The sequence below is a fragment of the Cupriavidus sp. WKF15 genome, from assembly GCF_029278605.1.
Taxonomy (GTDB): Bacteria; Pseudomonadota; Gammaproteobacteria; order Burkholderiales; family Burkholderiaceae; genus Cupriavidus.
This window is the reverse complement of record NZ_CP119572.1, coordinates 1,515,547-1,573,217: the sequence shown is the minus strand read 5'-3', so window position 1 is coordinate 1,573,217 and position 57,671 is coordinate 1,515,547. Positions and strand designations below refer to the sequence as shown.

The following is a 57,671-nucleotide window of genomic DNA, read 5'->3' as shown; positions in this document are numbered from 1 at the left end:
CCTGTCGCCCAAGTCCGCCCCCAACGATATCCGCGAGGCTGTCGCCAACGTCATCGGCCAGCTCGACGCCGGCACGCTGCGCGTGGCCGAGAAGCAAGGCAAGGACTGGATCGTCAACCAGTGGGTCAAGAAGGCCGTGCTGCTGTCGTTCCGCCTGGAAGACAACGCGCCGATGAGCGCCGGCGGCTTCGCCCAGTTCTACGACAAGGTCCCGACCAAGTTCGCCAACTGGAGCGCCGACGACTTCGCCAAGGCCGGCTTCCGCGTAGTGCCGCCCGCCGTGGCCCGCCGCGGTTCGTTCATCGCCAAGAACGCCGTGCTGATGCCGTCGTACGTCAACATCGGCGCCTATGTCGATGAAGGCACCATGGTCGACACCTGGGCCACCGTGGGTTCGTGCGCGCAGATCGGCAAGAACGTCCACCTGTCGGGCGGCGTAGGCATCGGCGGCGTGCTGGAGCCGCTGCAGGCCAACCCGGTCATCATCGAAGACAACTGCTTCATCGGCGCCCGTTCGGAAGTCGTGGAAGGCGTGATCGTCGAAGAGAACTCGGTCATCTCGATGGGCGTGTACCTGGGCCAGTCGACCAAGATCTACGACCGTGAAACCGGCGAGATCCACTATGGCCGCGTGCCGGCCGGTTCGGTCGTAGTGGCCGGCAACCTGCCGTCCAAGGATGGCAAGTACAGCCTGTACTGCGCCGTGATCGTCAAGAAGGTCGACGCGCAGACCCGCGCCAAGACCAGCCTGAACGACCTGCTGCGCGGCGACTGATCGCCCGCGGCCGGCCCGGCCCGGCATGCTCCGCCACGCGCGGGGCGGCCTGCCGGGCCATCCCTTGCATCACCCCGCCGCTCCGCCACACCGCCCGCGACGTGCCTTCCCTCCGCAAGCGACTCATGGCCCTGGATCCCACCACCGTCAGCACTGTCCTCTCCCTCCTGCCCACGATCCTCGAACAGGCCAACAAGACCATCGACAAGATCAAGAAAGGCCGGCGCAAGGACGACGCCACGGAAGGCGGCGCGCCGGAAACGCGCGACCCGGCCGCACGCATCGCGGAACTGGAAGCCGCCGCCGTGCAGCAGGCCGAGGCGGTCAAATTGCTCGCCGAGCAGCATGCCATCACCATCGACGCGCTGCGCAAGGAAGCGGCACGGCTGGACCGCCGCCTGCGCCTGATGACGACCGTGGCCATGGCTGGCGTGGCGCTTGGCCTCGGCGGCCTGGTGATCGCCCTGAACCTGCTTTTCCGCTGAATCGCTGAACCCCAGCACAAGACCCGACACGCCATGACCGTCCTGCTCTACGGCATCCCGAACTGCGACACCGTCAAGAAGGCCCGCAACTGGCTGGACGCCAACGGCGTTGCCTACACCTTCCACGATTTCAAGAAGCAAGGCGTCGATGAAGCCATGCTGCGCGGCTGGCTGAAGCACGTGCCGCTGGCGACCCTGCTCAACCGCAAGGGCACCACCTGGCGCGCGCTGTCGGACGCCGACAAGGCCCGCGCCGAGGAAGAGGCCGGCGCCATCGCGCTGATGCAGCAAAGCCCTTCGCTGATCAAGCGCCCGGTGCTCGCGCACCATGGCAGGGTCTCGGTGGGTTTCTCCGCCGACCAGTACGCCAGCCAGTTCTGAACCTCTCCGTCCTCCCATGACCGCCACCCTTGCCCTCACCGAAGACCTGATCCGCCGTCGCTCCGTCACGCCCGCGGACGAAGGCTGCCAGGCCGTGCTGGAAACCCGCCTGAAGGCGCTCGGCTTCGCCTGCGAAGCCATCGTCAGCGGCCCCGACGATTTCCGCGTGACCAACCTGTGGGCCGTCAAGCGCGGCACGCAAGGCAAGAACGGCAAGCTGCTGGCCTTTGCCGGCCATACCGACGTGGTCCCGACCGGCCCGCTCGAGCAGTGGAACTCCGACCCGTTCGAGCCGTCGCACCGTGACGGCCGCCTGTTCGGCCGCGGCGCGGCGGACATGAAGACCTCGATCGCCGGCTTTGTCGTGGCGGTCGAGGAATTCGTCAAGGCGCATCCCGACCATGCCGGTTCGATCGCCTTCCTGATCACCAGCGACGAGGAAGGCCCCGCGCATGACGGCACCATCAAGGTCGTCGAAGCCCTGAAGGCGCGCGGCGAGCGCCTGGACTACTGCGTGATCGGCGAGCCCACGTCGGTCGACACGCTTGGCGACATGGTCAAGAACGGCCGCCGCGGCTCGCTGTCGGGCAAGCTCGTGGTCAAGGGCGTGCAGTGCCATATCGCCTACCCGCACCTGGGCCGCAACCCGATCCACGAAGCCGCGCCCGCGCTGGCCGAACTGGCCGCCGAGGTATGGGACCAGGGCAACGAGTACTTCCCGCCCACGAGCTGGCAGATGTCGAACATCCACGGCGGCACCGGCGCGACCAACGTGATTCCGGGCCACGTCACGATCGACTTCAACTTCCGCTTCTCGACGGCGAGCACGCCCGAGGGCCTGAAGTCGCGCGTGCATGCGATCCTGGACCAGCACAAGCTCGAATACACGCTGGACTGGACGCTCGGCGGCGAACCGTTCCTGACGCCGCGCGGCGAGCTGTCCGACGCCCTGTCGGCCGCGATCGAGGCCGAGACCGGCGTGAAGACCGAACTGTCGACCACGGGCGGCACCTCCGACGGCCGCTTCATCGCCAAGATCTGCCCGCAGGTGATCGAGTTCGGCCCGCCCAACGCGACCATCCACAAGATCGACGAGAACGTCGAAGTCCGTTTCATCGAGCCGCTCAAGAACGTCTACCGTGGCGTGCTGGAACGGCTGATTGCCTGATCGCCTGCCGATCGCTTATTTTCGACCACAGGATTCCACGACCATGGCAACTCCCTCCCCGCTGCGCACCGTGCGCGACCTGCTGCGCCTGGCGGTATCGCGCTTCACCGCGGCCAAGCTGTCGTTCGGCCACGGCAGCGCCAACGCCTACGACGAAGCCGCCTACCTGGTGCTGCACACGCTGAACCTGCCGCTCGACACGCTCGACCCGTTCCTCGACGCGCGCCTGCTGCCCGAGGAAATCGACGCGGTGATGCAGGTCATCGACCGCCGCGTCAACGAACGCGTGCCGGCCGCCTACATCACGCATGAGGCGTATATGCACGGCCTGCGCTTCTACGTGGATTCGCGCGTGATCGTGCCGCGCAGCTTCATCGGCGAGCTGCTGCAGGAAGGGCTGGAGCCATGGACTGGCGACACCATCGACGTCGGTCCGGTGCTCGAGCTGTGCACCGGTTCCGGCTGCCTGCCGATCCTCGCCGCGCATGCCTGGCCCAATGCGCAGATCGACGCGGTCGACATCTCGCCCGATGCGCTCGCCGTGGCGCGCCGCAACGTGGCCGACTACAAGATGCAGGACCGCATCCACCTGTTCGAGGGCGACCTGTACGCGCCGCTGCCGCCGGGCGCCACGTACGACGTAATCCTGACCAACCCGCCGTACGTCAACGAAGCCTCGATGCAGGCGCTGCCGCCCGAATACCAGGCCGAGCCGCGCATTGCGCTGGCCGGCGGCGATGACGGCATGGACGTGGTGCGCCGGATCATTGCAGGTGCCAAGGCACGCCTGAACCCGGGCGGCGTGCTGGTGGTGGAGATCGGCAACGAGCACGCCAATGTGGAAGCGGCCTTCCCGGACCTGGAAATCGTCTGGCTGCCCGTCAGCGCGGGCGACGAGCAGGTCTTCCTGCTGACCTATGACGCGCTGCCCGGCTAAGCAGACGTGGCACAGGGCGCGGCAAGCCGCCGCGCCCGCTGTCGTGATGTCCTGAGTCTGCAGTACCCATAACAAGAACAATGACCGGAGACGATCTCCAAGCGCTGCCTGGCGGCAGCACCGTTCCAGCCAGCCATGCCGCGGTGCGCGGCATCGCCGTACTGACCTTCGCCTTTGCGCTGAGCCAGTTCTTCCGTTCCTGCCTGGCGGTGATGGCACCCGAGCTGCAGCATGATTTCGGCCTGTCGCCGGCTGGCTTCGGCGCCCTGTCGTCCTCGTTCTTCCTTGCCTTCGCCGTCGCGCAGATCCCGGTCGGCATCGCCTTCGACCGCTATGGCGTGGGCAGGCCCACGGCCGGGCTGCTGGCGGTCGGCGCGGTATCGTCGATTCTGTTCGTCGCGGCGCCCAACGGCACCGTAGCCACGTTGGCGCAGGTCGGGCTTGGGCTGGCCTGCGCCCCCGTATTCATGGGCCTGCTGCATTTCGCCTCGGAACAGCTCTCCGAGCGCGACTACACGCGCGTGGTCAGCAAATCGAACGCCATGGGCATGGTCGGCGCATTGTGCGCGACCGCGCCGCTGGGCTGGGCGACCGAACTCGTGGGCTGGCGCCCGTCGATGGCGGTCTCGGCACTGGGCATGGTCGCCGCCGCGTGGGGCGTCTGGCGCTTCGTGCGCGATACCGGCCACGCGGAGGCGCGCAGCGCCTCGTGGCCGTCGATGCTGACGCAGAGCGTCCGCCTGCTGGGGCTGGCGCCACTGTGGCTGCTGATCCCTCTGTGCGTGGCCATGGCCGCCGGCACGGCGTTCCGCAACGCGTGGAGCGGGCCTTACCTCGCCGATGTCTACGGGCTCAGCTCGGCGTCCCGCGGCGTGGCGCTCACGCTGCTGAGCGTGGCCGGATTCCTCACCGCCTTCCTGCTGCCCGTGCTGGTACGGCGCAGCACGCTCAAGACCGCCATCTTCGCGTGGTCCTGCGTGTCGATGTCCGCTGCCGTGATGCTGACGCTGTGGCCCGCTCCCGGCGTGGCCAGCGGCGTGGCGCTGATGGCCCTGCTCTCGACCATCGGCATGCTCCATCCGCTCGTGATGGCGCAGGGCCGCGGCCTGATCCCGCCGTCCAGGCGCGGGCGCGGGCTGGGGTTGCTCAATACCTTCGTGTTTCTTGGCTCCGCGCTCACGTCGTGGGGCTACGGGCTGATTGCCAATATCGGACATCTGCGGCACTGGGGCGAGCCCGCGACGTATGCCGCGATCTTCCTCTCGGCGGCCGTGCTAGTGGCTGCGGCGCTGGTGCCCTACTTCTTCAGTCCGGCGCAAGGCAATCATTAGTTCCGGGCTTCAATCAGCCAGAACGCAGCCGCCCGAATCCACAAGCTCATGCATCTGCGGGGGCGCCGACGGTGATCCCGACCCACGCACCCAGTCTTTCCGCCTGCAGGCATGCAGGCTCCTGTACACGAATTCTCGCCCTTCTACGTTAAGCCTCCGGAAGCGGATCAGCCAGGGTTCCATGCGGACCCCGGGCCCCTGCTTGTACAGACCAAAAACAACCGGAAAACGTGAGAAAGAGCCTCCTCGCATTCGCCGCGATGTCCGCCATCGTCGCGGTTTGCGCCCGCATTGACAGCGCTGGTGCCACCCCTCCAACCATCGTCGCAAACCTGTCCGGTACGCCGGCCCTCGGCAAGGAGCACGCTGCTGCTGCCGCCGCAAGCACACGCAAGGCCTCTTACCTCCGGACCGACCCTCGCCTCGAATTCTTCAACGCCCTCAACGCCCTGCGCATCGCCATGGGAGTAGGCGCGTTGCGGCAAGACCCCGCGCTCGACGCCGCGGCGGAAAACCACCTCGAGTACATGAAGCTCAATGCGGTGATGAGCCACACGGAGATCTACGGGAATCCTGGCTTCACCAGCCCCGATCCGTACCACCAGGTGCTTGCCGTGGGCGGCTCGCGCCAGCAATGGGTCGGACAGAATGCCTACAACGGCGATATCGGCCGCTGCCTTGCCTCGCTGGCGAACTCCGTTTACCACCTGCAGGGAATCACCAGCAATCAGGAGACCATCGGCCTCGCCATGCGTGACAACTACTGCGTGGCAAACTTTGGCGTGGTGACCGCGGCAGGAAGCGGAGGCTATGGCCTCGCCCAATGGGGCGGCCAGCAACTGTCACCCGGCACTGGCGCTCACTACCCCCCCAACAACGCCAGCGTCCACGGCCTGTTCGTTCCGGCTGACGAGACCCCGAATCCGGCGCCCGACCTGGCCACCGCCGGTACCCCGATCATGTTCCGGGTCAACGTGGAAAAGCCGGGTGACGTGCTGACGGTTTCAAGCTTCACACTGACCGGCCCACGCGGCGAATCCGTGCCCGCTCGCATCCTGGTGCCGGCCGAATCCAAGGCTGGCTCGGTGGCTTCGGCTATCGCGGACGCGGGCCTGTATCGAGGCGTGGTGTTCCTGCTCCCCACCCAGCCCATCGCTGCGGGCGCCTATATCGCGAGCTTTGTCGGGGCGCGGAACGGCATGGCGATCAGCAAGTCCTGGCGCTTTACGGCGTACTGATCAGGATCCTCCCGCCAGGGCGGCCCGACTGCGGACCGCCCAGCCCTCACGGCTCCTGCAATGTCACCCCGTGGCTGGCGAAGATGCGGGCCAGTTCGCCCTTGCGCCGCAGCGCCTCCAGTGCGTTTTCCAGCGATTCGGCCAGCGCCTGGTCGCCGGCCTTGATGGCCATGCCAATGGCCCATCCGCGCGGCGGCAACAGCGGTGAAGCGATGTCCGACGTGGCAAAGCGCGAAGCGGACTGGTTTGCGGTTTTCAGTGCGCTCTCGTATTGCGCGCGGGTCACCATGGCAGCGGCGATATCACCGGAAAAAAGCGCGCGCAGCGCGTCGTCGGCTTCGGGGTAGATCTTCACTCTGTCACGCAAGGCGCCGCCGGCGCCGGACAACAAGGCGTTGGCGCCGGCCGAGCCGGCGGCTGCGCCGGTGGCCTGGCCCGCCAGGTCTTCCAGACCGCGCACGTCCGGCACCCGCTCGCGGTCGCGCACCAGCACAAAGGTCTCGCGATAGTAGGGAGCGAAGATCAGGGCCTTGTCGTTGGCTCGCATGAAGGCACGGTCGACCGGCACGTGCAGCATCACGTCCGCCGGGCCGTAGCCGAGGTAATGGCCGCGCCATACCATCGACCGCAGGTCGTCGGCCATGTCATCGTCGGCATCGAATGGCAACAGCGACACCTGCAAGCCCAGCTCGCTGGCCAGGGCCCTGGCCAAGGCCACGTCGATGCCGGCGTACTGGCTGCCCGCGACCGCCGAGAACGGCGGCAAACCCTTGTAGACCGCGACCTTCAGCGTACCGTTCTGGCGGATCCGGGCGAGGTCCGCCAGCGCCGGCCGGGTGCAGAGCAGCGCGCCGGCCGCCAGCAAGGCGCCGCAAAACCTGCGCCGGGTGCCGGCCGGCTCAGCCGGGGTCGGACAAGGCCTCGGTGACATGGAATTTCTCCTGAACGTGGGAAACGACGAATCTGAAAAATGGGGTTCGCTTGCGGGACTGCGCGGCCTTACTCGCGCCGCGATTCCAGATAGGTCTTGATCGCCCACACGGCTTCCTGGCTCAGCACGCCGTCAAACGGCGGCATGTAGACACGGCCATCGCGGGTCCGGCCCTTGCGCACGGTGGTGGTGAAGTACTGCGAGATCTCGCTGATACAGGCCTGCTTCTTCCTGGCATCGGCCAGCGACATGCAATCGCCGTCGATCTTGCGCAGGTCGGGGGCGATGCCGCCGGATACCGCTTCCAGGCCGTGGCAGCGCGCGCAGTTCTGGTTGTAGGCCGAGCTGCCGATCCGCTGGGCCTCCTGCTGTTCGCTGCCGCGATAGGGGTTGTCCGGACGCCATTCGTCGCCAAGCTGCGGCAAGGACTTGGTATCGACCGCTTGGGGCGTGACATCGCCGTGGGCCCATGCGGTTCCGGCCGGGGTGGCGCCCAGCACGGCACATAGCGAAAGCAAGGCAAGCAGGCGGCGCTGCGTTTTCATGGATGTCTCCTACAGTGGTGGATGAGGTTTTTGTTTGCCACCATTTCCGCAAAAGCCATACCAGCGGGCCGGAACGGGCGCCGCACCGCCTGGCAGCAGGCTTTTCGGCCCCTGCTCCGGCGAGTGCAGTGCACCATCGCCACGGCGGTGTCCCGGAATGCCACATACTGGCAAGCGTTTTGCTACATGACGCAACACTGTTGACGCCACGCCAGGTCATGGCGACGAAGGCGTCGACTGCGACCCGCGCAAAGATTGCGGGCGACCATCCACAGGAGACACAGACATGACCATCCCAGCGGAACCCGTTCGCCCTGCCGCGTCCGGCAATACAGGCGATATGGCCGGCCAGCCAGAGCGCGCCGAACTGATTGCCCTGGCCCACCAGCGTTCCGCCTCGTATGGCCTGCGCCCGTATGAGTCGCCGGACTTCTGCCCGGTGCTGCAAAGCGAACTGAAGACGCGCATCGAACGCAGCCAGTCCCTGTTCACGTACGCGCTGCCGGTGATGGAAACGCTCTACGACCAGATCGTGAATACGCAGAGCATGGTGATCCTGACCGACGCCGACGGCCTGATCCTGCACTCGCTGGGCGACGACGATTTCCTCGCCCGGGCCGACAAGGTGGCGCTGCGCGCGGGCGCGGACTGGTCCGAGGAGAGCCGCGGCACCAATGCCATCGGCACCGCGCTGGCCGAAAACCGCGCCACGCTGGTCCACGGCGCCGACCATTTCCTGGAGGCCAACCAGTTCCTGACCTGCTCGTGCATGACCATCCTCGACCCCTACGGCAAGACCGTGGGCGCGCTGGATGTGACGGGCGACCAGCGCGGCTTCCACAAGCACACCATGGCGCTGGTGCGGATGTCGGCGCAGATGATCGAGAACCAGCTGTTCGGCAACGCCTTCCGCGACATGGTGTGCATCCGCTTCCATTCGCGCGCGGAGTTCCTGGGCACGCTGGTGGAAGGGATTGTCTCGTTCACGCCCGGGGGGCGCTTCCTGTCGTCGAACCGCAGCGGGCAGTTCCAGCTTGGCATGTCCAATGCGGCGCTGCAGGCGCATACCTTTTCTTCGCTGTTCGGGATGCCGATGTCCCTGCTGTTCGACGCGGTGCGCGGCGCGCCGGCCGGCATCGTGCAACTGCAGCTGCCGAGCGGCGTCAAGGTCAGCGCGCGCGCGGAATGGAAATCCAGTTCCGCCTCGATGCCCGGCACGGCCGCGGCGGCCGCGAGCACCCCGGATGCCATTACGGCGCCGCGCCGCCTCTATGCAACCCCGGCCCGGGCCGAGGGGCTGGCCGACCTGGACACCGGCGACGCGCAGATCCGGACCGTGATCGGCAAGCTGCGCAAGGTCATCGGCAAGGACATACCGGTGATGGTGCTGGGCGAAACCGGCACCGGCAAGGAGCTGATGGCACGCGCCATCCATGCCGACAGCCCGCGGCACGCGGGGCCCTTCATCGCGGTGAACTGCGCCTCGATCCCGGAAAACCTGATCGAGTCGGAGCTGTTCGGTTACGAGGAAGGCGCTTTCACGGGCGCCCGCAAGAAGGGCGGCATCGGCAAGATGCTCCTGGCCAATGGCGGCACCCTGTTCCTCGATGAGATCGGCGACATGCCGCTGCACCTGCAGGGGCGGCTGCTGCGCGCGCTGCAGGAACGCGCCGTCCAGCCGCTGGGCAGCAGCAAGGTGATCCAGGTGGATGTGATGGTGGTGTGCGCGACCAACCGCAACCTGCGCGAGATGGTCGCCGGCGGCCAGTTCCGCGAAGACCTGTACTACCGCCTGAACGGCCTCGTGGTGCGCCTGCCGGCCCTGCGCGAGCGCAGCGACCTCGACGTGGTGGCGGGCAAGCTGCTGCGCCAGGACCAGGGCCAGGCCGGCGGGGAACCGCCTCGCATTGGTGACGCTGTGATGGAACTGTTCCGCCGCTATCACTGGCCGGGCAATCTGCGCCAGCTAGGCAACCTGCTGCGCACGGCGCGTTTGATGGCCGAAGGCGAAGCCGAGATCACCGAGGACCACCTGCCCGACGATTTCCTGGACGACCTGCGCGAGCGGCAAGCGCCGGCGGCGGTGCCCGGCGGGCAGGCGCTGCGGGGAATGCCGGTATCCGTGACTCCCGCCGGGCAGGCGGGCACGCCGCCGACCCGACTGGCCGAGGTCGAGGCACAGCTCATCGTCGCCACCGTCAACGCACACCACGGCAATATCTCGGCCGCGGCCAAGGCACTGGGCATTTCGCGCAATACGATCTACCGGAAGATGGAGGAGGCGCGCGGGCTGCCGCAACCTCCGGGCTGATCCCTTCGGTTTCAGTGCTGCCGTCATCCTGGCTGCCAGCGCGCCGCGACGATCGCGGCGGCCAGTGCCTTGCCCAGTTTGCCTGTGGCGAGGTGCCCGCCATCGACCCACTCCAGGCGCGCGCCAGGCATGGCGGCCTGCAGGCGCCGGGCATTGGCGGGACGGCAGACCGCATCGGCCCTGCCGTGCAGCACTGTCACCGGCAGGCCATGTGCGGCAATCGTCCGCGCCGCGCGCAGCAGGCCCGGCTTGCCGAACCCGGCCCGGTTGCGCAGGTAGTGCGCCTGGATGCGGTACTTGGCGGCCATCGCCTCCCGCATGCGCAGCGGCTGGCTGCGCAACTGCTGCCGTGCGGACAGGCCCAGCAATTCCCGTTCACTCTCGCGCCACGCCGCGGCGGTGTGCCATTTCTGGACAGGTGTTCCACTTTGCAACAGTCGTGACACAGTGAGCAACTGGGCCCGTGCATCCGGCAGGCGCTCGCCGCGCGGCTTGACGCGTTGCAGCATGCGCCGGCCGCCGAGGCGCGGTGCAAACAGCCTGGCGATGTCGTCGCGGCCGGTCAGGAACGTACCCCGCAATACCAGCGCCGCGACCGCATCCGGGCACTTCGCCGCATAGGCCAGCCCCAGGGCCGCGCCCCAGGAGCCACCGACCACGCCCCAGCGCTCGATGCCCAGCGCCTGGCGCAACTGTTCGAGGTCGGCCAGCAGCGCGCCCACGTTATTGCGGCGCAGGGAACCCGCCGGCCGGGACTTGCCGGCACCGCGCTGGTCCGGCATCACGACACGGTGCCATGCCGGATCGAACCACGCCGCCATGGCCGCCGAGCAACCGCTGCCAGGACCGCCGTGCAGCACCAGCCATGGCTCGCCATCCGGTGGCCCGGCCAGCCGCACATGCAAGCGCTGCGCGTCCGGCGTACGCAGGTAGAAGCAGTCGGATGCGAGCGGAACGTCGGGCATGGATGTTGCCTTGAAGGGAAGCGGCAGCCAGCCTGCCGCGCCAAGATGATATTCACTAACCATGCCACAAAGGAGAGAGACATGACCTGGACCACGCCTGCCTATACCGAGCTGCGGCTGGGCTTCGAGATCACGATGTATATCGCCAACCGCTGAAGCTTCCTGCGCGCGGCGGCATGTCAACGTCCCCGCATCACCGCCGCGATCGCAGGCGCAAGGCACGCAGGCGGATCGCAAGAACCGTGAAGCGGGGCAGGCATCGGATCCAGCGTACCGGTCCGCGCGCCTGCCCCTGGCAACCATGACCAACCTAACTCGCTCGCGCCATGACAACCATCCGGGTACTCGGATCGGCCGCCGGCGGCGGCTTTCCGCAGTGGAACTGCAACTGCCACAACTGTGATGGCGTGCGCCGCGGCACCGTGCGGGCCACGCCCCGCACCCAGTCATCGATCGCCCTGTCCGGCAACGGACCGGATTCGATCCTGGTCAATGCTTCTCCCGACATCCTGCAGCAGCTGCGCCAGACGCCGGCGCTGCAACCGGCACGCGCGCCGCGCGATACGGCGATCGCGGCCGTGTTGCTGATGGATGCCCAGATCGACCACGTCACCGGCCTGCTGATGTTGCGCGAGCACCGCCAGGCCTTGCCGCTCTACGCCACGGCCGCGGTGCTCGACGACCTGGGCACCGCCTTCCCGCTGACCCGCATGCTGTCGCACTACTGCGGCTTGCAGACACATACCCTGCCCGGCGACGGCACACCGTTTTCCGTGCCGCCGCTGGACGACATCCTCCTTACCGCCGTGCCGCTGCAAAGCAAGGCGCCGCCCTATTCGCCCGGCCGCCACGCGCCGCGCGTGGGCGACAACATCGGCCTGCGCATCGAAGACCGACGCAGCGGCCGCCGCGCATTCTATGCACCGGGCCTTGGCAGCGTCGACGACCACGTCTTCGCCGAGTTGCACGGCGCGGACATTGTGCTGGTCGACGGCACCTTCTGGCGCGAGGACGAGATGCAGTCGCTGGGCTTCTCCGCCAAGGCAGCCGCCGACATGGGCCACCTGCCCCTGTCCGGCCCCGGCGGCATGATCGAGATCCTCGACCGGGTGCCGGCGAGCCGCAAGATCCTTATCCACATCAACAATACCAACCCCGTGCTGGTGGAAGACTCGCCGGAGCGCGCCGTGCTGGCGCGGCACGGCATCGAACTGGCGCACGACGGCATGGAGATCGCGCTATGACAGATTCCACCGCATCAAGCCCCGCGGTGTTCGAGGCCCGGTTACGCGCAAAGGAAAGCGGGTACCACATTCATCACCCGTTCAACCAGCGCATGGCGGCCGGCCTGTGTTCTCCCGGGCAGATCCGCGCCTGGGTCGCGAACCGCTTCTACTACCAGGCCAACATCCCGCTGAAGGACGCTGCCATCCTTGCCAACTGCCCAGACCGCGACACGCGCCGCGAATGGGTGGTACGCATCCTCGACCACGACGGCACCGACACCCGGCCCGGTGGCATCGAGGCCTGGCTGCGGCTGGGCCAGGCCACGGGGCTCGAGCGCGAGTCCTTGCTCGACCATCGGCACGTGCTGCCGGGCGTGCGCTTCGCCGTCGACGCCTATGTCAATTTCGCACGGCGCGCGCCGTGGCAGGAAGCCGTGTGCTCCTCGCTTACCGAGATGTTCGCGCCCGAGATCCACAAGGAGAGGCTGGCCGGCTGGCCCACGCATTACCCGTGGATCGAGGCCGCCGGGCTGGACTACTTCCGCTCGCGCATCCCGCTCGCGCAGCGCGACGTCGACCACGGCCTGCGCGTGACGCTGGGCTACTTCCGCACCGCGGAGCAACAGCAACGCGCCCTCGACATCCTGCAATTCAAGCTCGACGTGCTCTGGTCGATGCTCGATGCGATCCAGCTGGCCAACCCATGACAACCAATCCGCCAGAACTCGCCCGTCCGGTCCTGCACCGGACCTTCCGCCTGCAATGGGAAGAGGCCCAGCAGAACTGGGTGCTGCTGTATCCGGAAGGCATGGTCACCCTCAACGACAGCGCTGCCGCCATCCTGCAGCGCTGCGACGGCGGCCATACGCTGGACATGCTGATCGATGACCTGCAGGCTGCCTTCGGCGTGCAGGGCATCGCCCCGGAGGTACATGCCTTTGTCAAACATGCAACCGAACGCGGCTGGCTGGTCTGACCCCCAGGCCGCTACGCAGCCCGGCCCGCCGCTGTGGCTGCTGGCCGAGCTGACCTACCGCTGCCCGCTGCACTGCGCGTTCTGCTCCAACCCGGTCGACTATGCCCGGCACACGGCTGAACTCGACACCGCGCAATGGTGCGACGTCTTCACCCAGGCGCGCGCGCTCGGTGCGGTGCAGCTCGGCCTGTCCGGCGGCGAGCCGCTGCTGCGCAAGGACCTGGAACAGCTGGTGCGGCATGCGCATGGACTGGGCTTCTATACGAACCTGATCACCTCCGGCGTGGGCCTGACCGACGCCCGGCTCGCCGCGCTGCGCGAGGCCGGCCTGGATCATATCCAGCTCTCCTTCCAGGACTCCACGCGCGAGCTCAACGACTTCCTGTCCAGCACCCGCACGTTCGACCTGAAGCAGCGCGTGGCGAGGCTGATCAAGGCGCATGGCTATCCGATGGTGATGAACTGCGTGCTGCACCGGCACAACCTCCCGCATGTCGGCACCATCATCGAAATGGCGCTGCAGATGGGCGCGGAGTATCTGGAGCTGGCCAACACGCAGTACTACGGATGGGCATGGCACAACCGTCTGGCGCTGATGCCGACGCAGGAGCAACTGCTTGAAGCCGAGGCCGTGGTCAGGCAATACCGGGCGCGCATCGGCAAGCAGTGCCAGCTCCTGTTCGTCGTGCCCGACTACTTTGAAGGCAAGCCCAAGAAGTGCATGAACGGATGGGGCACGACCTTTCTTGGCGTGGCGCCGGATGGGACCGCGCTGCCGTGCCATGCGGCGCGGATGCTGCCGGACCTGGTCTTGCCGAATGTCACTACGCACGGACTGCGCGAGATCTGGCGCGACAGCGACGCATTCCGCCGCTTTCGTGGCACGGCGTGGATGCAGGAGCCCTGCCGGTCATGTGACCATCGGGAGGAGGACCATGGCGGTTGCCGCTGCCAGGCTCTGCTGCTGACCGGCGACCCCGCGGCGACGGATCCGGTGTGCGAGCGCTCCGGCGAGCATGGCAGGGTCACGGAGATTGTGTTGCAGGGCAGGCTCGCCACGTTGCAGGCGCACGCCGGCGCGCAGCCGATGGTGTTTCGCAGCGATGGCAATTCGCTGCGGCTAAGCAGCGGCAACGAATGATGTGGCTGGTCCTGGCACGACAGACGTCCACCCCACTGTAGTGCCAGGACCAACGCAAACCTCACCCCACGCTTAACACCCACTCCGCCAGTTTCCTCGCGTCCGCCTCGCCGAGATTCCCATGCGCCGGCATGGGAACCGGCCCCCAGACACCCTTGCCGCCTTCGCGGATCTTCTTGCCGAGCCGCTCGGCCGCCTGGCCGTCTCCCTTGTACTTCGCCGCCACCTCGGCAAACCCCGGGCCTATCACTTTCGTTTGCATGCCATGGCAGGCGAAGCATCCATTCTTGTCAGCCAGGGCCTGCATACCGGCCGCAGTGTCCGCCTGAGCCACGCAAGGCAGCAGCAGTAACGCCGCCGCCAGTGCCATCCATTCCTTCTTCATACCTTGATCCCGCTGTTTCGTATCGCAAATACGCCGGCATCGGGTCAGCGATGCCGGCGTGTCCAGAGCATCGATTGGCGTTCAGCCCTTATGCAGCTTGAACACCCACACCGAGCCGCCCTGCTCAAGGAAGTTCACCCGCTTGGCGACTTCCCCGCCCCACAGCGGCACCGCGCCGCCCCATCCCGACACCACGGCCACGTATTGCTCGCCGTTGTCTTCCCAGGTGACCGGCGGCGCCACCACGCCACTGCCGGTCTGGAACTTCCACAGCTCCTTGCCGGTCCTGGCGTCGGCGGCCTTCAGGTAGCCTTCCGGCGTGCCCCAGAACACGAGCCCGCCGGCGGTGGTCATCGCCCCGCCCCACAGCGGCGCGTTGTTCCTGACCTCCCAGACGATCTTGCCGGTCTTGGGGTTGATCGCGCGCAGCGCGCCGATGTAGTCCTCGTTCAGCGGATGGATGGTGAAACCGGCGCCCAGGTAGGCTGCGCCCTTCTTGTAGCTGACCGGCTCGTTCCAGATGTCCATGGCCCACTCGTTGGCCGGCACATAGAACAGGCCGGTCTGCGGGCTGTAGGCCATCGGCTGCTGGTTCTTGCCACCCAGGAAACCGGGCGCGGCGAGTACGGACTTGCCCTTCTTCGGGTCGTCGCCACTGGCCGGGTCGCCGGGGCGGCCTTCGTCGATGTAGTTGGGCCGGCCGGTCTTCAGGTCAATGCCGGTGGCCCAGGTGATCTTCTTCACGAACGGGAAGGCATTGACCAGCTTGCCGCTGGCCGCGTCGTTGACATAGAAGAAGCCGTTGCGGTCGGCCTTGCCGCCCATGCGCTTGCCGTCCAGGTCGAAGGTCACGAATTCATTGACGCCATCAAAGTCCCAGCCATCGTTCGGAGTGTTCTGGTAGTGCCAGACGATCTTGCCGGTGGCCGGATCGATCGCCACCGTCGACGCCGAGTACAGGTTGTCGCCCTTGCGGATATGGCTGTTCCACGGGCCGGGGTTGCCGGTGCCGAAGTAGACCAGCCCCGTGGACGGATCATAGGTGCCGCCAAGCCAGGTAGCGGCGCCGCCGGTCTTCCAGGTCTCGCCGGGCCAGCTGGCGTTCTCGGTGCCGGTCACGCCGTTCTCGGTCTTGTTGCCGTCCTTGTCGTACTTGTAGCCCATGTGGCCTTCGACCACCGGGCGCGACCACACCAGTTGCCCGGTCTTGGCATCGCGCGCCTCGACCCGGCCGACCACGCCGAACTCGCCGCCCGAAATGCCGGTGAGCACCATGCCTTTGACGATCAGGGGCGCCGCCGTGTACGAATAGCCCGCGGCATAATCCGCCAGCTTCTCCTTCCACACCACCTTGCCGGTCTTCTGGTCGAGCGCGACCAGTTGCGCATCCAGCGTGCCGAAGATAACCAGGTTGTCGTAGAGCGCCGCGCCGCGGTTGACCACGTCGCAGCACGGCATGATGCCTTCGGGCAGCCGGTGCTCGTACTTCCACAGCTTGCTGCCGGTCTTCAGGTCGAGCGCATAGAGGCGAGAGTACGACGCGGTGACAAACATCTTGCCGTCGTGGATCAGTGGCTGCGCTTCCTGCCCGCGCTGCTTTTCGCCGCCGAACGAGAACGACCACGCCGGCACCAGGTTTCCGACGTTCTTGGTATTGATGCGCGTCAGCCCGGAATAGCGCTGGCCTTGCGGTCCCATGCCCCATGACAATACGTCGCCGGGGCTCTTCGCATCGTTCTCGATCATGGCATCGGTCACTGCCGCCTGCGCGGCCAGCGTGGCCACGGCGGTCGCGACTGCCATCACTAGTCGTAACGTCCTCATTGTCATCTCCTCTTTATTCTCGGTTTCCACCGGCGCACCACTGCGCCATACACCAGTGACGCTTTTGGCAATTCCCATGCCAGTCGGATTGCCGCACAAACACGCCGGTTGCAGACGCATGACGCCGTGGCGGCCGTGTCAGCACGCAACATTGCGTTGCATCTGCTCCAGAACTGAACAACCGCCGGTGGCCTGGGCAGTCAGCCAAAGGGGTCACGCCAGCGCATAGCGCCCCGAGGTACGGAACCTGCTCTGTCTCCCTCAGCCAGTTCAGGTCCGGTCGTTGCCCAACGCAGGCAGCCACCCCTAATCCGGAGGAGACGCAAGATGCCAACCAACCCGTTCCCTGCGCCGCCACCGCAGGCCACCCACCACACCCGCGCGCGGCGTGGCAAGCGCTGCCGCCGCGCGGCCACGGCGATTGCCATGGCCGCAGCAGTGCTGGCGCAGCGGCCCGCTGTTGCGCAATGGGACACCGCTGCGCCAAAGCAGGACAGTGCCGTGCTGCCAGAAGTGCTGGTGGTGGCGGCCGCGCCGCTGCCCGGCATCGGCGTGGACGGCAACCTGGTGCCCTACACGGTGCAGACCGTGCGCGGCGATGACCTGAACGGTACGCGCGCCAGCAACCTGGCCGACTACCTGGGACGCAACCTGGCCGGCGTCAACGTCAACGATATCCAGGGCAGCCCCTTCCAGAGCGACATCACCTACCGCGGCTACCGAGCCTCATCGATCGCGGGCGTGCCGCAAGGCCTGTCGGTCTACCTCGATGGCATCCGCATCAACGAGCCGTTCGGCGATGTGATCAGCTGGGACATGATCCCGGAGGCCGCCCTGGAAAGCGTGTCGCTGGTCTCCAGCGCCAACCCGGCCTATGGCCTGAACAGCCTGGGCGGCGCGCTGGCCATGACCACGCGCTCGGGCCTGGACTCGCCCGGCTTCACGGCCGACCTGTCCTATGGCAGCGGCAACCGCAAGCGCGCCGACCTGTCGGGCGGCGTGCGCAGCGAAGGCGGCTGGCACGCCTTCGCCGCCGGCACGCTGTTCCAGGAGCATGGCTGGCGGGACGACTCGTCAGGGCGACTCGGCAACGTCTTTGCCAAGGCGGGCTATGCGGGCGAGACCGACAGTTTCGACGTATCGCTGCTCCATGGCCGCAGCACGCTGACCGGCAATGGACTGGTACCGGCCTACCATGCCAGCGGCAACGGGACTGAGCCCGACATCTACCAGTTGAACCGTCGCGCGGTCTATACCTACCCGGACCAGACGCGCAACCAGGTCACCCAGGTCGCCATCAACGGCCGCCACTGGTTCGACGACAAGACCAGCGCAGCCGCCCTTGCCTACGTGCGCAACAGCCGGCGCGACACTACCAGCGGCGACGTCAACCCCGACTACGAGGCCTATGCCGAAGCCTGTGCGGACGGGTTCAACGCCGATGGCAGCCCGCGTGGCGACGGCTGCGGCGTAACCCGTGCCGAAGGCGCGGCGCTGCACCCGGCCGTGGTCAATACCAGCCATATGCGGCAGCAGACCGTAGGCGTAGCCGTGAGCCTGGCCAGGGAGACCGAACACCACGTGCTGAATGCCGGCATCAGCCTGGACCGAAGCCGGCTGACCTATTCCCAGTACGCCCAGCCGGGCACCTTCACCGACGACCGCGGCGCCGTGGCCGATGCCGGTGCGCCAAATAACCTGGTCTCCGGCGTCAGCGGCAACGCCCGCACGTTCGGCATGTACCTGTCCGACACCTGGACCCTGACGCCCAGCACATTCCTGACGGCGTCGGCACGATGGAATCTCGCCACGGTGAGCAATACCCTGCAAAACAGCGACGGCAGCGAGCAACCGCGCGAGAGCTTTACCTACCGCCGTCTCAATCCCGCGCTGGGCCTGGTGCAGAAGCTGGGCGGCGGGGTCTCGGTGTTTGGCGGCTATGCGCAGAACAGCCGCGTGCCCACGGTGCTCGAACTGGGCTGCGCCGACCCGACTCAGCCGTGCCGCCTGCCCGCCGGGCTGCAGGCGGACCCTTACCTGAAACAGGTCGTCTCGCACGCCTTCGAAACCGGTGTGCGCTGGCGCCCCGGCAAGGACACCGACGTCACCGCGACGCTCTACCGCATCGACAACCACGACGACATCCTGTTCCTGCGCGCGCCCAATACACAGATGGGCTACTTCGCCAACTTCGACCGCACCCGCAACCAGGGCCTCGACCTCACCGCCCGCCAGCGCGTCGGCGATGTCACCTTGCGCTTTGCCTACAGCTACTTGCAGGCCACCTACCAGGCGACCGGGCAGCTCGCGGTCGGCGAGCGCACCATCGACGTCCGCCCCGGCATGCGCATGGCAGGCCTGCCACGCCACACATTCAAGTTCGGTGCGGACTGGCAGGCGCTGGCGGGGCTGACCTTGGGCGCCGACCTGGTCGCCGTGTCCGACAGCCCCGCCAGCGGCAATGAAGACGGACTGCGCGGCGACCCCCAGCCGGGCCAGCCGCCCAAGGCGGCCAACTGGCACGTGCCCGGCTACGCCACGGTCAACCTGCGCGCGGCATACCAGGTCAACAAGCACTTCGAGGTCTATGCCCGCGTGGCCAACTTGTTCGACCGCCGCTACGAAACCTACGGCCAGGTCGCGAACAACGTGTTTCCCGGCGGCGCCCTTGTGCAGCCGCATGTCGCGCCAGGCGACAGCGCGACGGCGTTGTTCGTGGCTCCGGGGGCGCCGCGGAGTGTCTGGCTGGGCCTGGTGTACTGGATGTAGCAGCCGTCTGAGAGGGCCTGAACAGGCGTTTCAATCCTGATTCAAACCTGGCGCGGCGACTCTAGACTGTTTTCCTGATAGGCCCGGGCGTGTTGGTGTACTACGCTCGAAAAAAATGAACACGCCACTGAAACCGGGGGGAATCATGGGTGAGCGGATTTCGCGCGTGCAGCACGCGCCGGCTGGCCCTGCGCTATTTGAGATGCCTGCCGCCGCAACGGCCCGGCAGTCGGGCGCGGAGGATCCACTGCTGGGCTGCCTGCTGTTGATAAACCGGGCCCGACAGCGGCCGGTGTCGTCCATCGCCCTGCAGGAATGGCTACCTCGGCAAGGGGGGATAAACCTGACGTTGTCGCTGCTGGGCACCGCAGCGGAGTATTTCGGCTTGTCGACCCAGCTGGTGGATTGCAGTCTCGACGAGATCTCGGACACCATGCTGCCGGCCATCCTGTTGCTGGCAGGGAACAGGCCTTGCGTGCTGCTCCGGCGCGGCGAATACGGACAGTTGACCGTCGCCCTTCCAGGTTGGGGCGGCGGGGTTCAGGAAGTCGGCTACGATGAATTGCAGGCCCAGTACAGCGGGCACGCAGTCTTGGCACAGCCCGCGCCAAAGCCCGAATTTTCCGGCACTACAGAACTCCCGCAGCCTTGCCCGCCGTCCAGCATGGTGTTGCAGCCAGCATGGCCCGGCCATGGCGAGCGACTGCTTGCCTCGACACTCAAGGTGCTGCGCCTGGCAGGCCGCCGGCTGAAAATGTGGCCCGCACTGGTTGCCAGCACAGTATCCCGTAAGCAGGTCTGATCACGCAGCCTGCCGCCGGCTTCCATGCGATGGCCGGAGAACCGGGAATTTGGTGGTCCCGTTCAGCACTGCGCTGAAGCATGTGCTCCTTGACTTTCAATAGACGGAATCTAGGATTCTGAGAGCCGCGGCGACCCGCATGCGAGATTTTTTTCTCCTGCGGAGGAGCCCGGCTGACCAGCCGCGACCATGACGCGCTGGCCATCGCGAATCAAGGCAGACCGACCGACGCACTTGCCGGGCCAGACAAGGCATCTGGGCTGGCGGGATGGCTCATGAGCGCCGTACAAAAAGGCGATGCCTGTTGTCGATTCGTGGACCACGCTACCAAAAAACAAGCCGAATAATCGGGATTAGGGGTCAACATGAATTCGATCAAGCGCAAGCGTTGTATTGCGGCTTTGGCCTGCCTGACACTCAGTGCGGGCGCCTTTGCGCAATCCGTCCCCGGACTCCGGGGCCGGTTGCTGGATCAGACAACCACACTACGCGTCAGTGCGGGCGAGCTGGCGAAACTGCTGGGTTCAACCGATGCAGGACGGCAGCTTATGCAGGTCGCCGGTACCCCGGCTTGCGCGCTGGAGATCGTCTATTTCCGCTATGGCACGATCGGCGGCGCGAATGAGATTACCAACGCCAGCGCCGCCCTGATGATTCCCAGTGGCGAGCCGGCCTGCAGTGGGCCGCGCCCGACCATGCTCTATGCCCACGGGACCACAACGTATCGCAATTTCAATATTGCCGATCTGGCGCAAACGGACAAGAGAAACGGCGACGGCGCATCAGAAGGCCTGGCCGTTGCCGCCATGTACGCGGCTCAGGGCTATATCGTCATAGCGAGCAACTACGCGGGATATTCAGGCTCCGGTCTTGCTTATCACCCGTACCTGAATGCGGCGCAGCAGTCGGCCGATATGATCGACTCGCTCGCGGCCGGCCGGGTGGCCATGGGCAAAGCAGCCTCACACAAGCTGACCTGGGATAGCGGCAAGCTATTTGTGACCGGCTATTCGCAAGGCGGCTACGTTGCCATGGCCACGCACCGTGCCCTGCAAGCGGCGGGGGTCAACGTGACGGCGGCGTCGATGGGTTCCGGCCCCTATGCCCTCGGGGCCATGGGCGATGCCCTGGTCGCGGGCGAGGTGGATATCGGCGCCACCGTGTTTACGACCCTGATCGCAACAAGCTACCAGCATGCCTATGGGAATCTCTATGGGAATCCAGGCGATTTCTATGAGCCTGCCTACGCGCATAACGTCGAAAAATTGCTGCCGAGCATGACGTCACTGGACGCCTTGATCGAAAAACAAAGACTTCCTGCTACCGCGCTCTTCAGCCTTACAGCTCCTGCCCCGCAGTTTGCAGCGCTGACGCCACCCACGTCATCACCGCTTGCGCCGTCGGACCTGACGCCGATATTTGCCCTCGGGTTCGGCCAGGGCAACCTGGTGCGCAATGAATATCGTCTGAGCATGCTGCAAGACGGACTCGTGAATCCGGACGGCGCATTCCCGAATGCAACGGTTGCGATGGCGCCGGCGGCCAGTCCGGCCCATCCCCTGCGTCACGCATTCATGCGCAATGACTTGCGCAACTGGACGCCGAACACTCCGGTTCAACTCTGCGGCGGGCACAACGACCCGACTGTCTTTTTCTTCAACGCGACCGTCGAGCAGGCTTACTGGAAAAACGCCAAAGTCCCGCAAACGCTGACTACGGTGCTGGACGTGGATTCCTCAGTCGCCGGGACCAATGATCCCTATGCCGCGATCAAGCAAGGCTTTGCCAACGCGAAGGCAACACTGGCCGCGCAGGCTGTAGCCGGCGGCGCTACGGATGGCGGCGCCTCCGCGGTAATCGAGGCTTACCACGGCGATCTGGTGGCGCCGTTTTGCATGGCTGCGGCACGCACGTTCTTTGGGGGCTTCTGAGGCGTTTGTCAGTTTCCTCAGGCGTGCATAGTCGGGGTATTGCGAGAGCGGGCGGATCCATTTGATGAGCCCGACTCGCAGCCAGACCGGCGATGCCGAGCCGAACTTGGGCGCGGCTCGGAAGCGGCTGGAAGCGGCTGGAAGCGGGCAATTTCCCGTTTGCTCTACCCGCCCGTGGCGATGGTGTGGACTTCAGTCCAGCTGAAAATCCTGGTCATACAACAAGGCCAGCACACTCAGTACCTGCGTCTCGTGCGCGAGCCTGGCAGCGAGGGACAACAGATCCTCGCGCATTTCCTCACTCATGCCTCCGGGGCTATCGCTCCTGGTGCCGTAGTCGCTGGCCACAAACAGCACGCCATGAAGCTGCGCGGCGCGTTCCGTCGCCAGGCTCAGCGGGTTTTCACCTGGGCGGTGAGCGGTGACGAGCATGCCGGCACCCGTGTGCTCCGCCGTGATGCCGTTGCAGGTGTGGCTATGCATGATGCACCTCCGTTTGCGAGGCGAGCATGCTTTGTGGAACTGCGAAGGTGCCTGAAATTGCCAATGGCCCTGTATGGGCAAACAAAGACCGAATCATAGAACTGCCTCCATTCAGTGCAGGTTCAATACCGATCCCCCGCTGCTAGTCGGGGTGGGCGGACGCAAGGCAGGGTTAGCAGACCGGCGAAATGGACCAGCGAGTCCAGAGACTCCCCCGCCAAGGGCCCGCCCATTGGGCGCGCACACAGGCACGGTGGACGTAAGAATACCGCCAGAAGGCGGTCGTCCAGCCATTTCGTCCGGGCTGCTAAACCCGGTCGCTTCAGTTGTAGCGACCACGGCAGTATGGTGTCGCGCCTTGCTGGCGAGAATGAGGATTGCCTCAAAAGTGGGGAGGCGCGGTTGCGCATCGGCCCCTGCCGGCCATTCTCGGTCCGTCGGCCCATGATCGATCAATGACCAAATTGGAGAAGCGGCCGATGTTCGGCAACCGCGCTCTGCGGTAGAAACCCCCTCCCATGAGGCACTGCCGAAGGACGCGGCAAGGCGATAGTGTCAAGAAAATTCCCCCCCACCATGCGGGGTAACACAACCAACAGATCAGTCACAAAATAGCCGCTTCGTGAATTTGCCGCACGGCAGAAGGGGAACCCCCTATCACAAGGGATCTGGTCCCAGGCTGATTCGGGTGCTACCCGAGCCTTGGAGCAGCCCTGATGTCGACGACCCTCCCCGCCTGGCAAGATTTGCGTGAGCACGCCGCCAGGATTCGCGATACCCATATGCGTGACTGGTTCGCGGGCCCGCACGGCCAGGCCCGCTCCGAGCGCCTGACGGCTGAAGCCTGCGGCCTGACCCTTGATTACGCCAAGAACCGCATCACCGAGGAAACGCTGAACCTGCTGTTCGAGTTGGCCCGCCAGGCACAGGTATGCGAACGGCGCGATGCCATGTTTGACGGCGAACCGGTCAACACCACCGAGCGCCGCGCAGCACTCCATATGGCACTGCGAGCCCGCCCCGGCGATGGCTACCGTGCATTGGGTATGCCGGTAGAGGCCGACGTATCAGCCGTCCTCATGCAGATGGAACTTTTCGCGGATGAAGTGCGCAGCGGCACCTGGACAGGCTTTGACGGCCGCGCTATCACCGACGTGGTTAACATCGGCATCGGCGGTTCCGACCTTGGGCCACGCATGGTGTGCCGCGCCCTGGAGCAGGATACGGAGCCCGCGCCGCGCATCCATTTCGTCGCCAACGTGGACGGTTGTGACCTGGCGCGCAAGCTGGCTCGCCTGGACGCCGCCACCACGCTGGTGATCGTCTGCTCCAAGACTTTCACCACGCTGGAAACCATGGCCAATGCCCGCACCGCGCGCGACTGGTTCCTGCGCCATGGCGCCAGGCAGACGGATCTGACCCGCCACTTCGTGGCCGTCTCGACCAACCGGGACGCCGTGGCAGCGTTCGGCATCGACCCCGGCAACATGTTTCCCTTCTGGGACTGGGTGGGCGGGCGCTTCTCGCTGTGGTCGGCGGTGGGCCTGTCGATCGCCGTGGCTGTCGGCTTTGACCGGTTCCGCCAGCTGCTGGATGGCGCACGGGCTATGGACCAGCATTTCGCCAGTGCGCCGCCCGAACAGAACCTGCCGATGATCCTTGGCTTGCTCGATGTCTGGTATCGCAGCCTCCTGGGCGCTGGTAGCCGCTGCGTGGCGCCCTATTGCGAACCGCTGGAATTGCTGCCGGCCTTCCTGCAGCAACTGGAGATGGAGAGCAACGGCAAGTCGGTGCAGCACAACGGCGCCGCGCTCGAAGCCGGCTCTGCCGCGGTGGTATGGGGCACCACCGGTACTAACGGCCAGCACGCCTACTTCCAAATGGTGCACCAGGGTTCGCAGCTGGTGCCCGTGGACTTCATTGCCTGCTTGCAGCCGCACAGCGACCTGCCCGGTCACCACACCAAACTGCTGGCCAATTGCTTTGCGCAGAGCGAAGCACTACTGCGCGGGCGGACCGCCGAAGAGGTGCGTGCCGAAGGCCAGGTTGATGAAAGACTGGTGCCACATCTCGTGTTCGAAGGGAATCGTCCCAGCAATACCCTGCTACTGCAGCGGCTGGATGCTTTCCACCTGGGCGCATTGCTCGCCATGTGCGAACACCGTACATTCGTGCAGGGCACGCTTTGGAATGTAAACTCCTTCGATCAATGGGGAGTGGAACTCGGCAAGAAGCTGGCTGGCCCAATCGAGCGCGAACTGGAAGGCGCACCGGCGCAGCCGCATGACGCATCGACAGCCGCGCTGATCCGCCGCGTATGCCGCGCCAGAGCCATGACGCCGGACTGACTCACGCTATGCGAGCCCGAGATGTATTCTTGGCAACTGATCTCCCGCCTCGGCGAGAGCGCATATTTGTTGCCCAGCGCGCTGTTTATCGCGCTGTGGCTATGCTACCGGCGTACACCCGGCAGCGCACTGCTTTGGCTGGCGGCCGTCGCGGTCGCCGCGGGCCTCACGCTCATATCGAAGCTCGCGTTCATGGGATGGGGCATGGGCATCCCCGCACTCGATTTCACCGGCGTATCCGGCCATAGCGCGGTGTCCGCAGCTGTCCTCCCCGTACTGCTATATTTGTCCGCCCCAACAACACGCCACGGGCTCGCGCGATTCAGCGCGTACTGCGGCGTTGGGTTGGCACTTCTGATTGGCTGGTCCCGCCTGGTCCTGCACACGCACTCCTTGTCCGAGGTGTTAGCCGGGCTGACGTTGGGGCTGGCCGCTAGCCTGACTTTCCTCAACTGGCGGAGGGCCAACGCACTACCGCGGAGCGTGGCGCCGCTGATCGGCACCCTGGCATTCTTCTCCGCCATACATGGATTGCCCGTTCCCTACTTTGTCGACAATACCCATTACTGGGTCGAACGTACCGCGGTTCGGCTATCGGGGCGTGATTTTCCCTACCGCCGCGGCGAACGCGGCTAAATCGCGCGCTGGATGCATTAGCGATGTCGTGGGCGCTTGCAAGCCCGTCCGGCGATGGCAGTTCGCGTTCGGCAGGCTTTAATTATTTGCTCGGCAACAGTTCCAGCGAAGCGATTTGACTGGAAGGCCCTCCATGTCAGGATAGTTGTCGCCTCGCCGCCTTTCGATGAAGGACAATGGAGGGCGGAAGCGGTTTTGGGTAATGAAGCGCTATTCGGACGAGTTCAAGGAGTTGGTGGTCGAGCAGATGATGCCGCCCTTGAACCGATCAGTGGCGGAGCTAGCCAAGGAAACGGGTGTCACGACAGTGAGCCTGCGCACTTGGCGCCACGAGGCTCGAGAACAAGGAAAAGTTGTGCCAGGCAACGGCAAGCAGAGTGACAAATGGTCCAGCGCGGACAAGTTCCGGGTGGTGCTCGAAACAGCGCCTCTGAGTGAAGCGGAGTTGTCCGAATACTGCCGCAGGAAGGGCATTCAACCCGAGCAGATCCGGCAGTGGCGTGCTGCCTGCGAGCAGGCCAATGCGCCTGAGCGGGTCAGGTTGAGCCTGGCGCAGCGCCGCGAGGAACAAGCCGCCAAGAAGCAGATTCGGGACCTGGAGCGCGAACTCAAGCGCAAGGATGCGGCACTGGCTGAGACCGCGGCGCTGCTGGTTCTCAGAAAAAAAGCCGAGGCGATCTGGGGAAGGGACGAGGAGGACTGATCAACGTCTCGGATCGCCGCGAAGCCATTGCGTTGATCGATGAAGCGGTGGGCGGCGGTGCGCGCCAGTCCAACGCCTGCAAGGAACTGGGCTTGAACGAGCGCACCTTGCAGCGCTGGCGCCATACGCCGGAGGATGGCCGCCCGGGCGCGCAGCGCCCGGTGCCGGCCAACAAGCTCAGCGAGGGCGAGCGGCAGGCCGTGCTGGCCGCCGCTAACAGTCCCGGCTACGAGAGTCTGACGCCGCACCAGATCGTGCCAAAGCTGGCCGACGAGGGGCGCTACCTGGCCTCGGAATCGACGTTTTACCGCGTGCTTAAGGCCGAAGGCCAAGCGCACCGGCGCGGGCGCACCCACAACGCCAAGTCCCGTGCGCCGACCACGCACCGTGCCGATGACCGCAACCAGGTGTGGTGCTGGGATATCACGTGGATGCCCACCACGGTGAAGGGCCGCTTCTTCTACTGGTACATGATGCAGGACATCTACAGCCGCAAGCTGGTGGTCAATGAAGTGCATGAAAGCGAGTCGGAGGAACATGCCAAGCGGCTGCTCGAACTGGGCTGTCTGCGCGAGCAAACGGCTGGCCGGCCGCTGGTGCTGCACTCGGACAATGGCAGCGTCATGAAGGGGCTGAGTATGCGCGCTGCGATGCACGAATTGGGCGTGGTGCCCTCATACAGTCGTCCGCGCGTGAGCAACGACAACGCTTACGCCGAAGCGTTGTTCCGCACGGCCAAGTACTGTCCGCTATGGCCTGAGCGGCCGTTCGACACGTTGGAGCAGGCGCGCGACTGGGTATATCGGTTCGTGCGTTGGTACAACGAGGAACACCGCCACAGCGGGCTGAAATACGTCACGCCGAACCAGCGGCACAGTGGAGAAGCGAAGCCCCTGCTGGCACGACGCATGATGGTGTATCAGGCCGCCCGTGCCCGGCATCCGCAGCGCTGGTCGCGAGGGATCCGGAATTGGGAGTTGGATCCCGTGGTCTATCTAAACCCGGAACGGGCCGAGCAGGAACCTACGGAGTACAAAAAGGCAGCATAGCGGCGGACGCGACAACTACCTTGACACACACCGAAGGCCCGATAACAAAGGGCGCCCTAAGGCGCCCCCCGGCGGCGGCCAGTGACTGATCCCCCTCCCAGCCGCCTGGCGCACGCGGAGGCAGTGTATCAATGGCGTCCACCTGAACTTTCCCCTCCTGGGAGGGGTGGCAACGTTACTGCCGCACAGGCGGTTTCCGCGCTCGCAGGCCTGCCAGATGCTTCGCGCGAAAGCGTATTCACTCGATGCAAGTGCACCTGAATGCAAGCGTTCGGGCAGGGTCCGTCGTCAGCTGCCACCGTTTCCTTACCCCACATAAGTATGACCAAACTTCTGAGGGGTACCCATCATGCTGCATCGCAACACAATGGATCCAGGCAAGCTGACCCTTTGCCGACTTTGTGGGTGTAGGAGCATCCCCTTTGCCCCTACACCCTCTTCTTTTATGGCTGGCATTGCTCTGCCCGTGACAGCCGCTCACGTAGGCACCAATGAAGCCCGGGATGACCGCCGCAATGCCATCACTGCATCCCGGCGGCTTAAAAAAATCGATTCCCACATCCTTGCTAACGCCCGTGGCATTCGCCCCGATTTCGCGCGAGTAGCGAACATTCCCTTACGGCTAACCCCCTTGCGTCCGTCCATCACTTCGCATCATGAAGACTTCTGAATACTTGCGACAAATTGCAGCGGAACTGTCGAACATCATCGAGAAAAACGATGTAGCGACCTCCAATGAAAGTGCGCTTCGTAGCCTGAATCAGATCCATGCCCGGATTCATCTTGCCTGGGCCAGAAACCTGATCGGTAGATTACTAATCAAAGCCGAATTGCTTTACCGCGACCCGCCCCCCGACGATGCAATCGCACATAGCCTGCTCGCTAGCATGCGAGCCTACATTCGGGGACTCCGAGAAGGCGCTGCAGCAGCTGAGCAACGCAACGACTAGCGCGTCCAGGAAAGCCTGAAGAAAAACCGTCCGAAGGCGGCTGCAAGGTTCAATCCTGGTACCGGTCTGCCTATCCGCTCAGATCAGGAAGCGGCTTAGGTCGTGCGATGCTCATGACGTGTCGGCGGACCTACATCAGCTCAGTCTGGTTTATCCCCTACTTCGATGGGATCGGATAATCAGGTGTGTCGGTAGAATGGGTTGCGGCGCAACATAGATTAAGACTCGGCCTCGATCAGGTCCTGCACCTCGCTTGTGCGCCCGCTCATAGAAAGGAGCCCGCGGTGAAAAAGCTATCCCTCTTGATACTTGCGCTAGTGGCTGGAAACACCATTGCAGGACAGCGTCTCAGCGCGGCCAGCTACGGCCAGTCTGGCCAGTACGGCCAGTACGGCCAGTACGGCGGTGCCACCTACGGCTCCAGCCAACCAATGCAAAGCTACTCCGCGGCTGGCGTCAACGCCGATATTGGACAGAGCTATAGCGCTGGCAGAGCAGCAGGCGCCTCCCAGCTTGGAACCTCAGCGCCCCAAGGCGGAATAACCAAGTCCCTGCAGCATCCGCCATCTACGTACCCGTCCACGGACAGCAGGCTACCAAGGGCGCCGAAATGAACGAGTTCATCGAATTTCAACCCCATCACCGGTAAGCTGAAATGCTCTACGTGCTTTCCTTCGTCGTCTTCGAGGCGGCGTGGTTTGTCCCATTCCGGGCGGTGTTCAGGGCCGCGCATTTCAATGCGCTGTATGCCTATCTCTCTCTGGTCCCATTTCTTGGTCCACTCGCTTGCATCTGGATCCTCGCGTCCAAGCCGTGGCCACTGAGATCAAAACTAGTTCGTATGCCAACCTCATAAGGCCCCCCTTAGAAAGCGGCTGAGAGCCTGAAGCGCACCTCGGTCGTTGCTTCCTGAAGCCCATCGCGTTTCCATGGCGGACCGCTTTTCTCATTACAACTCAGAAAATGACTCTGTCAATTACCGAGTGCATGGATAAGCAGTTGCTGCATGCGGTGTTCCAGCCCATCGGCATCCTTTCGTCGGGAGAGATACTGGGCTACGAAGCATTGCTGCGTGGACCGGCGGGGTCCGATATGGAAAACCCCTTGGCGCTCTTTGGTCAAGCTCAACGTGAAGACTGCCTGCTTCATCTGGAGCTTTTTGCAAGCAGACTTAGCGTAAGTACTTTCGCAAAAGCACGGCTTCCCGGCAAGCTCTTCTTGAACTTCAGTGCCGCAGCGATCCGGGAGATCATCAGCTGGGAAGACGATCTGCGCGAATTCCCGGGAGCGATGCAATTTCCCATCGACCGAATCGTCATCGAGCTAACAGAGCAGGCAAGCCCCGAGCCCATATCGTCCCTTGAAACTTCCCTTCGGTACATGCGCAAGGCAGGGGCGCAATTCGCCCTGGACGACTTCGGTGCCGGAAATTCCAACCTTGACCTGTGGATTAGACTACAGCCCGATTACATCAAGGTTGATCGATCGATTGTCGCCGGTGTGGCGCGGTCAGCGTTCCGCCTCGAAGCGGTGCGTCACCTGCAAGGACTCGCAAAGCTCGGACATGCGCAACTCATAGCAGAAGGCGTCGAGACTGTGGAAGACCTGATAGTCTGTCGCGATATTGGTATCACATATGCCCAAGGCTTTATCCTGGGAAAGCCGAATGCTTTGCCGGCAGTTACTCTGCCCGGACACTCACTGGGTCTGTTTGGTAGACACCGCCTCTGATATAAAAAAAAGCACCGCGCATGCGGTGCTTGAATGGGAAATTCAAAAAATGAAGAACGATAATGTTACCATTTTTCCCAATTAACGAAATTCAAATTTTCTAAAATCAGTTTTTAGCCAGAGCACCAAGCAAACAGTTCAAGAGTCACCCGCCGGAGCGTGTTCGATCAAGGAAACGCCGATTGAGAACACTCCTCCGTGCGACAACGAGCCGCGTCGGCAGGCAACTTGTTCCTCTGGCACGGTTCGCCCCACGGTGTCCGCCCCGCCCCTAGTGCGTCGTCGACTGCGTCCAGATCGAAGCTGTGTTTGAAGTCGCCCGCAGTCAGGTACGTACCAATAAACCTGCCAAACGCATCGAGCTGCACCTGTGAGGTCAGCCCTGCGCTGCCGCCAACGGCTGGGCAGATGATCCATGTCGTTCCTTCTTTGGCGAAGACCCGCAAGCGCCTCACTTGATCAGCCGGCTGAATTGAGTGCTCTTCGCTGGTAAGCGCACCAAGCGAAAAAGCTTCGATGTACTCGTCCGTGTACCGATGGCTCAGACAAACAACTACCTTTGGGCGCCACCGGGCGCGCGTCTTTGCAAGAAAGCGGAAGCGCTCGCCGTGCCGGCACAATTCCTCGTAGCGCGACTGCGGGACGAGTTCGGGCTGGCCTCGAAACGCCTTCGACCAGGTCGTTCGCCCATTGAAATGGGAAGACAGGGGAAACAGGCTCAGCCTGAACTCGGTTCCCCATGGCGCGTAGAGATGGCGCCAGTAGTACTGTTCCCAGTCGTTGTCCGTGAGCCGAACGCCTAGCGCTTCAGCTCGCGCGGCGGCCATGATGCGGGCAACGTACTGATGGCCGAGCCACTTGCCCATGCTTTCCCGGTGCTCATGGCGAAACACAGCGTCCCAGGCGGGCGGTGCCACAAGCGGCTGCAGCGGCGTGACGAGGGGCTTCGACGATGTAGCGCTTCTATCGCATATCCAAACGGGAGCACTTGGGTTGCCTCCTTCCATTCCTACGAACGAGGCAAAATAACGATCCAACTCCTGACGCGAGAATACCCCTGATTGCCGCATATTATCCCTTACTACCCAATGGGACCCCTATACATCCAATGCCCCAACATGCCGTCGCCCGTGGGCGCGCGTGCCGCTGTGGTCGCTATAAATTGTTCTGCAGATAATGGGGGGAACGGTGAACGGAACCAGTACGGCTTCGTCGTTTGCATCGTTATGCTGACGGGATCTTTTGTAGTGTCCCGTGTGATGCCATGCCACCCGTGAGCGCTGGTCGTTCCTGGAGATCTCTGGTCGGCCCGCTTAATGACGGGGCTAGCCCCGTACCCTCCGCGCCGTGCGTTCATCCAGCCGTGTGGCTGCCGCCAGACTAAGCGTATGCTTGACAAAAAAGAAGGCTGACCTTGCGCGGGTCCCGAGCCAGTTTCGTTCGCACCAATGAAGCGTCACCATTGGTTTGTCGATAGCAGACCGGCAATAATATTGTTAATCTTTCTTCCGACACATTGCCGCGCGACATTCCAACACAACCGCCATCTTTATTCCACGACATCTCTGCAATTGGTGCTACTTTAACCAAGGTCGCCAGAAATAGAAATTACAATATTTTAATGTCAGAGATAAATCAATTTGCTGCAACGCAGCATGTCCGGGGATCGATATCTTTCCACCCCTCCGCGGAGGGGATAGAAATATGCTGCCGGAGCTTGCGCTCGCTGAAAAGAAGATGGCGACTACACACGACCGTCTCCTATGAGCCAGGCCAAGTGGTGGCACGCTTCTAGTCAATCGCTAACTTAGGAAGTGGGGTTCATCTCAGCAAGCCGCCCAGCTCGTCTCAAAAAGCCAGCCCGGATCTCGAATTCAGAACCCGGAGAAGCGAATGCCGACCGAAGCGTATCCGTAGTAGCGATCCATCTTTCCAGCCGTCGCGGCGTTGTAGAGAAACGGGATCGTTCCGACGAAATTGTGCAACGACGCCTGGCCGCGCAGGAACACCTCCACGTTCTTCACTGCGGCATAGGAAAGCTCGAGCCCCAGCGTATGATTGGAACGTACTGGCGAGTGGCCATAGTTATGCGTGCTGTCGTCGACATTGCTACGCAACAGATACTGGAACTGATAGCCTAATCGTGCGGCGAAGTTCTGGTACTTCCAGCGCCATGAACCTCCGAGGTTCAGGTAGCCAGCCATGTAGCTGAAATCGTCGTTGAGATTCATACCGAACTGCCCCGCGTCGACAGCGAACGAGGCAGACTGCAGACGGGTATTACCCACCGCGCACGGGGATGCCAGCGCGCCGCGGGCTATATTGTCCGACCCGATGGCGACATTGAAATTGCAATTACCGCGCTGCAGCCGGGTATTGATACTACCGAGCGTCACACGGCTGACACCAAGCCCGAGGAAACCGGTGAGCTGGTTACGCTCGCTAAGCTCCCCTGAGAAGATGACGTCGGCCTGACCCTGGATGTCGTTTGCGCCGTTCACCGTGACACTGTTGAAAGTGGTGTTGCGTACCGTGAGCGGCGAAGAGCGTGTCAGGCTGCCGCCGTAGTCACCCCACAGCGCGAATCGCGTCATTATGCGGTCACGTGCGCCCGGCTCGGCAAGTGGATCATAGTGCAGAGCCAGCATCCAGCTGTCGATATGGTTCGTGTCCACACCGTAGTCGATATTTCGGCGCCAGTAAGTCGCTGAGCCCGACCAATGTGGCGAGAACTTGTACGCCAGCATGAGTTTTCCGCCCCGGTAGTCGCCAGCATTGTCCGGTACGGCGCCTTGGCTTTGCCGTAGGTGCAAGACGTCCACGGCGTTATTGACCATGTCGTAGCTGGCTTCTATCCGCAACGATGTGAACTCTCCCGAAGCGGGCTCGGCCTGCATGAATACATCGTCCGGAGCGGCGCTGGCTGCGCCCATACATGACAAGCCCAGCATCATGGCACAGGCCTGGTTTAGCCGGCGCTTGTGAAACCGCTGCATAGGAAACTCCGAGGCCACTGGGCGAGCCTCATGCGTGACGAACTCCCGGGAGCTCGACGCAGTCACAAAATGAACCCGGCCATCCGGCGAATAGTGCAATAAGACAAGCGTTCGGATGACCGGGGCGTGGCCTTCCCCATCGATGCGGAAGGCCGGGCAAGGCTGCGTTTACGGGTTGAGCGTCACCGTGGTCTTGAGGCCATCACCGGTCACCTTGGCCACGTCCGTCGCTACCGAAGCGGTCTTGGCCTTCTGTACGTTACCGTCGACCAAGGTACCCAGTTTCACACCCTTGCCACTGATTCCCGTTACAGCAAACGTTACGGGGAACGTGCTGACCGACTTCGGCGTAAGGGAATCAACCTGCGCCTGGCTCAACGCACCGGCGGACTTGAGTTTGCCGAGGAACACGGTGAACGGGAGATTCAGCGAGCCGCCGTTGGCGCTGTCGAACAAATTGTCCGCCACGGCATTGGTCAGGCTTGCGGCAGCCGTCAGATTGCCGCTGATGCGGAAAGAATATGACGTGTTGGCCGGCACCACGGCATTCACCAGTTGCGACCCATTGAATGTCAGCGTCACGTTCTCGATGATGACATCGACCTCATTCCCGCCATAGTTATAGCTCAGTCCGGCACGCACTTGCGACGCACCGCCCCCGAAGGCATCACCGTTCTGCGTCACGGCGACTTTGATAGAGCTCAGCGTGCCGCCGGATACCGAGATTGCATCGGTGATCGGATATGACAAGCCGTTGATCGTAAGGTTTGCAAGCTGGAGATAATTGCTTAGCTTGACCGCGTTCACCACGGTGTTAATAGCGCTGCTGTCCACCGCACTGCCCAGGGTCGAGGCTGCCTGCTGGATCGCGGCAGTATTGCCAGTCGACACAGCATCGCCAAGCTTGGCCAGGTTGGCCGTGTTCGAAGCATCACTCAACGCGGCCGGCGTCACGGCCTTGACCAGTGCCGTGGTCGCAGTGGACTGGGCGCTCTCGGTTACGGCGTTCAGCGATCCGCTAGCCTTCAGCTTAGACAGCGTGTCGGCCGGGCTGCTGCTCAACACAATGGCGTTCAGCGCAGTGTTCACGCTCGACACCTGGCTCGTGATGACCGGACCGGCCAGTGCGGCAACGTTGGCTGCCACGGCGGCAATGTTCGACTGCAGGCTCGCTGGCAGGCCAGGCTTGGCGTTCTGCACAGCGCTGGACACCACGTTCGTGACCAGCGTGCTGCTGGTCAGGTCAGCCGTGCCCGACGCACCGGCCACAGCGCTGGCCACCGCCTTGGATGCCGCTGCGGCCGCATCCGAGGCGCTCAGCGTGCCTCCGGTGGCCAGGCCCGTCAGGGTCTTTGCAACCTGGTCGACCAGTTGCTGCACCACCACCGCTGCCTTGAGCGCGGCCGCGTCTTGCATCGGGTCCAGTGTGGTCAGGTCTTTGCCCGTCAGGCCGAGCTTCGTCGCCAGGGCCGCCGCTTGATCCGGCCCGAGTTGCGCCACCAGGGTGGTCAGGGGCGAGATCACCGGTGTCACCCCTTGCTTGTATGCCACCGCCGGTGCCTGCAGCACCCCGGTGAACGGCTGGTTGGTACCGATATCGGTGCCGCCAGTTACCTTCAGCGCGCTCTTAGTGCAACCATCCGGAAAGGTGAAGTCGCCGGTTGCATTCGTCGTCGCGGTCTTGTTTCCGCAATCGAGGAAGGTGACCGTCGCACCGGACAGGTAGAAGTCAACCGCCTTGCCGTTCACAGCTGCCTGGGGAGGCATGCTCGAGTCGTCGCCGCCTCCGCAGGCAACTAGCGTGGCCACGGCAGCCGCCATGATGCCGAGGGTGAAGATGAAACGGGTGTTGGTTTGCACGCTGCTCTCTCCTGAGATCGATACTTCGATACGTCGAAACATGGTCGGAATCCTGCGACGGAAAACTGCCGCGCGCAGTCGCCGACGCCCTACACTGCGCTGCCTTGCCACGCTTGCCTGCAGTTCGCCGCCGGCACACAGATAAACAAATCTCTAAATCTGTGTCACCCCTACTTGGCGGGGGAAAGCAGTTGCTTGCTCATCTGTCGTCGTGCCGAGTGCAGCAAAATCGTCCGCTCCTAACCAGCCGGCAATGTATTGCCCCATGGCGTCGAGCAACACATCGGACGTCAGTCCCGCTGCGCCGGCGAGGGCCGGGCAGATGATCCACGTGGTGCTGTCGTGCGTCAGCACGCGCAGGGTCTTGGGCTGGTCTGCGGGTTGCAAGACGTGGTCCACGCCGCGCACATTCCTGAGGCCGAAGGCCTGCACAAAATCCTCGGTGTGCCGTTCGCCCAGGCACACCACCACCTTTGGCTTCCAGAGTTGGCGGATCTCATCGATGAAGGCGAATCGCGGACCGTCCCGACAAAGATCGAGGTAACGCTGCTTGGGCAAGAGCTCCGGCTGTCCGCGAAACGCCTTGGACCATGGTGTCTGATTGATCAGGCGTGCTGGCAGAGGAAACAGGCTAAGCTTGAACTCAGCGCCGCGCGGCGCATACAAATGACGGTCGAAATAATGCTTCCAGTCCTGATCGCCTATGGCTTCGTTGAGTATCTGCGCGCGCGCTGCTGACATGATCCGTGCGATCTTCTGGTGGGACTGCCAGCGGGCCATGTGATCGCGGTTCTGGTGACGGTACGCAGCGTCCCATGCGCCGGGCTGCCGGAGCGGGACAAGCGGCGCCACCAGCGCCTCACCTCTCGGATGCGGTGAGCTGTCACAAAACCAAACTCCTGCGCGCGGATTCCCCCCTTCCATCCCTACGTACGAGGCGAAATAAGAATTCAGCTGCTCACGCGTAAATGCTTCAGAACGTTCTGCCTTTTTCATCCCTGTACTGCTTTTTTTTTAATGGAGGATGCAGAAACGCTGAGCGGACTCAGTAATTTGTGCACCACACAATCAAGCGGTTTGGATTCTGCAGGCGAAATCGATTTAACTTTTCCCCACATGCGAGGGGTTCGTTGCTATCTCTGCTCCCTTCTTGAGAAGGGTAACGAAATGAACCATCTCACGGCATTCGCGCGCGCGAGCGCGGCGATCGCGACAATCGCGTAGCGCATCGGGCTAAAAACGCGCGCCCTCAAGTCAAGGCTGCGTAGGGCGCTGCGCCGTCTTGCAGTGCTCACACACAATCCGCCAACCATGCAATCGCCGGTTCGGTGCAAGCGCATCTATACCGGTTCTTTCGTCGGTGTTTTCGCGACGGCATCCGTCTGGACGGGCAGCCCTTATCCAACCGTGAGCGACCCGCTCTGCCACAACGCGATTCAAAGCCGGCACGCTTTCCCTTCCGATGAAGGGTACCGGCGCATCTCGCTGCAACGCACTATTCGCACCTGAAACACGAAGCACACCGGCGCCATTAGCGCGCCGGCAAAAGAGAGCGTTGCAGTTCCATGGGGCGGTCCTCGAGAGAGCGATTGTCGGCCATCAACCCGTTGACCGATCCCACACCATCGAACCGACTGCTGCGAAGCAGTCCCGCAAGACTCTGCTTCGTCGCACCATGAGCATGCGCATCCAAGACGCACGCCATGCCACGAGCCTGGCCGCCACTGCGCGCGGACTACAAGTTCGGAGGAGACAAAAAGGGCATGGGCGCTCGCTTGAGCGCCCATTACTCGACCGCTTTCGGGGGAAAGCAAATGGGCATCTATCGCGATATGTTTGCCAGGCACCACGACCAGCTCGCGCTGATGGTTCGCCTTCTCGACGCCGGCGCCATCTGGCTTGCGGCAATCCTGGCCAGCGAGGTGCGTTTTGCCACCGCGCACGCGCCGGTCCACCTCTTCGTCCAGTACTTTGGCTGCGCGATTGCGTTCATCGTGTTGCCCGGGTTCGACCTCTACAGCTCGTGGCGCGGCCGCAGCCTGTTCTCGCTGGCCACGCGCCTGGTGTCGGCCTGGAGCCTGGTCTGGCTGATCAGCCTGCTGCTGACCTATCTGCTGCACGAGGCCGACAACCTCTCACGCTTGTGGATGGCCTACTGGTACGTCTTCTCCCTGGCCGCCCTCCTGGCCCTGCGCGTGGCCAGCCGCGCCGTACTCAACCTGGTGCGCATTACCGGCGGCAATAGCAAGCGCGTGCTCATTGTCGGCTTTGGCCGTACCGGCCAGGAAATGTACCGCCGCGCGATCGCCAGCCACGCCACCGGATACAAGGTCAGCGGTATCTATGCTCCCGAAGGCGAGCCCACGCCGGAAGGACGCTCCCGCATAACGGACAGGGCCCAGATCCCCGACTTCGCGCGAGAGCATGAGGTCGATGAGATCTGGCTCACCCTGCCGATGAGCGAGTACCGCCTGATGCAGGAGATCAACTTCTCGCTGCGCAATGACTTCATCGACATCAAATGGATGCCGAGCGTGCTCGACTTTGACCTGCTCAACCACAACGTCGGCAATTTCCTCGGCATGCCGGCGGTGGAGATGAACAAGCCGCCCTCGCTCGGCGTGCGCGGCACAATCAAGGCGATCTTTGATCGCACCTTTGCCGCGCTTGTCCTACTCGCCCTGTCGCCGCTGTTCCTGATCATTGCTGTCCTGATCAAGCGCGGCTCGCCGGGCCCTGTCTTCTTCAGGCAGGAACGGCTCGGCCTGGACGGCCGCGTCATCCACGTCTACAAGTTCCGCAGCATGAAGGTCCATACCGAACATGGCACCGTCACGCAGGCTACCAAAGGCGACAGCCGCATTACGCCGATCGGCGCCTTCCTGCGCCGTACCAGCCTGGATGAGTTGCCGCAGTTCATCAATGTGCTCAGGGGCGAGATGAGCGTGGTTGGGCCGAGGCCGCACGCCATGGCGCATAACAATATGTACAAGGAGCAGTTGGACTTCTATATGCTTCGCCACCGGGTTAAGCCCGGGATCACGGGGTGGGCGCAGATCAATGGTTATCGTGGTGAGACCGACACGTTGGACAAGATGGCCAAGCGGGTGGAGCACGACATTTTCTATATCCGTAACTGGTCGTTTTGGATGGATGTGAGGATTATTTTTTGGACGGCTTTCAAGGGATGGACGGGGCGGAATGCATACTGATCTGTCGCGTCGAAGCGCGCAGGCGCTCAACCGGGAGTATGGCGACAAGCTGATGCACCTGTGTGCGTACGCCTGCCTGGCTTGCGCCATCTTCCTGGCCTCTTTCCGGGCCATCATCACGCTGCTTAGCGTTGCCATGCTGGGCAAGCCTGGACGAAGTTATCCAGGGCTTCTTTCCATACCGCTCGTCCAACTTTGCGGATCTGCTCACGGACCTGACGGCAGCGTTAGCCGCCATTGCCTTGCTCGCACTGGTCAACGCATTCGTAAACGCAATGGCGCGTAAAGACGCCTGCGCTTCATATCGATCTCTTCTTTCTCGAACTGTGCACATGAAGATCACCATCATTGGTAGTGGCTATGTCGGCCTTGTCACCGGGACCTGCTTGGCTGACCTTGGTAACGATGTCCTTTGCCTGGATCTCGACGCCACCAAGATTGAGATGCTCAACGCTGGCGAAGTCCCGATTTACGAACCCGGCCTGAAAGAACTCATTGCGCGCAATCACGCGGCGGGCCGCCTGCGCTTCACCAGCGACATCGAAACCAGTGTCAGCTTCGGAGAAATCCAGTTCATCGCCGTGGGCACCCCGCCAGACGAAGACGGCTCCGCCGATCTGCGCTATGTCCTGTCCGCCGCCCGCAATATCGGACGATACATGACCACCCCGAAGGTCATTGTGGACAAGTCGACCGTACCCGTGGGAACCGGGGCCAGGGTCAGGGAGTGCATCGCCGCGCAACTGCAGGAACGCGGCCTGCCGACGCTCGAGTTTGCCGTGGTCTCCAATCCCGAGTTTCTCAAGGAAGGCGCCGCGATCGACGACTTCATGCGCCCTGACCGCATTGTCATCGGCACTGAACCCGGTGCCTCCGGACAAAAGGCACGGGAGGCCATGCGCTCGCTGTACGGGCCCTTCACGCGTAACCATGACCGTATCCTCAATATGGATATCGCGTCGGCCGAGTTCACCAAGTACGCCGCCAACGCCATGCTGGCCACCCGCATCTCGTTCATGAATGAACTGGCCAACCTGGCAGACGTGGTTGGGGCGGATATCGAACTCGTGCGGCAAGGCATCGGCTCCGACCCCCGCATCGGCTACAGCTTCCTCTATGCCGGCACCGGGTACGGCGGATCTTGCTTTCCCAAAGATGTACAGGCGCTCGAACGCACAGCGGCGGAATACGGCCAGACGCCCCGCATCCTGGCGGCAGTGGAAGCGGTAAACAACGATCAGAAGCACGTTTTGGTGAAGAAGATCGTCGCGCATTATGGCGATGAGGATCTCTCGGGCCTGACCTTTGCCCTTTGGGGTCTGGCATTCAAGCCCAACACCGATGACATGCGTGCAGCTCCGAGTCGCGTGGTGATTAAGGAACTGCTGGCGCGGGGCGCCAAGGTACAGGCATTTGACCCGGTGGCGATGGAAGAGGCCAAACGCGCGATCCATACGGACTTGGCGAACGAAGGTTCCGCCGCAGCGCGGATTCGATTTGTGCCGGATCAAACCGCCGCCCTGCAGGGCGCCGATGCACTGATGGTGATTACTGAGTGGAAGTCCTTCCGCTCACCGGACTTCGCGGCTATTGCCGCCGCCCTGCGCGAGCCGGTGATCTTTGATGGGCGGAATCTGTATGAGCCGGCGGAGCTTTCCCAAGCAGGCTTCACCTACTACGCGGTCGGGCGCGCCTGCAATGGAAGACGGCGCGAGCGCACCTTCGTTCCCCCTGGAAAAGTAGGGAACGGCGTCGCAGGAGGTATCTAATGAAGCCGCTGCTCGGAAGCCGTGTCCTGGGTTCCTTCATCAATGCTGTGAGCTGGGACGAAGCGATCGCCGTGATACACCGTTGGGCGGGAAAGCGGGAATCACGTTACGTCTGCATATGCAACGTCCATTCGGTTGTCACTGCACGATCCAACGGCGAGTTCTCCAAAGTCATCAAGGAAGCCGACATGTGCACTCCGGATGGAGCTCCGATCGCGTGGATGCTCCGGCGTCTTGGCTTCCCTGCCCAAGAGCGAATCAGTGGCCCCGACCTGATGCTGCGCTACTGTGCGCACGCGGAGCGAATCGGGGAGAGCATCTTTCTCTATGGGGGACGCATGGAGACGCTCCTCCTCCTTGAGCAGCGTTTGAACGAAGATTTTCCGGCGCTACGAATTGCCGGCCTCCACAGCCCACCGTTCCGCAACCTTACAGAGGACGAGGACCGTCAGGTGGTCGAGAAGATCAACAACAGCGGCGCTGGTACCGTCTGGGTTGGTCTTGGGTGCCCAAAGCAGGAACGGTGGATGGCAGAACACCGCGGAACAATAAAAGCCGTCATGATCGGAGTTGGCGCGGCCTTTGACTACCACGCGGGTACGCTACGGCGAGCGCCTATTTGGATGCAACGGAACGGGTTGGAGTGGCTTCATAGGCTTTGCAGCGAGCCGTCCAGGCTTTGGAAGCGATACCTCTTGACAAACACCCTCTTCCTAGGCTTAGCACTAAGCCAGTTGATCCGGCGTGGAACCCCAACGCGACCCACAACATAAATTCATCCCTTTTAAATGCTGCAAAGCATCCTCGCCCTAGCTAGAAGAGCACGGTCACGTCTGGCTCTTGCCGGAAAAGGTAGATTCCTTACTCACGGCACCGATATCCATATAGGGAAAGCAACTCGTTTGTGGGCCCCCGATGCCTTACGTATTGGGAATGGCGTTTACATTGGAAAATACGTAAATATCGAGGCCAACTGCAGTATTGGCAACTATTGCCTCATCGCGAATCGCGTAGCCATAATTGGCAGACATGATCACGACTTCCGTGAGGCCGGCGTCCCGGTACGATTTTCACCCTGGGTCGGTAGCGCACCTAAAGGAAGCAAAGCCCGAGTCGAGATCGCAGTCGTTGAAGATGACGTCTGGCTTGGATACGGTGCCACTATATTAACCGGCGTGACCATCGGACGGGGAGCAATCGTGGCTGCCGGCAGCGTCGTAACGAAAGATATTCCGGCATACGCCATCGCTGCAGGAAATCCCGCAAAGGTTATCTCCTCTAGATTTTCAGATTCCCAGGAAATAGGGAGACATGAGCAGTCCATCGCTCATGGAATCTTTCGGTCGTCTGAACGAGGGTATGATAAGTTCACTATAATTCCATATCGAGGAACCAGCAATTGAAGAAGGTCGTGATTCTTCAGCATCGCCTATTGCACTATAGACTGCGATTGTTTGATCTTCTCCGCGCCGATCTCGAGCGCAATGGCGTCGAGTTGGTGCTTGTTCACGGCCAGGCTTCGCGAACCGAAAGCCATCGCAAAGACGAAGGCCAATTGAGCTGGGCTAGGAAGATAAAAAACCACTTCGTATATGTTGGATCGCACGAGCTTATTTGGCAACGTCTGCCATCGTGTGCGAATAATGCCGACCTCTATATCATAATGCAAGAGAATCGAATTTTATCCAACTACGCTTTTCTTTTGCGCCGTCTCGCAAGTGGCATTCGTGTCGCGTACTGGGGCCACGGAAAAAATTATCAAAGCAAATCTCCTACTGGACTGCGCGAAAAATGGAAGCGTTTTCTGATTAATAAGGTAGATTGGTGGTTTGCCTATACCGATCTTACTGCTGATCACCTAATCGATCTCGGCTTCCCCAACACGAGAATAACAAATCTACAGAACGCCATAGACGTTACCGGGTTCAGAAAAGAACTTGAATCGGTTACACCTGAGGAATTAAATAATCTTCGTCTGCAAATGAATATTCAGGAGGCCGATAGGGTAGCTATTTTCTGTGGATCACTCTATCCGGACAAGAAAATTGATCTTCTCCTCTCCTCTTGCAACCTCATAAAAACTCAAATAACGAATTTCAAGCTAATAGTCATCGGAGCTGGTCCGAGTCTAGCGTCAGTGGTGGAATTCGCAAACGGGAAAGACTGGGTCCATGTGATGGGTACGAAGTCGGGGCCCGAAAAAGCAAGGCTTTTTAAGCTGGCTCAGGTCCAATTAAACCCAGGCCTAGTCGGACTCCACGTGCTCGACGCATTTTCAGCAGGACTTCCAATGATAACGACAGCAAATGCACTTCATAGCCCAGAAATAGCATATTTAAAACACCACGTAAATGGGGTCATCTGTGAAAGTGAAAGCCCTTTGGAATACAGCAAGGAAGTGATATCCGTTCTTTTGAACCACGATTACCGCCTTTGTTTGACCAATCAAAGCCTACGGGACGCAAACCTTTACACCGTCGAGAATATGGTCACGAACTTCACCAGCGGTATTCTTCGCTGCCTTAACTCCTGACCACATGGGATTGCCATCCACCGCGTAGCGCAGAACTCGCTTCACTTCACGGCCAATAACGCCGCTATCGGAACAGCGGCGTTGAAAACTGCCACGCCTATCAAAATTGCCACTCGATCATAAACAGGAGCGATCTCAGGGCTTCAAGCGTTGGCCCTGTTCAGTGAACTCCTCCAGGTCGATCCCATTCCGGGCTTCCTTGTCCACCGAATATGGCACCCCGCTGATAATCCGATTCCTGCGTGCGACGTTGTATTTGGGGGCGCCAATATCGTCATTCCGAATAGTCGCCAAACTCGGGTATCGCTCCGCATATCGCTCGCTTTGGTAGGGCACTGCGTCCAGCCCCTTCTGGAACTGGCCATTCGGATCGAGAGTCATTTTTCTTTGGCCATTCAATCCGCGTGCATCCAGAGAAACTGCGGGACTACTTTCGATGAAAATATTATCCTCAACGAGATTATCCCGCCCGCCCCCAATAAAAACAGGATTTTGCACGCGCTTGAATGTATTTCCACGAATTATAATTCCGCTTGCCTGGTCGTCGAGATAGATGCCCTTGACATCCCCTTCAGCACTCAGAGATCGTATGTCATGCAAAAAATTGTGCTCGATAACCGTCCCTCGTGCGGTATAGTCTCGTCCCGTGTAGATTGCCCCCGCGTCGCTGGCTTCCGTGACGACATTATGAATTTCGTTTCCTCTTATCCAATGGTCGTTGCCGCTAAAATATACTGCGGTGTGACTGGAATCCGAAATCGTATTGTCTTCTGCTATCTGCCCCACGCCCGAGAGACTCACGGCGTATCGATACGTCTTCACCAACCGACTGAATCGTCTAATCACGTTCTTGCTTGCAAAATGCCCCGAAGGGTCTAGACTCTGTCTGTTGCCGCCCGAGAGCGATATACCGCCTTCGCCGCTATCTTCAATCAAGCTGTCGCGGACCCCACAGTGGATACCTCCATCGATAACGACGGCACGACCACCCGTATTGCGTATAGTGACGCTTTTTATGACTACGTCGTTGCTGTTCCTCACTGTAATGGCGTCACCGCGCGTCGCCTCTATCAACATATCTCGTACAACGAGGCTTCTCGCAGAGCTGATGTCCAATAGCGATTCTGCAACAGAGATTTCGGCCTCGCCGTCGTTTGCGGTTTGTGGCGGCCAAAAATATACTCTGCCCAGCGATCGGGCCAGATACCACTCTCCTGGCTTGTCGAGTTCGTGCAAGGCGTTCTCTATCCTGATTCGCTGTCCAATTCGTATGCCATACGGGGAGCCCTCACCCTCGAGAGTCATAACGTTCGCAACCGGATCGCGGCTTCCTATCGGAAACGTCTGCGCGGCCCAATTCCAAAACCAATATCCAAACGCCCGTAGATCTGGTTCGCCCTCCCAGTCAAGCACTTGTCGCCCCGACACTGAGAACGTCGCTCGATCCTCCGCTGGAATCTGTGGTGGGCGGTCGAGGCGGGCGTATCCATAATTTGGCCACGCCGCTACCGGCTGGACGGTATTTCGATAGAAGAGTTCGGTCAGCTTTGGACGGATCGGCAACCCTGATCCGCGAGGAGGCTCCTTCAGCGAGAGATTTAGGCCAAGCCCAGATATCGATGCGACTTTCACATGCCGGCGCACCGATTCCGGCAAGCGCCCAGCCGCTTCGCTATCATCCAGCGCTCTCCATCCAATAATGGGCACGGCACCCGACAGTACCGTTCCGCTTCCAGAGCCAATAATTTCCAAGCTGGTTTTGTTTTCGGGCCCACCGCCCCACTGCAACTTCAGGGCAGACATCAAACGATACTTGCCAGGCTCTAAACGCAGTCGCACCAAAGAGAAATCTCGACCAAGTCTATTCTGCCATTCCGAACGCTGGATTAAAGCGACCGCCTCTTCGAGACGGGCAATACACTTGGGAACTGGGAAAGAAGGACAGCGTATTTCGTCATGTATCGACGTCTCATTCGTGCGAATGACGATTTCCGCCGTTGCCGAATACGCTTCGATTTGTACCAAAGCCGTTACGCACAGAACACTCGCCGTAATCCAAGACCTAAAAATATTCTTGCCAGGAAAAGGCTCATAATTAATCGACATTATCACCGCACATTCTCCCCCGATATCCAGCCGGAAAAGCAGGCATAGATTCTGAGTGATTGCCCTCCCAACCCTGACTCTAGCCCTCGACCTTTCCTTCTATCGCTGTACGTTCAGCCTCAAATTGCGCGTCAGATGACGCCAGAAAAAGTTAATATATGGCATGAGCAAATGATAGATCCATAACCCCCCGCCATGCCGACGGCAGAATATATACCATTGCGGGAATGGAAAGCCTTTAACTCCCGCCATCAACTTAACTCTCCTTTTCAATGGTAACGACGTATCCAAATAGCTTCCCGGTATAGAATTTCTCTCGCAGACTCCAACAGCACCGGCCGATTGTAGTATTTCAATCCCGCTTCTTTTAGCGCGCAATCCATAGTCCAGGTCGCCCAAGGTATGTTTGAACGTTGGATCATTCGGCCCGAGGATTGCAACGGATGCTTTATCGATTAGAACACAATTCCCATTCATTGAGTCACACTCAACAGAGAACTGCTTGATCCCTATTCGCCGGAAAGACATTTTTTTTAAAATTCGCCCTCTAATTAATCCGCCGTATGAGCAATCTTCCGAATTAACTCCGACGGTGGCACCAACCACAATTCTCGGCTTATCGCGTCCCCGACCTGCTGTATAGCAGTCCAACAACTTTACTAATGCCCCTGGATACAAATCGGTGTCATCATTGAGGAGCAAGAAGAAATCGAAATCATCGCGAGCGTTGAGCGCAGCCTGGAATGCCTTATAGGTGCCGCCCCCCCAATACAAGCTGCCGTCACCGTCTATAACATTAACCGCTAAGTCGAGTTTCAAAAGAGCATCTCTAGTCCCATCCCTGCTACCGTCGTCTGTAATCCATACGGATGGAGCGATACCCGCAGCTTCCGCCGCCTCATGTAATTTGCTTATCGCCGCAATAGTCTTGTTTCGTCTATTGTGGCAAGTCATTATTGCTGCAATCTTCATTTTTTGTGCAATACAATGCGACCGGATCATTTAAAATGATTATTCTCAGATATTCTTGAAATCCAGCCCGGCAATGAGTTCACTGAGATTTCGTCTACACTCCCGCCATAGTCCCAAGCGCCATATGTGACCCTCAAAGCCCACCCTATTACAGCCACCACGATCAGACTCAGCGCAAACACACCAAACATCCGAATCTTCCTGATCGCGATGATCAAGTACAAAATTGGAAGAATCCTGAACCATTCGATATAAAAATAGAACCTTAGCGAAAGCAACGGCGACCCGGATACAGCGATCAAAAAGACAAAATACGATAAATACATAAATCGCCAATAGCGATACGCCCGACTCCGGAGAACAAATCGGCCAGACTCATCACGAACCCTTCCCAAAGCAAGAAAGATAAACAACAACGCTCCGTCCATCAGCTTGATTGCGACAGAGATTTCTCCGTCGTTCTTCTCAACCAAGCTTACTTCCGATATGAATGACCACTGCGGTGACGAAAGAAGATAACCGAATACGTACGCCCCAGCAATAAACATAAAGACTAAGCTTCCGGCACGCCATGACTTTGCCTTACTCGCTGAGTACGAGGCCAACACTAGGGCCAACAAGATGACTGCCGAATTGTGAACGAAAACGGCAGCGATCGACAGAACTAAAAAAACTACCCACCGCCCATTCAACAACAATACTGCCGCCAAGAGAATAAGAGATCCACAAATATACTGCCGCACCAATTGGGTGGTTTGCGTAAACGTTATCGCAAACACCATCCCAAATATGATACATAAAAGCGTTTCTCCACCTTTCAGCCCAAATGCCCTCGACATAAAAACCAAAGCCGCAATATAGACCCCATATATCAGAGAATGAATCAATACAATCAAGGAAACGTATGAGCCGTCGAAGACTCTAGACACGACAAACGATGAAAAATAATAAACAAACTCAGACCAACGAAGCGACCAATCTCCCGAACTTATGACGTCCGAAAAACTTTGGCTTGCAAATTTTCGATGAACGAGAAGATACCACTGTAAGTCCCCATCTGGTGACTTGCAAAGATTTATAGCCAATAACAAAATAAAAACGAGAGCGACACTTATCCAACCGAATGATAATTTTTCATGCTTGACGAATAGCGAGCCAATTACGGCTAATGCAATCCCCATGAGCGCAGGCACAAAAAATATACTTACTCCTAAAGCAGTAATTCCCGCTATCCCTAGGGGGGATATCCCAACGATAGGCTGAGAAATCGAGCGACTGCTGGCGCCCAACGGGTCATACTGCTTAGCGGCCATAGAGCCTCACGTAACATGCAATGCTGCTGCTGATCCCCCAAAGGCTGGCCACCTTGGACGCTCTGCCTTCTCTACATGCGCCTGTTTCATCTTTTAATCGATTTAAAAGTTGATACACGCCTTCCCGGATGCCCGTCTCCGTTGGCGAACAATATACGATCCCCGGAACCAGTCCTTTGAAATCTGATAATCCTGGAACTTCCGTAAACAACGCTGGAAGTCCCGAACCCAAGGCTTCCAAAGCCGCTATACTCATCCCTTCATATAACGAAGGCATAACATAGGCATCCGCGGCGTGGAGTATCACAGGGATGTCCGAACGTGCGCCTAGAAAACGCACCTTGGATTCAAGCCCAATTTCCTGGGCAAGTTTCCTTTCGGTGCAATCTTTATCCTCATGTCCCACATGCAAGTACAAAAACGAGACACCTTCGATTCCCTTCAACGCTCGAAGTAGCATCGAGTGATTCTTAGCTTCATTACAATTTCCAACCGATACTATGACCGCCGTGTCCTGCGGAATATTCAGCGCGTCGCGCGCCTCTTGCTTTTGCTTTGCGGACGGTGGGAAAAATCGGTTGTTGTCGTACCAATTAGGGATATGCTGCGCCTCTATGCCGAAGCGCGTAAGTTCGTTTTTCTTTACGGACTCGGATACTGCGGAGAATCTTACCCCAATGGACGATGACATTTTCCGCTGCAGTTTTCGCCGTAATCTTAGTGCCCCCTCGAAAGGGAAAACATTATGAACCGTACGTACAATTGTGGCGCGCGAAGACAACTTGGCAATCAAACTAATCCAGAAACTGCCCCGCTCGCAGTGTATATGTACGGCGTCATAGCTATCGCTCTTGAAGATTCCGCGTAACTCATTCAGAAACCCTAGCGTTTTATTAAACGGAATATGTATTATTCTATATCCCGCTTGACGCATGGAATCGGCATAGGGACCAACTATTCCTCCGAGACTCAAAACGGAAGTTGTAACTCCAAGTCGCCTGAACTCGGCACTGCCACTTACAAGCATCATTTCGGCACCGGATGGCCGAAGCTCATTGAGAATATGAAGAACTCTAATAGTGCCCGGAAGTTCGGAGCGGTACTCATTCGCTATATTACTCACCACACCCTCCGGATATTAAAAACGGTAACCCCAATAATTCTTAAGCACGGATACAAACTTCTTGGAGCCTTCCTGCGCAATGCTAAAACTATGCCGTAGTCGACGGCACCCGCCGCTACAACGGCGAAAAGCAGAGCAACAATTGTCATGGGAAGCCAAACCATTACGGCCAAGAATACCGCTTGCAACAAGAGAGGAACGCCCAGAAGGATCTCAATGTCCTGAGAGATTTCTATAAGCCACGTCGTTATTAACCCGATCGCCAGAAAGCTTGGGATGGCTCTCAGCATGAATTTCCCATTTATTATCTGACGATCAATATGCCAAGCAACGAAGATAAATCTACAGAAATGTGCAGCCAATACCCCATAGGCAACAAGTATTGCTCTATTGGGAAATACCAAAATCGCTGCTGAGAGAACTGCAATTGCCGTAAGCTGAGCAACTGTATCCATCCCAGGACGCCCGGTTGCGGCCAAAATAGGCCCAGCGATACCTGAGATTATGCAAAATGGCATGGCTAAACAGAATACCGCGAACAGTTCTGCGGCGCCGGACCAAGAGTTTCCGTATACTATTGAAATCACTTTCCCCGAGAATGCTGAAAGAAAGGCGAAGCCTGGAAAGGCTAGAGCGGAGATAGCGAGCACAGTAAGGATAGTCAAACGCTTGATCTTATGTGTGTCCGCCGCGAGCGCCGAGGCGCCTGAGAACACAACTCCCACTGCTGCGGACGTCAGCGCATTTGTTGGTGTTACGGCTAAGTTCAAAGCTCGATTATAAATGCCAAGCTCCCGAACACCCCATCGTCGGCCGACATAGAAAGCGTCCATATTGCTAAAGAGCCAGTTCGTCATATTGGACAAGACGGTCTTCAGACCAAAAAAATATAATTCGCTATTGAACGACGGGCTGGCCAGCTTAACTTCTCGCCACGCTTTCCACCAGAGTAAAGCGGCAAAAAGTGAGGCCTGTGCTACCGCTGCCGCCGCCATACTCCATTCGTTGCGCATAACAATAGCGAGAGATAAGCCAACCAGCGCGTAACCACCGAGATAACTTATCGTCTGCGCCAGTTGAATCCATCGAAAATCGATCCGTCGTCTTATAAGTGCAGAAGGCAAATGAGAGAACGCCTGAAAAAGAGCGGAAAAGGATGCAAGCGCAATGGGCCCCGCAACATTTTCCTTCGCAAAAAATAGCGCTATCTGCCCGGAGAATACCGCGCCAGTCGCCGCGAGACTCATCCCTATTGCGAGTTGCGTCATTAGTATTAGAGTGGTCTCCCCCTCACAAACTCTGCGGCACTGAACAATTGCGGAGGATAACCCCGCATCAGTTAGCACCGCGAATACCGACACAAGCATCCAAAGAAGCGCGCCGGAGCCGAAAGACTCCGGCCCGAGGAGACGCGCAAAGGCAATGGCGACTCCCAATTGAGAGAGAATCTTTATGAGAGTGCCCAAATAGGTCCACTTGAGCGCACTGAGCCCTTTAGAAATGACATCATGGACTTCGCTATTTTTTTGTGCGCGCATCATGCGACATGCCACTATCACAAATTTTTGATTGGGGGAGTCGGGATAGGCAAATTACCAATCCCCTGCCAGTTAGAGGCTAGTTTCCTACTGTTGAAAGGAAGTCCTCATATGCCAACCGAACCCCGTCTTCCAACGCCACTGTTGGCCACCATCCCAGCTTATTAAGACGCGCTGTGCTCATTAACTTCCTCGGGGCTCCGTCCGGCATACTTGGATCCGTAACAATGTCCCCCGAATAGCCAACAACGCGCCTGACCAGACCAGCCAACTCAGCTATCGATACTTCCTGCTCTGAACCAACGTTGAGATGGCTCTGCATCGGCTTGGTATGTGCTTGGTAAACTTCCACAGGCAAGTTCATCACGTAAACACTAGCGGCAGCCATATCATCAACGTATAAGAACTCTCGTTTTGGCTCTCCAGTCCCCCAAATCACTACAGACGCAGTCTTCGCGACCTTTGCCTCATGAAAACGCCGAATCAAGGCGGGAAGTACATGACTATTCTCAGGATGATAGTTATCTCCTGGCCCATACAGGTTGGTCGGCATAACGCTCCTGTAGTCTATCCCGTATTGCCGGTTATAACTTTCGCAGAGCTTTATACCCGCGATTTTAGCGATCGCATAAGGTTCATTTGTTGGCTCCAAGGGTCCCGTCAACAAAGCATCCTCCGTCATAGGCTGAGGCGCGAGCCGGGGGTAAATGCAACTGCTGCCCAACAACAAAAGCTTTCTCACCCCCGCTCGCCATGCCTCGTGTATGACGTTGGTCTCGATCATCAGATTCTGATAGATAAAATCAGCGGGATAAGAATTGTTCGCATTAATACCCCCCACCTTGGCCGCAGCCAGGTAAACCTGGTCAATCTTCTCTTTGGAGAAAAAATCACGGACGGCGCGCTGGTCAGTCAGATCCAGTTCTGCGCGGGGCTTTGTAACAACTTCAGCATTACCCTCTGCTTTCAGCTTTCGGACGATTGCGCTACCAACCATGCCGCGGTGCCCAGCGACAAAGATTCGTGGAGTATTCCTCATTATTTTCTTTACTCCATACTTACCGTTACTTCATAGCCATGTTGCTTTAATAGGGCATGCCGCTTTGCCTGGTCGAGGTCATGTATGACCATTTCGGCGATCATGTCATCAAGCGTGATCTCCGGCTCCCAACCGAGCTTCACTTTGGCCTTCGCCGGATCGCCAAGCAGCGTTTCCACCTCGGCCGGCCGGAAATACCGCGGATCGATCTTGACAATCACATCACCAACGGCCAGGGCCGGCGCCTTGTCACCGCTGATAGCTTCCACCAGCGCCACCTCATTAATGCCTACCCCTTCAAAACGTAGTGTGATGCCCAGTTGCTTGGCGCTTCGGCTGATGAATTCGCGCACGCTCACTTGCTTGCCCGTCGCAATGACGAAGTCCTCCGGCTCCTCCTGTTGCAGCATCAGCCATTGCATGCGCACATAATCGTGTGCGTGCCCCCAGTCCCGGAGCGAATCCATATTGCCCATGTACAGGCAGTTCTCCAGGCCTTGCGCGATGTTGGACAGCCCGCGTGTAACCTTGCGCGTCACGAAGGTTTCGCCGCGGCGGGGGCTTTCATGGTTAAACAGGATGCCGTTGCATGCATACATGCCATAGGATTCCCGGTAGTTCACGGTAATCCAATAGGCATACAGCTTCGCTGCCGCGTATGGGCTGCGCGGATAGAAGGGGGTGGTCTCTTTCTGCGGAGTCTCCTGCACCAGGCCATACAACTCCGACGTGGAGGCCTGGTAAAAGCGCGTCTTCTTCTCCAGTCCAAGGATCCGGATCGCTTCAAGCAGACGCAGCGTGCCGAGTGCATCCACGTCTGCCGTGTATTCGGGGGACTCGAAGCTTACCGCCACGTGGCTTTGGGCCCCCAAGTTGTAGATTTCATCGGGCTGGGTCTGCTGCACGATGCGGATCAGGTTGGTACTGTCGGTCAGGTCGCCGTAGTGCAGCACAAAGTTCCGGTGGCTGATATGGGGGTCCTGGTATACGTGATCCACACGCGAGGTGTTGAACAAGCTCGCCCGGCGCTTGATGCCGTGAACGATGTAGCCCTTCTCAAGCAGGAATTCGGCCAGGTAAGATCCGTCCTGGCCCGTGATGCCGGTGATGAGTGCGGTCTTTTGAGTCATCTTGGTCATTGTCAGTGTTCTGTTCTGAGATTCCGGTCAGTCAGGCCAACTCGGCCTTAGATTCAGGTGCGGTCGCGCGGCCATAGGCATCGTCAAAGCGGACGATGTCGTCCTCGCCGAGGTAGCTGCCGCTCTGCACTTCGATCAGCTCGAGGGGGACGCTGCCGGGGTTCTCCAGGCGGTGGATGGTGCCCAGCGGGATATAGCTGGACTGGTTCTCGCTGAGCAGGAAGGTCTCGTTGCCGCAGGTCACGCGGGCGGTACCCTTCACCACGATCCAGTGTTCCGCGCGGTGATAGTGCATTTGCATGGAGAGCTTGGCACCCGGCTTGACCGTGATGCGCTTGACCTGGTAGCGCGGGCCTTCGTCAACCGAGTCATAGCTGCCCCACGGGCGGTAGACCTTACGGTGATCCACGGCTTCGCTGCGGCCTTGCTTGCGGACCATATCCACGAGCGCCTTGACGTCTTGGCACTGGTCCTTGTGCACCACGAGCACCGCGTCGGGTGTTTCCACCACCATTACGTCCTCCACGCCCGCAATGGCAACTAGGCGGTGCGACGCATGGACCAGGCAATCCTTCGTGTTGTGCGTGAGCACATCTCCTGTCGTGACATTCCCGTCAGCCTGCTTTGTGCCGAGTTCCCAGACCGCGTCCCATGCGCCAACGTCGCTCCACTCGGTGGCAAACGGCACCATCTGCGCTCGCGTGGTGTGCTCCATGACGGCGTAGTCGATGGAGTTGCTCGGGCAGCGCGCGAATGCGGCCTCATTGATGCGGAAAAAATCGAGGTCTTTCTGGCCGAGGCTGACGGACTCCCGGACCGCGCGCAGAATCTCGGGCGAAAAAGCTTCCAGTTCGGCAAGGAACGCCGAGGCACGGAACAGGAAGATACCGCTGTTCCAGAAGTAGCCCCCCTCCGCCAGGAACTGGTTCGCGCGCGGCAGCGATGGCTTTTCTTCGAAGCAAGCAACCTCGAAGCTAGACTCCGTGCGGCGCGCACCTGCCTTGATATAGCCGTACCCAGTAGCGGGAGCGGTAGGCGCGATACCAAAGGTGACAAGTGCTCCGGCTTGCGCCGCCGCAACGCCTTGCGTCACGATCTTTGCGAAGGCGGAAGTGTCCTGGATCAGATGATCCGAAGGCAGCACCAGCATCAGCGGATCCTGTCCCGCGGCCCGGGCGTGCAGAGCAGCTGCAGCCGAGGCAGGGGCGGTATTCCTGGCATGCGGTTCCAGCATGAATTCGCCATCGCTGATACCGATCTCGCGGGCTTGCTCCGCGACCATGAACCGATGCGCATGACTGGTGACAAGCAGTGGTGCGGCAATGCCCGGAATTTTCTGCACACGCAGCAACGTATCCTGCAGCAGCGAGCGGTCACCCAGGAGCTTGAGGAATTGCTTCGGATAGCCCTCGCGTGACAGCGGCCACAGGCGTGTTCCGGAGCCACCACAAAGAACGACGGGAACGATCACGGCTGGCTCTTGCATCGGCTTCTCCTTTGCCAAATCAAATGTCAGTCAGCCTCTCAGCGTAAGCAAGACGTGAGAGGACGCGCCGCCACGTGGCGACGGCTTTTCCCTGATATTGAGAAAGCCATCCAGATAGCTCGATTGCCGGCTCAGCAGCCGATCCAGCTGTCCAGATGGTCGGTGGGAGGCGGCAACCACATGTGCTTCATGACTGCGCTTGCCGCCCCTCACGCAAATTCGCCCGCTTCCTTGAGCTGGCTGATATATGGCCGGTCTCTGTGCCCGGCTCAGCCGTCGGTACATACGTCCGACGTGGACCCGATCCCTACTTGCTGTTCAACTGTCACGGCCCTTCATTTACCGGGCACCGTCAACTGATTTGTCGTGTTATCCGCTGCATAGCCGTAGTACGCATATCGATACCGTCCATACTTCGATCCATATCCATAGCGGTACGCATTCGGATCCAGGCCATTGAACACGACGCCATTCACATCGGCATTTGTCTGGCGCAGCTGTTTGGCGGATTCAGTCACTTCCCCAATAGTGGTTTTCTCGAACCGCGTCACCAATAGCACCGTCCCGCAGCGAGCTGCGAGGATCGCGGTATCGGAGACGGCAAGAACGGGCGGTGTATCGATTAGTACAAGGTCGTACTGGTGATCCAACTCGTCAAGGAGCTTCACCATGCGCGCGTTGAGCAGCAATTCGGCCGGATTCGGAGGCAAGCTGCCTGTGCTGATAAAGTCCAAGTTCTCAAGCACTTCGTGGTGTATCGCCTGGTCAAGACTCGCTTTGCCGATCAGCACATCCGCCAGCCCGTTATTACGGGACTTGCCAAAATACTGATTCAGATGGCCTTTGCGCATGTCGGCATCAATGAGCAGCACACGCTTGCCGCCAGAGGCCATCACCGCGGCGAGATTGGCGGAGATAAATGACTTGCCGACGCCCGGCGTGGGACCCGTGAGCAGCACTCGCTTGTTATCCGCATCGAGCATGGCAAACTGCAGCGCCGTGCGCAGGCTGCGCAGACTTTCAATCGCTGGCTCATTGGGATTACGTTCCGCGAGCACGAAGTTTCCGCGCTTGCGCTGGCGGATTTCTTCGGTGAGGAAAGTCTGGCTCGTCGACAAAGGCACTGTCGCATAGACGCTCAAACCCGTGTGTTGCTCAATGTCCTGCGAATCGGTGATACCACCGTACAGCGCATTGCGCAGGAAGGCCACCAGGACACCAGTCAGAAAACCCAGAATAGCAGCCAGCGCTATGACTAGGCCCTTCTTGGGCTTAATTGGTTCCTCCGGAACCGGAGCGTTATCAAGCAGCCGTACATTTCCGACTTTTCCCGCCTTGACGAGCTTGAGCTGCTGCATATTGTTCAGCAACCCCACGTAAAGGTCATTGTTGACTTGCACGTCGCGCATCAGCCGCAGAGTGTCCTGCTCCACATTGGGGAAGGCTTTCATGCGGGTGGCCATAGCGGCGACCGTCGTGTTCAACGCCGCGATCTGCTGGTCAAGGGCCTGCACGACCGGGTGGGAAGGGGCAAAACGTGTCGATAGTTCGGTGCGCTTTTGCTTCAGCTCGAGCAGCTTCGTTTCGGCCGTCACGTTTTCCTGCAGAAACACCTTACCTTCCTCACTTAGGTTGAAGGTATGGCGCTTGTTCCGCATCTCGTTGTACTTCACTTCGGCCCGTTCAAGCTCGCCCTTGAGTTGTGGCAGCAGATCCCCCAGGAAGACGAGCGATTTTTCCGCCTCGGCGGCTTTGCGCTTGATGTTCTGTGCAACGTACTCTTCGCCAATCTCATTCAGGATGCTCGCCGTGAGCTTTTGGTCGTTCCCATCCAACGAAGCACCGATGATGCCGCTCTGCTTGCCCTTCTCCGCGATCAGGAGTTGATCCTGGAGTTGCTCGACGGTTTGCAGATGCGAATTCCGCACCAAGCTGAACGTAATACCTGGCTTTGCCTTCAAATCCGTTACCAAGAGCGCGAAGTGGCCCACACTCTGCTCAGCAGTTAGCGGCTGGCCTACTCGCCCTTCAAGGGGTGCGTCCAGGCTGGAATGCTCCACCCGGTAGTGGCCTTCCCCCATGGCGATTAGCTTGAACTTTTCGCTCTCAAGCGATTCAGGGACATCGAATTGCTCAACACTGATCGATTCCCTGGCCCAGGCGAAGCCGCCGAATCCGAATAGTCCTGGATTGGACAAGCCCTTGGCGCGGCTGGCGATTCTGGCACCGACAAAGGGAAAATACTCGGGCTTCGCCGAAATATAGAGTCGCAGATTGTCCACCGCCTTGCTGACAACCATGCGCGAGCGGAGGATCTCGATCTCTGCCGTGGCCTGAGCCTTGACATCAAACAGGCTGGAGACATCACCCAGCAAGCTGTTGGCGCTGTTCGGATTGTCCTCCACCTGCACCAGAATATCGGCTCGATATACTGGCCGAGCCAGGAACGCGTACGCCACCCCTAAAGCCAGTACCACACCTGCAATGGATGCAATCAGCCAACGACTGGCGATCAGCACATCAAGGTACCGGACGAGATCAATCTCGTCCTCCTGAGGCGCAGCGACAACAATAGGAGGGGGAGTCTGGTTCATCTGCATTTACAACCGATTCAGTTATCGAAGCGCCTGGATGCGTGGTACCCAGGCGTCCACGCCGCGTTGGACCAACCGCAGCACGTTTTCGAATGCCGGGCGTGCCTCGCGATAGGGATCTGGCACGTCGAACCCGGCAAGCTCACCAATGCGAAAGACCCGACCGGTGGTAGCCGGATGCAAGTGCTGCAGATCTTGCCGCTGTGCGTTGTCCATCACGAGAATGAGGTCCGCACGCGTCGTCATGGCGCGGCTCAATTGCTGGGCCCGATGGGCGGTGATATCCACGCCAATTCCTCGCATGACATCGATAGCGTGCACATCGGCCGGCTTGCCCGTGAGCGCGCCAAGGCCCGCGGAGATGATGTTGGCTTCCGGCAAAGCCTGCTTGAGGAGCCCTTCTGCCATCGGGCTCCGACAGATATTGCCGATGCAGACCACGAGTACAGTCTTGATCATTTGACCGCGTTCATCGTGGACGTGAAGAAGTTGCCGCTGGGAATCAACTGGTTGATCACGCGACTCCAGCGGACCACGCCAGCGGCGTCGACGTAGACAACATCCCTCGGCTTCAGCTCGAACGATTCGGCGAGGGCAAAGGAGACAGGCGATTTACCGTCCAGGTGGAACACCTCGGCGTCGCCATCGCCGCTCTTGCGGATGACATAGAGCTCCTTGGCGTTTGCCGAGGTCGGGTTGACACCGCCAGCTTCGCCGATCGCCTCACTGAGGGTCAGACGCCCGTTGCGCGGCATGACGGCGAGAGGACGCAACACTTCGCCGGTCACGAATACCTTGCTGTCCTCGCGTTGTTCCACGCGCACGATGTCGCCACTGCGCAGCAGGATGCGAGCGGGGTCGATGCCTTGCTGCAGCAGCGCAGGCAGGTTGACGTAGTAGCTCTTGCCCTCGCGGGAGACTCGGATGCGACTGTTGTCGCCTGTCAGGACGTTGACACCGCCGGCGCGGTTGAGCGCTTCCACCAGGGTCATGGGTACGTCGTCGATGTTCTGGGGGCCAGGCGTCTTGACTTCGCCATCCACGTAGACGCGCTTGCTACGGAAGGCGAGCACGCGCACGGTGAGCTGCGGCATGTTGACCACAGGCTTGAGCTGGGTACTCAGTTGTCCGCGGACGTCGTCCGGCGTGCGGTCAAGAACCTTGACCACACCGGCATACGGAAACTGGATGGTGCCAGCTGGGCTGACGACGTAGCCGGGCACGTTAGCCGCACCGCTGTAGTTCGGGATCTCGTATGCCGTGCCAATCGAGTAGGTCTGCGTAGGGAACACCAGTTCGGGGTGATCCCACACAACGATCGAGAGAATGTCACCCACGCCAATCGTATAGGCCTTCGGATCAGCGAACAGCTCCTCTACCCCAGCGTTCGCTGGCTGCGTCTGTGCCTTTAGCGTACGCACCAGCGTCGGGGTGATCTGCGTGATCTTCGGCACCGATTGCGGATCCTCCGGATCGAGCGGACGCTGCGGGTCGAACCGCATCCCTGGCGCAAGTGCGCAGGAAGCCAGCAACGGAACGATACCCAGATACATTAGCGCCTTGCCAAATATCTGCCTGCTTGAAAGCTTTAGCACGTCTTGATATTCCCTTGTGTAAGAAACCGCATGCCCGCCGCCTCCACGGCGTGCTGTGTAGCGGTGATTCCGCTTGTTCGATATGGCACACGCTGGTGCCTTTCCGCTTGTTTGCGCTGCCCACGGATTTGAACCTGGCGGTATGGCTTCTTGTTGCCGGGCGCGATTGCGCGCTCTTTTTGCACTGCGGCATTTCGCGAATGACCGGCGAAGTGTATGGCTCCAATGGCTACGTCTTCAAGGCGAAGAAGGCGTTTTTAGCGAGTTTTCTATCCCCTCTTAAGAGTGGACCCGAAAGAAGTAGGGGTATCGCACAGCGAGCCGAAACGAGATCACTGGCTCCTTTGAGCGTGGGAAAGCTTGTCATGTCATTGC

48 protein-coding genes (1 of these 48 running past the window's edge) are annotated in these 57,671 nt (G+C 60.6%); 27 read left to right on the top strand and 21 right to left on the bottom strand.

The features are described 5' to 3' along the window. From dapD to CupriaWKF_RS07390, 7 genes are all read left to right on the top strand, one after another. Positions 1–775, top strand: the 3' portion of a protein-coding gene (gene dapD / locus CupriaWKF_RS07420; protein WP_276100329.1) for a 2,3,4,5-tetrahydropyridine-2,6-dicarboxylate N-succinyltransferase. 53 nt of this gene lie to the left of the window's left edge; only the last 775 of its 828 coding nucleotides appear in the window; its start codon lies beyond the left edge, outside the window; it ends in the stop codon at positions 773–775. A gap of 125 nt (positions 776–900) precedes the next feature. Further along, on the top strand, positions 901–1,260 hold the full coding sequence (locus tag CupriaWKF_RS07415; RefSeq protein ID WP_276100328.1) for a hypothetical protein: 360 nt from the start codon (positions 901–903) through the stop codon (positions 1,258–1,260). A 33-nt stretch (positions 1,261–1,293) separates the two neighbouring features. Further along, positions 1,294–1,641 carry an ArsC family reductase gene (locus tag CupriaWKF_RS07410; protein WP_276100327.1) on the top strand — a complete coding sequence of 116 codons (348 nt, stop codon included), beginning with the start codon at positions 1,294–1,296 and terminating at the stop codon, positions 1,639–1,641. A 16-nt stretch (positions 1,642–1,657) separates the two neighbouring features. After that, the gene (dapE, locus tag CupriaWKF_RS07405) at positions 1,658–2,809 is read left to right on the top strand and encodes a succinyl-diaminopimelate desuccinylase (protein WP_276100326.1); all 1,152 of its coding nucleotides are present in this window, start codon (positions 1,658–1,660) and stop codon (positions 2,807–2,809) included. Between the two features lie 43 nt (positions 2,810–2,852). Then, positions 2,853–3,746 (top strand): 50S ribosomal protein L3 N(5)-glutamine methyltransferase, encoded by an 894-nt coding sequence (gene prmB, locus CupriaWKF_RS07400; protein WP_276100325.1) that lies wholly within the window; start codon positions 2,853–2,855, stop codon positions 3,744–3,746. 80 nt (positions 3,747–3,826) lie between these two features. Next, positions 3,827–5,077, top strand: a complete 1,251-nt coding sequence (locus tag CupriaWKF_RS07395; RefSeq protein WP_276100324.1) for an MFS transporter — start codon at positions 3,827–3,829, stop codon at positions 5,075–5,077. A 230-nt stretch (positions 5,078–5,307) separates the two neighbouring features. Beyond that, positions 5,308–6,315: a CAP domain-containing protein gene (locus CupriaWKF_RS07390; RefSeq protein ID WP_276100323.1), complete on the top strand. Its 1,008-nt coding sequence runs from the start codon at positions 5,308–5,310 to the stop codon at positions 6,313–6,315. Positions 6,316–6,361: 46 nt separating this feature from the next. Here CupriaWKF_RS07390 and CupriaWKF_RS07385 read toward each other — a convergent pair whose 3' ends face one another. Together CupriaWKF_RS07385 and pedF are read right to left on the bottom strand one after the other, a co-directional pair. After that, positions 6,362–7,246 carry a transporter substrate-binding domain-containing protein gene (locus CupriaWKF_RS07385; RefSeq protein WP_276100322.1) on the bottom strand — a complete coding sequence of 295 codons (885 nt, stop codon included), beginning with the start codon at positions 7,244–7,246 and terminating at the stop codon, positions 6,362–6,364. Positions 7,247–7,314: 68 nt separating this feature from the next. Then, positions 7,315–7,791: a cytochrome c-550 PedF gene (pedF, locus tag CupriaWKF_RS07380; RefSeq protein ID WP_276100321.1), complete on the bottom strand. Its 477-nt coding sequence runs from the start codon at positions 7,789–7,791 to the stop codon at positions 7,315–7,317. 286 nt (positions 7,792–8,077) lie between these two features. Here pedF and CupriaWKF_RS07375 point away from each other — a divergent pair, with 286 nt between their 5' ends. After that, positions 8,078–10,102 (top strand): sigma-54-dependent Fis family transcriptional regulator, encoded by a 2,025-nt coding sequence (locus CupriaWKF_RS07375; protein ID WP_276100320.1) that lies wholly within the window; start codon positions 8,078–8,080, stop codon positions 10,100–10,102. Between the two features lie 23 nt (positions 10,103–10,125). On the opposite strand, the gene CupriaWKF_RS07370 is transcribed toward CupriaWKF_RS07375, so the two are convergent. Beyond that, positions 10,126–11,067: an alpha/beta fold hydrolase gene (locus CupriaWKF_RS07370; protein WP_276100318.1), complete on the bottom strand. Its 942-nt coding sequence runs from the start codon at positions 11,065–11,067 to the stop codon at positions 10,126–10,128. An 81-nt stretch (positions 11,068–11,148) separates the two neighbouring features. Here CupriaWKF_RS07370 and pqqA point away from each other — a divergent pair, with 81 nt between their 5' ends. The 5 genes from pqqA (at position 11,149) to pqqE (ending at position 14,410) form a co-directional block, all read left to right on the top strand. Continuing rightward, complete coding sequence (gene pqqA, locus CupriaWKF_RS07365; protein WP_012355514.1) at positions 11,149–11,223, top strand: pyrroloquinoline quinone precursor peptide PqqA; 75 nt, start codon at positions 11,149–11,151, stop codon at positions 11,221–11,223. Positions 11,224–11,393: 170 nt separating this feature from the next. Further along, positions 11,394–12,311, top strand: a complete 918-nt coding sequence (gene pqqB / locus CupriaWKF_RS07360) for a pyrroloquinoline quinone biosynthesis protein PqqB (RefSeq protein WP_276100317.1) — start codon at positions 11,394–11,396, stop codon at positions 12,309–12,311. Then, a complete protein-coding gene (pqqC, locus tag CupriaWKF_RS07355; RefSeq protein WP_276100316.1) occupies positions 12,308–13,000 on the top strand; it encodes a pyrroloquinoline-quinone synthase PqqC in 693 nt (230 codons plus the stop codon). The genes pqqB and pqqC overlap by 4 nt, the downstream gene beginning before the upstream one ends. Further along, entirely contained in the window at positions 12,997–13,269 is a 273-nt protein-coding gene (gene pqqD, locus CupriaWKF_RS07350) for a pyrroloquinoline quinone biosynthesis peptide chaperone PqqD (protein ID WP_276100315.1), read from the top strand. The genes pqqC and pqqD overlap by 4 nt, the downstream gene beginning before the upstream one ends. Next, positions 13,241–14,410 (top strand): pyrroloquinoline quinone biosynthesis protein PqqE, encoded by a 1,170-nt coding sequence (gene pqqE, locus CupriaWKF_RS07345; protein ID WP_276100707.1) that lies wholly within the window; start codon positions 13,241–13,243, stop codon positions 14,408–14,410. The genes pqqD and pqqE overlap by 29 nt, the downstream gene beginning before the upstream one ends. Before the next feature lie 61 nt (positions 14,411–14,471). On the opposite strand, the gene CupriaWKF_RS07340 is transcribed toward pqqE, so the two are convergent. Then, the gene (locus CupriaWKF_RS07340) at positions 14,472–14,795 is read right to left on the bottom strand and encodes a c-type cytochrome (protein ID WP_276100314.1); all 324 of its coding nucleotides are present in this window, start codon (positions 14,793–14,795) and stop codon (positions 14,472–14,474) included. Positions 14,796–14,876: 81 nt separating this feature from the next. Then, positions 14,877–16,619: a PQQ-dependent methanol/ethanol family dehydrogenase gene (locus CupriaWKF_RS07335; RefSeq protein ID WP_276100313.1), complete on the bottom strand. Its 1,743-nt coding sequence runs from the start codon at positions 16,617–16,619 to the stop codon at positions 14,877–14,879. A gap of 327 nt (positions 16,620–16,946) precedes the next feature. Between CupriaWKF_RS07335 and CupriaWKF_RS07330 the strand changes: the two genes are divergently transcribed. The 3 genes from CupriaWKF_RS07330 (at position 16,947) to CupriaWKF_RS07320 (ending at position 22,121) form a co-directional block, all read left to right on the top strand. Next, positions 16,947–19,388: a TonB-dependent receptor gene (locus CupriaWKF_RS07330; RefSeq protein ID WP_276100312.1), complete on the top strand. Its 2,442-nt coding sequence runs from the start codon at positions 16,947–16,949 to the stop codon at positions 19,386–19,388. Positions 19,389–19,503: 115 nt separating this feature from the next. Next, positions 19,504–20,190: a cysteine peptidase family C39 domain-containing protein gene (locus CupriaWKF_RS07325; protein WP_276100311.1), complete on the top strand. Its 687-nt coding sequence runs from the start codon at positions 19,504–19,506 to the stop codon at positions 20,188–20,190. A 365-nt stretch (positions 20,191–20,555) separates the two neighbouring features. Next, positions 20,556–22,121 (top strand): prolyl oligopeptidase family serine peptidase, encoded by a 1,566-nt coding sequence (locus tag CupriaWKF_RS07320; protein WP_276100310.1) that lies wholly within the window; start codon positions 20,556–20,558, stop codon positions 22,119–22,121. 192 nt (positions 22,122–22,313) lie between these two features. Here the strand turns inward: CupriaWKF_RS07320 and CupriaWKF_RS07315 are convergent, their stop codons facing one another. Continuing rightward, on the bottom strand, positions 22,314–22,604 hold the full coding sequence (locus tag CupriaWKF_RS07315) for a hypothetical protein (protein WP_276100308.1): 291 nt from the start codon (positions 22,602–22,604) through the stop codon (positions 22,314–22,316). 716 nt (positions 22,605–23,320) lie between these two features. On the opposite strand from CupriaWKF_RS07315, the gene pgi reads away from it, so the two are divergent. From pgi to CupriaWKF_RS07290, 5 genes are all read left to right on the top strand, one after another. Continuing rightward, the gene (gene pgi / locus CupriaWKF_RS07310; RefSeq protein WP_276100307.1) at positions 23,321–24,952 is read left to right on the top strand and encodes a glucose-6-phosphate isomerase; all 1,632 of its coding nucleotides are present in this window, start codon (positions 23,321–23,323) and stop codon (positions 24,950–24,952) included. Between the two features lie 21 nt (positions 24,953–24,973). Then, on the top strand, positions 24,974–25,588 hold the full coding sequence (locus tag CupriaWKF_RS07305) for a phosphatase PAP2 family protein (RefSeq protein WP_276100306.1): 615 nt from the start codon (positions 24,974–24,976) through the stop codon (positions 25,586–25,588). A gap of 202 nt (positions 25,589–25,790) precedes the next feature. Beyond that, positions 25,791–27,340 (top strand): IS3 family transposase gene (locus tag CupriaWKF_RS07300; RefSeq protein WP_276100043.1). Its coding sequence is split into 2 segments (ribosomal slippage): positions 25,791–26,259 and positions 26,259–27,340, totalling 1,551 coding nucleotides; the frame shifts between segments, so codons are not numbered across the junction. Positions 27,341–27,996: 656 nt separating this feature from the next. Next, positions 27,997–28,290: a hypothetical protein gene (locus CupriaWKF_RS07295; RefSeq protein ID WP_276100305.1), complete on the top strand. Its 294-nt coding sequence runs from the start codon at positions 27,997–27,999 to the stop codon at positions 28,288–28,290. A gap of 987 nt (positions 28,291–29,277) precedes the next feature. Next, entirely contained in the window at positions 29,278–30,021 is a 744-nt protein-coding gene (locus CupriaWKF_RS07290) for an EAL domain-containing protein (protein ID WP_276100303.1), read from the top strand. Positions 30,022–30,188: 167 nt separating this feature from the next. Here CupriaWKF_RS07290 and CupriaWKF_RS07285 read toward each other — a convergent pair whose 3' ends face one another. The 4 genes from CupriaWKF_RS07285 to CupriaWKF_RS07270 form a co-directional block, all read right to left on the bottom strand. After that, a complete protein-coding gene (locus CupriaWKF_RS07285) occupies positions 30,189–30,887 on the bottom strand; it encodes a transcriptional regulator (RefSeq protein ID WP_276100302.1) in 699 nt (232 codons plus the stop codon). A 1,008-nt stretch (positions 30,888–31,895) separates the two neighbouring features. After that, on the bottom strand, positions 31,896–33,017 hold the full coding sequence (locus CupriaWKF_RS07280; protein WP_276100301.1) for a hypothetical protein: 1,122 nt from the start codon (positions 33,015–33,017) through the stop codon (positions 31,896–31,898). Positions 33,018–33,185: 168 nt separating this feature from the next. Further along, positions 33,186–34,919, bottom strand: coding sequence for a hypothetical protein (locus tag CupriaWKF_RS07275; protein WP_276100706.1), 1,734 nt, complete (start codon positions 34,917–34,919; stop codon positions 33,186–33,188). A gap of 111 nt (positions 34,920–35,030) precedes the next feature. Next, a complete protein-coding gene (locus tag CupriaWKF_RS07270) occupies positions 35,031–35,873 on the bottom strand; it encodes a transcriptional regulator (protein WP_276100300.1) in 843 nt (280 codons plus the stop codon). Positions 35,874–36,709: 836 nt separating this feature from the next. On the opposite strand from CupriaWKF_RS07270, the gene CupriaWKF_RS07265 reads away from it, so the two are divergent. From CupriaWKF_RS07265 to CupriaWKF_RS07240, 6 genes are read left to right on the top strand one after another with little or no spacing between them, the layout of a single operon-like run. Further along, positions 36,710–38,089 (top strand): undecaprenyl-phosphate glucose phosphotransferase, encoded by a 1,380-nt coding sequence (locus tag CupriaWKF_RS07265; RefSeq protein WP_276100705.1) that lies wholly within the window; start codon positions 36,710–36,712, stop codon positions 38,087–38,089. After that, positions 38,079–38,375, top strand: coding sequence for a hypothetical protein (locus tag CupriaWKF_RS07260; protein ID WP_276100299.1), 297 nt, complete (start codon positions 38,079–38,081; stop codon positions 38,373–38,375). The genes CupriaWKF_RS07265 and CupriaWKF_RS07260 overlap by 11 nt, the downstream gene beginning before the upstream one ends. A gap of 46 nt (positions 38,376–38,421) precedes the next feature. After that, positions 38,422–39,858, top strand: a complete 1,437-nt coding sequence (locus tag CupriaWKF_RS07255; RefSeq protein WP_276100298.1) for a UDP-glucose/GDP-mannose dehydrogenase family protein — start codon at positions 38,422–38,424, stop codon at positions 39,856–39,858. Continuing rightward, positions 39,858–40,631, top strand: a complete 774-nt coding sequence (locus CupriaWKF_RS07250) for a WecB/TagA/CpsF family glycosyltransferase (RefSeq protein WP_276100297.1) — start codon at positions 39,858–39,860, stop codon at positions 40,629–40,631. Before CupriaWKF_RS07255 ends, CupriaWKF_RS07250 begins: the two co-directional genes overlap by 1 nt. A 15-nt stretch (positions 40,632–40,646) precedes the next feature. Next, entirely contained in the window at positions 40,647–41,261 is a 615-nt protein-coding gene (locus CupriaWKF_RS07245) for a CatB-related O-acetyltransferase (RefSeq protein ID WP_276100296.1), read from the top strand. Then, the gene (locus CupriaWKF_RS07240; protein WP_276100295.1) at positions 41,258–42,391 is read left to right on the top strand and encodes a glycosyltransferase family 4 protein; all 1,134 of its coding nucleotides are present in this window, start codon (positions 41,258–41,260) and stop codon (positions 42,389–42,391) included. Before CupriaWKF_RS07245 ends, CupriaWKF_RS07240 begins: the two co-directional genes overlap by 4 nt. Positions 42,392–42,526: 135 nt before the next feature. Here the strand turns inward: CupriaWKF_RS07240 and CupriaWKF_RS07235 are convergent, their stop codons facing one another. From CupriaWKF_RS07235 to CupriaWKF_RS07185, 11 genes are all read right to left on the bottom strand, one after another. Next, entirely contained in the window at positions 42,527–44,497 is a 1,971-nt protein-coding gene (locus tag CupriaWKF_RS07235) for a right-handed parallel beta-helix repeat-containing protein (RefSeq protein ID WP_276100294.1), read from the bottom strand. Positions 44,498–44,596: 99 nt separating this feature from the next. Then, a complete protein-coding gene (locus CupriaWKF_RS07230; protein WP_276100293.1) occupies positions 44,597–45,469 on the bottom strand; it encodes a glycosyltransferase in 873 nt (290 codons plus the stop codon). Between the two features lie 26 nt (positions 45,470–45,495). Then, on the bottom strand, positions 45,496–46,782 hold the full coding sequence (locus CupriaWKF_RS07225) for an EpsG family protein (RefSeq protein ID WP_276100292.1): 1,287 nt from the start codon (positions 46,780–46,782) through the stop codon (positions 45,496–45,498). Beyond that, positions 46,772–47,905 (bottom strand): glycosyltransferase, encoded by a 1,134-nt coding sequence (locus tag CupriaWKF_RS07220; RefSeq protein ID WP_276100291.1) that lies wholly within the window; start codon positions 47,903–47,905, stop codon positions 46,772–46,774. Before CupriaWKF_RS07220 ends, CupriaWKF_RS07225 begins: the two co-directional genes overlap by 11 nt. Then, positions 47,902–49,446, bottom strand: coding sequence for an oligosaccharide flippase family protein (locus CupriaWKF_RS07215; RefSeq protein WP_276100290.1), 1,545 nt, complete (start codon positions 49,444–49,446; stop codon positions 47,902–47,904). The genes CupriaWKF_RS07220 and CupriaWKF_RS07215 overlap by 4 nt, the downstream gene beginning before the upstream one ends. A gap of 76 nt (positions 49,447–49,522) precedes the next feature. Beyond that, positions 49,523–50,482: a GDP-L-fucose synthase gene (locus CupriaWKF_RS07210; protein WP_276100289.1), complete on the bottom strand. Its 960-nt coding sequence runs from the start codon at positions 50,480–50,482 to the stop codon at positions 49,523–49,525. 8 nt (positions 50,483–50,490) lie between these two features. Beyond that, positions 50,491–51,612 carry a GDP-mannose 4,6-dehydratase gene (gene gmd, locus CupriaWKF_RS07205; protein ID WP_276100704.1) on the bottom strand — a complete coding sequence of 374 codons (1,122 nt, stop codon included), beginning with the start codon at positions 51,610–51,612 and terminating at the stop codon, positions 50,491–50,493. 40 nt (positions 51,613–51,652) lie between these two features. Then, positions 51,653–53,107: a mannose-1-phosphate guanylyltransferase/mannose-6-phosphate isomerase gene (locus CupriaWKF_RS07200; RefSeq protein WP_276100288.1), complete on the bottom strand. Its 1,455-nt coding sequence runs from the start codon at positions 53,105–53,107 to the stop codon at positions 51,653–51,655. Positions 53,108–53,442: 335 nt separating this feature from the next. Further along, positions 53,443–55,707, bottom strand: a complete 2,265-nt coding sequence (locus tag CupriaWKF_RS07195; protein ID WP_276100287.1) for a polysaccharide biosynthesis tyrosine autokinase — start codon at positions 55,705–55,707, stop codon at positions 53,443–53,445. Positions 55,708–55,722: 15 nt separating this feature from the next. Continuing rightward, the gene (locus tag CupriaWKF_RS07190) at positions 55,723–56,160 is read right to left on the bottom strand and encodes a low molecular weight protein-tyrosine-phosphatase (RefSeq protein WP_276100286.1); all 438 of its coding nucleotides are present in this window, start codon (positions 56,158–56,160) and stop codon (positions 55,723–55,725) included. Further along, a complete protein-coding gene (locus CupriaWKF_RS07185; RefSeq protein ID WP_276100285.1) occupies positions 56,157–57,296 on the bottom strand; it encodes a polysaccharide biosynthesis/export family protein in 1,140 nt (379 codons plus the stop codon). Before CupriaWKF_RS07185 ends, CupriaWKF_RS07190 begins: the two co-directional genes overlap by 4 nt. Positions 57,297–57,671: the final 375 nt, after the last annotated feature.

Excerpts from the sequence above, each read along its gene's own strand:
- CupriaWKF_RS07370 (WP_276100318.1), bottom strand. The coding sequence starts at position 11,067 with ATGCCCGACGTTCCGCTCGCATCCGACTGCTTCTACCTGCGTACGCCG.
- CupriaWKF_RS07335 (WP_276100313.1), bottom strand. The coding sequence starts at position 16,619 with ATGAGGACGTTACGACTAGTGATGGCAGTCGCGACCGCCGTGGCCACG.
- dapE (WP_276100326.1), top strand. The coding sequence starts at position 1,658 with ATGACCGCCACCCTTGCCCTCACCGAAGACCTGATCCGCCGTCGCTCC.
- CupriaWKF_RS07215 (WP_276100290.1), bottom strand. The coding sequence starts at position 49,446 with ATGATGCGCGCACAAAAAAATAGCGAAGTCCATGATGTCATTTCTAAA.
- CupriaWKF_RS07395 (WP_276100324.1), top strand. The coding sequence starts at position 3,827 with ATGACCGGAGACGATCTCCAAGCGCTGCCTGGCGGCAGCACCGTTCCA.
- CupriaWKF_RS07210 (WP_276100289.1), bottom strand. The coding sequence starts at position 50,482 with ATGAGGAATACTCCACGAATCTTTGTCGCTGGGCACCGCGGCATGGTT.
- CupriaWKF_RS07415 (WP_276100328.1), top strand. The coding sequence starts at position 901 with ATGGCCCTGGATCCCACCACCGTCAGCACTGTCCTCTCCCTCCTGCCC.
- gmd (WP_276100704.1), bottom strand. The coding sequence starts at position 51,612 with ATGACTCAAAAGACCGCACTCATCACCGGCATCACGGGCCAGGACGGA.
- CupriaWKF_RS07195 (WP_276100287.1), bottom strand. The coding sequence starts at position 55,707 with ATGCAGATGAACCAGACTCCCCCTCCTATTGTTGTCGCTGCGCCTCAG.
- CupriaWKF_RS07320 (WP_276100310.1), top strand. The coding sequence starts at position 20,556 with ATGAATTCGATCAAGCGCAAGCGTTGTATTGCGGCTTTGGCCTGCCTG.
- pqqD (WP_276100315.1), top strand. The coding sequence starts at position 12,997 with ATGACAACCAATCCGCCAGAACTCGCCCGTCCGGTCCTGCACCGGACC.
- pqqC (WP_276100316.1), top strand. The coding sequence starts at position 12,308 with ATGACAGATTCCACCGCATCAAGCCCCGCGGTGTTCGAGGCCCGGTTA.
- CupriaWKF_RS07325 (WP_276100311.1), top strand. The coding sequence starts at position 19,504 with ATGAACACGCCACTGAAACCGGGGGGAATCATGGGTGAGCGGATTTCG.
- CupriaWKF_RS07290 (WP_276100303.1), top strand. The coding sequence starts at position 29,278 with ATGGATAAGCAGTTGCTGCATGCGGTGTTCCAGCCCATCGGCATCCTT.
- CupriaWKF_RS07275 (WP_276100706.1), bottom strand. The coding sequence starts at position 34,919 with ATGTTTCGACGTATCGAAGTATCGATCTCAGGAGAGAGCAGCGTGCAA.
- CupriaWKF_RS07230 (WP_276100293.1), bottom strand. The coding sequence starts at position 45,469 with ATGAAGATTGCAGCAATAATGACTTGCCACAATAGACGAAACAAGACT.
- prmB (WP_276100325.1), top strand. The coding sequence starts at position 2,853 with ATGGCAACTCCCTCCCCGCTGCGCACCGTGCGCGACCTGCTGCGCCTG.
- CupriaWKF_RS07285 (WP_276100302.1), bottom strand. The coding sequence starts at position 30,887 with ATGGGCAAGTGGCTCGGCCATCAGTACGTTGCCCGCATCATGGCCGCC.
- CupriaWKF_RS07255 (WP_276100298.1), top strand. The coding sequence starts at position 38,422 with ATGAAGATCACCATCATTGGTAGTGGCTATGTCGGCCTTGTCACCGGG.
- CupriaWKF_RS07200 (WP_276100288.1), bottom strand. The coding sequence starts at position 53,107 with ATGCAAGAGCCAGCCGTGATCGTTCCCGTCGTTCTTTGTGGTGGCTCC.
- CupriaWKF_RS07340 (WP_276100314.1), bottom strand. The coding sequence starts at position 14,795 with ATGAAGAAGGAATGGATGGCACTGGCGGCGGCGTTACTGCTGCTGCCT.
- CupriaWKF_RS07235 (WP_276100294.1), bottom strand. The coding sequence starts at position 44,497 with ATGTCGATTAATTATGAGCCTTTTCCTGGCAAGAATATTTTTAGGTCT.
- CupriaWKF_RS07280 (WP_276100301.1), bottom strand. The coding sequence starts at position 33,017 with ATGCAGCGGTTTCACAAGCGCCGGCTAAACCAGGCCTGTGCCATGATG.
- CupriaWKF_RS07260 (WP_276100299.1), top strand. The coding sequence starts at position 38,079 with ATGCATACTGATCTGTCGCGTCGAAGCGCGCAGGCGCTCAACCGGGAG.
- CupriaWKF_RS07265 (WP_276100705.1), top strand. The coding sequence starts at position 36,710 with ATGTTTGCCAGGCACCACGACCAGCTCGCGCTGATGGTTCGCCTTCTC.
- CupriaWKF_RS07225 (WP_276100292.1), bottom strand. The coding sequence starts at position 46,782 with ATGGCCGCTAAGCAGTATGACCCGTTGGGCGCCAGCAGTCGCTCGATT.
- CupriaWKF_RS07250 (WP_276100297.1), top strand. The coding sequence starts at position 39,858 with ATGAAGCCGCTGCTCGGAAGCCGTGTCCTGGGTTCCTTCATCAATGCT.
- CupriaWKF_RS07330 (WP_276100312.1), top strand. The coding sequence starts at position 16,947 with ATGCCAACCAACCCGTTCCCTGCGCCGCCACCGCAGGCCACCCACCAC.
- CupriaWKF_RS07295 (WP_276100305.1), top strand. The coding sequence starts at position 27,997 with ATGAAGACTTCTGAATACTTGCGACAAATTGCAGCGGAACTGTCGAAC.
- pqqB (WP_276100317.1), top strand. The coding sequence starts at position 11,394 with ATGACAACCATCCGGGTACTCGGATCGGCCGCCGGCGGCGGCTTTCCG.
- CupriaWKF_RS07375 (WP_276100320.1), top strand. The coding sequence starts at position 8,078 with ATGACCATCCCAGCGGAACCCGTTCGCCCTGCCGCGTCCGGCAATACA.
- CupriaWKF_RS07190 (WP_276100286.1), bottom strand. The coding sequence starts at position 56,160 with ATGATCAAGACTGTACTCGTGGTCTGCATCGGCAATATCTGTCGGAGC.
- CupriaWKF_RS07385 (WP_276100322.1), bottom strand. The coding sequence starts at position 7,246 with ATGTCACCGAGGCCTTGTCCGACCCCGGCTGAGCCGGCCGGCACCCGG.
- pqqE (WP_276100707.1), top strand. The coding sequence starts at position 13,241 with ATGCAACCGAACGCGGCTGGCTGGTCTGACCCCCAGGCCGCTACGCAG.
- pgi (WP_276100307.1), top strand. The coding sequence starts at position 23,321 with ATGTCGACGACCCTCCCCGCCTGGCAAGATTTGCGTGAGCACGCCGCC.
- CupriaWKF_RS07315 (WP_276100308.1), bottom strand. The coding sequence starts at position 22,604 with ATGCATAGCCACACCTGCAACGGCATCACGGCGGAGCACACGGGTGCC.
- CupriaWKF_RS07245 (WP_276100296.1), top strand. The coding sequence starts at position 40,647 with ATGCTGCAAAGCATCCTCGCCCTAGCTAGAAGAGCACGGTCACGTCTG.
- CupriaWKF_RS07270 (WP_276100300.1), bottom strand. The coding sequence starts at position 35,873 with ATGAAAAAGGCAGAACGTTCTGAAGCATTTACGCGTGAGCAGCTGAAT.
- CupriaWKF_RS07410 (WP_276100327.1), top strand. The coding sequence starts at position 1,294 with ATGACCGTCCTGCTCTACGGCATCCCGAACTGCGACACCGTCAAGAAG.
- CupriaWKF_RS07305 (WP_276100306.1), top strand. The coding sequence starts at position 24,974 with ATGTATTCTTGGCAACTGATCTCCCGCCTCGGCGAGAGCGCATATTTG.
- pedF (WP_276100321.1), bottom strand. The coding sequence starts at position 7,791 with ATGAAAACGCAGCGCCGCCTGCTTGCCTTGCTTTCGCTATGTGCCGTG.